Annotated in this window: 43 protein-coding genes and 1 tRNA gene; 28 read left to right on the top strand and 16 right to left on the bottom strand. The window is 66.5% G+C overall.

The window, feature by feature from the left end; all coding sequences use genetic code 11:
• Positions 1-133: 133 nt before the first annotated feature.
• Positions 134-1,309: an acetyl-CoA C-acetyltransferase gene (locus Q0O97_RS10825; protein ID WP_294928728.1), complete on the bottom strand. Its 1,176-nt coding sequence runs from the start codon at positions 1,307-1,309 to the stop codon at positions 134-136.
• Positions 1,310-1,461: 152 nt separating this feature from the next.
• Positions 1,462-2,286: an EAL domain-containing protein gene (locus tag Q0O97_RS10820; protein WP_294928725.1), complete on the bottom strand. Its 825-nt coding sequence runs from the start codon at positions 2,284-2,286 to the stop codon at positions 1,462-1,464.
• Positions 2,287-2,380: 94 nt separating this feature from the next.
• On the opposite strand from Q0O97_RS10820, the gene Q0O97_RS10815 reads away from it, so the two are divergent.
• Positions 2,381-2,956: a DNA-3-methyladenine glycosylase I gene (locus Q0O97_RS10815; RefSeq protein WP_294928721.1), complete on the top strand. Its 576-nt coding sequence runs from the start codon at positions 2,381-2,383 to the stop codon at positions 2,954-2,956.
• On the opposite strand, the gene Q0O97_RS10810 is transcribed toward Q0O97_RS10815, so the two are convergent.
• Positions 2,934-3,479: a TlpA disulfide reductase family protein gene (locus Q0O97_RS10810; protein WP_294928718.1), complete on the bottom strand. Its 546-nt coding sequence runs from the start codon at positions 3,477-3,479 to the stop codon at positions 2,934-2,936. The two genes, Q0O97_RS10815 and Q0O97_RS10810, sit on opposite strands and share 23 nt — an antisense overlap.
• A 21-nt stretch (positions 3,480-3,500) precedes the next feature.
• Between Q0O97_RS10810 and argH the strand changes: the two genes are divergently transcribed.
• The 5 genes from argH (at position 3,501) to Q0O97_RS10785 (ending at position 9,244) form a co-directional block, all read left to right on the top strand.
• Positions 3,501-4,913, top strand: a complete 1,413-nt coding sequence (gene argH, locus Q0O97_RS10805) for an argininosuccinate lyase (RefSeq protein WP_294928715.1) — start codon at positions 3,501-3,503, stop codon at positions 4,911-4,913.
• Positions 4,910-5,050 carry a hypothetical protein gene (locus Q0O97_RS10800; RefSeq protein WP_294928712.1) on the top strand — a complete coding sequence of 47 codons (141 nt, stop codon included), beginning with the start codon at positions 4,910-4,912 and terminating at the stop codon, positions 5,048-5,050. The genes argH and Q0O97_RS10800 overlap by 4 nt, the downstream gene beginning before the upstream one ends.
• Positions 5,031-5,294 (top strand): DUF2834 domain-containing protein, encoded by a 264-nt coding sequence (locus Q0O97_RS10795; protein ID WP_294928709.1) that lies wholly within the window; start codon positions 5,031-5,033, stop codon positions 5,292-5,294. Before Q0O97_RS10800 ends, Q0O97_RS10795 begins: the two co-directional genes overlap by 20 nt.
• A complete protein-coding gene (lysA, locus tag Q0O97_RS10790) occupies positions 5,294-6,562 on the top strand; it encodes a diaminopimelate decarboxylase (protein WP_294928706.1) in 1,269 nt (422 codons plus the stop codon). Before Q0O97_RS10795 ends, lysA begins: the two co-directional genes overlap by 1 nt.
• 78 nt (positions 6,563-6,640) lie before the next feature.
• Positions 6,641-9,244, top strand: a complete 2,604-nt coding sequence (locus Q0O97_RS10785) for a DUF4175 domain-containing protein (RefSeq protein ID WP_294928704.1) — start codon at positions 6,641-6,643, stop codon at positions 9,242-9,244.
• 166 nt (positions 9,245-9,410) lie between these two features.
• Here Q0O97_RS10785 and Q0O97_RS10780 read toward each other — a convergent pair whose 3' ends face one another.
• Complete coding sequence (locus Q0O97_RS10780) at positions 9,411-10,454, bottom strand: zinc-ribbon domain-containing protein (protein WP_294928701.1); 1,044 nt, start codon at positions 10,452-10,454, stop codon at positions 9,411-9,413.
• A 134-nt stretch (positions 10,455-10,588) separates the two neighbouring features.
• Between Q0O97_RS10780 and Q0O97_RS10775 the strand changes: the two genes are divergently transcribed.
• The 6 genes from Q0O97_RS10775 (at position 10,589) to Q0O97_RS10750 (ending at position 15,207) form a co-directional block, all read left to right on the top strand.
• A complete protein-coding gene (locus Q0O97_RS10775; RefSeq protein WP_294928698.1) occupies positions 10,589-11,263 on the top strand; it encodes an ATP-binding cassette domain-containing protein in 675 nt (224 codons plus the stop codon).
• Positions 11,260-12,189, top strand: coding sequence for a cell division protein FtsX (locus tag Q0O97_RS10770; protein ID WP_294928696.1), 930 nt, complete (start codon positions 11,260-11,262; stop codon positions 12,187-12,189). Before Q0O97_RS10775 ends, Q0O97_RS10770 begins: the two co-directional genes overlap by 4 nt.
• The gene (locus tag Q0O97_RS10765; protein WP_294928693.1) at positions 12,186-12,998 is read left to right on the top strand and encodes a lysophospholipid acyltransferase family protein; all 813 of its coding nucleotides are present in this window, start codon (positions 12,186-12,188) and stop codon (positions 12,996-12,998) included. The genes Q0O97_RS10770 and Q0O97_RS10765 overlap by 4 nt, the downstream gene beginning before the upstream one ends.
• Positions 12,999-13,032: 34 nt before the next feature.
• Positions 13,033-13,959 carry an ABC transporter ATP-binding protein gene (locus tag Q0O97_RS10760; protein WP_294928690.1) on the top strand — a complete coding sequence of 309 codons (927 nt, stop codon included), beginning with the start codon at positions 13,033-13,035 and terminating at the stop codon, positions 13,957-13,959.
• Positions 13,956-14,717, top strand: a complete 762-nt coding sequence (locus Q0O97_RS10755; RefSeq protein WP_294928687.1) for an ABC transporter permease — start codon at positions 13,956-13,958, stop codon at positions 14,715-14,717. The genes Q0O97_RS10760 and Q0O97_RS10755 overlap by 4 nt, the downstream gene beginning before the upstream one ends.
• Positions 14,718-14,790: 73 nt before the next feature.
• A complete protein-coding gene (locus Q0O97_RS10750; protein WP_294928684.1) occupies positions 14,791-15,207 on the top strand; it encodes a hypothetical protein in 417 nt (138 codons plus the stop codon).
• 13 nt (positions 15,208-15,220) lie between these two features.
• Here Q0O97_RS10750 and Q0O97_RS10745 read toward each other — a convergent pair whose 3' ends face one another.
• Positions 15,221-15,706 carry a hypothetical protein gene (locus Q0O97_RS10745; protein WP_294928681.1) on the bottom strand — a complete coding sequence of 162 codons (486 nt, stop codon included), beginning with the start codon at positions 15,704-15,706 and terminating at the stop codon, positions 15,221-15,223.
• A gap of 102 nt (positions 15,707-15,808) precedes the next feature.
• Between Q0O97_RS10745 and rimO the strand changes: the two genes are divergently transcribed.
• Positions 15,809-17,179: a 30S ribosomal protein S12 methylthiotransferase RimO gene (rimO, locus tag Q0O97_RS10740; protein WP_294928679.1), complete on the top strand. Its 1,371-nt coding sequence runs from the start codon at positions 15,809-15,811 to the stop codon at positions 17,177-17,179.
• 55 nt (positions 17,180-17,234) lie between these two features.
• The gene (locus tag Q0O97_RS10735; RefSeq protein WP_294928676.1) at positions 17,235-17,414 is read left to right on the top strand and encodes a hypothetical protein; all 180 of its coding nucleotides are present in this window, start codon (positions 17,235-17,237) and stop codon (positions 17,412-17,414) included.
• A 2-nt stretch (positions 17,415-17,416) separates the two neighbouring features.
• Here the strand turns inward: Q0O97_RS10735 and Q0O97_RS10730 are convergent, their stop codons facing one another.
• Entirely contained in the window at positions 17,417-18,223 is an 807-nt protein-coding gene (locus Q0O97_RS10730) for a hypothetical protein (RefSeq protein WP_294928673.1), read from the bottom strand.
• Positions 18,224-18,402: 179 nt separating this feature from the next.
• Here Q0O97_RS10730 and Q0O97_RS10725 point away from each other — a divergent pair, with 179 nt between their 5' ends.
• Both Q0O97_RS10725 and ettA read left to right on the top strand, forming a co-directional pair.
• Complete coding sequence (locus Q0O97_RS10725) at positions 18,403-19,278, top strand: sulfotransferase (protein ID WP_294928670.1); 876 nt, start codon at positions 18,403-18,405, stop codon at positions 19,276-19,278.
• Between the two features lie 84 nt (positions 19,279-19,362).
• Positions 19,363-21,018 (top strand): energy-dependent translational throttle protein EttA, encoded by a 1,656-nt coding sequence (gene ettA / locus Q0O97_RS10720; protein WP_294928667.1) that lies wholly within the window; start codon positions 19,363-19,365, stop codon positions 21,016-21,018.
• 28 nt (positions 21,019-21,046) lie between these two features.
• On the opposite strand, the gene Q0O97_RS10715 is transcribed toward ettA, so the two are convergent.
• The 3 genes from Q0O97_RS10715 to Q0O97_RS10705 all read right to left on the bottom strand — a co-directional run bounded on the left by Q0O97_RS10715 (position 21,047) and on the right by Q0O97_RS10705 (position 25,011).
• On the bottom strand, positions 21,047-21,889 hold the full coding sequence (locus Q0O97_RS10715; protein WP_294928664.1) for a glycosyltransferase: 843 nt from the start codon (positions 21,887-21,889) through the stop codon (positions 21,047-21,049).
• 8 nt (positions 21,890-21,897) lie between these two features.
• Positions 21,898-22,989: a glycosyltransferase 61 family protein gene (locus Q0O97_RS10710; protein WP_294928661.1), complete on the bottom strand. Its 1,092-nt coding sequence runs from the start codon at positions 22,987-22,989 to the stop codon at positions 21,898-21,900.
• A 138-nt stretch (positions 22,990-23,127) separates the two neighbouring features.
• Positions 23,128-25,011, bottom strand: a complete 1,884-nt coding sequence (locus Q0O97_RS10705) for an acyl-CoA synthetase (protein WP_294928657.1) — start codon at positions 25,009-25,011, stop codon at positions 23,128-23,130.
• A gap of 434 nt (positions 25,012-25,445) precedes the next feature.
• Between Q0O97_RS10705 and Q0O97_RS10700 the strand changes: the two genes are divergently transcribed.
• On the top strand, positions 25,446-25,994 hold the full coding sequence (locus Q0O97_RS10700; RefSeq protein WP_294928654.1) for a CAP domain-containing protein: 549 nt from the start codon (positions 25,446-25,448) through the stop codon (positions 25,992-25,994).
• Here Q0O97_RS10700 and Q0O97_RS10695 read toward each other — a convergent pair.
• The 5 genes from Q0O97_RS10695 to tsaD form a co-directional block, all read right to left on the bottom strand.
• Positions 25,991-27,778, bottom strand: a complete 1,788-nt coding sequence (locus tag Q0O97_RS10695) for an ABC transporter transmembrane domain-containing protein (RefSeq protein ID WP_294928651.1) — start codon at positions 27,776-27,778, stop codon at positions 25,991-25,993. The genes Q0O97_RS10700 and Q0O97_RS10695 overlap by 4 nt on opposite strands.
• Before the next feature lie 98 nt (positions 27,779-27,876).
• Positions 27,877-28,299 carry an EVE domain-containing protein gene (locus Q0O97_RS10690; protein WP_294928648.1) on the bottom strand — a complete coding sequence of 141 codons (423 nt, stop codon included), beginning with the start codon at positions 28,297-28,299 and terminating at the stop codon, positions 27,877-27,879.
• Positions 28,299-28,574: a YciI family protein gene (locus Q0O97_RS10685; protein WP_294928645.1), complete on the bottom strand. Its 276-nt coding sequence runs from the start codon at positions 28,572-28,574 to the stop codon at positions 28,299-28,301. The genes Q0O97_RS10690 and Q0O97_RS10685 overlap by 1 nt, the downstream gene beginning before the upstream one ends.
• On the bottom strand, positions 28,571-29,515 hold the full coding sequence (locus Q0O97_RS10680) for an NAD(P)H-dependent glycerol-3-phosphate dehydrogenase (protein ID WP_294928642.1): 945 nt from the start codon (positions 29,513-29,515) through the stop codon (positions 28,571-28,573). The genes Q0O97_RS10685 and Q0O97_RS10680 overlap by 4 nt, the downstream gene beginning before the upstream one ends.
• On the bottom strand, positions 29,512-30,576 hold the full coding sequence (gene tsaD / locus Q0O97_RS10675) for a tRNA (adenosine(37)-N6)-threonylcarbamoyltransferase complex transferase subunit TsaD (protein ID WP_294928639.1): 1,065 nt from the start codon (positions 30,574-30,576) through the stop codon (positions 29,512-29,514). Before tsaD ends, Q0O97_RS10680 begins: the two co-directional genes overlap by 4 nt.
• A gap of 90 nt (positions 30,577-30,666) precedes the next feature.
• On the opposite strand from tsaD, the gene Q0O97_RS10670 reads away from it, so the two are divergent.
• The 5 genes from Q0O97_RS10670 (at position 30,667) to Q0O97_RS10650 (ending at position 36,116) form a co-directional block, all read left to right on the top strand.
• The gene (locus Q0O97_RS10670) at positions 30,667-31,323 is read left to right on the top strand and encodes a uroporphyrinogen-III synthase (RefSeq protein WP_294928636.1); all 657 of its coding nucleotides are present in this window, start codon (positions 30,667-30,669) and stop codon (positions 31,321-31,323) included.
• A gap of 142 nt (positions 31,324-31,465) precedes the next feature.
• Positions 31,466-33,004, top strand: a complete 1,539-nt coding sequence (locus Q0O97_RS10665) for a hypothetical protein (protein WP_294928633.1) — start codon at positions 31,466-31,468, stop codon at positions 33,002-33,004.
• A 10-nt stretch (positions 33,005-33,014) separates the two neighbouring features.
• Positions 33,015-34,832 (top strand): heme biosynthesis HemY N-terminal domain-containing protein, encoded by a 1,818-nt coding sequence (locus Q0O97_RS10660; RefSeq protein WP_294928630.1) that lies wholly within the window; start codon positions 33,015-33,017, stop codon positions 34,830-34,832.
• 102 nt (positions 34,833-34,934) lie between these two features.
• Positions 34,935-35,010: transfer RNA gene (locus tag Q0O97_RS10655), tRNA-Thr, on the top strand.
• Between the two features lie 143 nt (positions 35,011-35,153).
• A complete protein-coding gene (locus tag Q0O97_RS10650) occupies positions 35,154-36,116 on the top strand; it encodes a 2-hydroxyacid dehydrogenase (protein WP_294928627.1) in 963 nt (320 codons plus the stop codon).
• Between the two features lie 26 nt (positions 36,117-36,142).
• Here the strand turns inward: Q0O97_RS10650 and Q0O97_RS10645 are convergent, their stop codons facing one another.
• Both Q0O97_RS10645 and Q0O97_RS10640 read right to left on the bottom strand, forming a co-directional pair.
• On the bottom strand, positions 36,143-36,814 hold the full coding sequence (locus Q0O97_RS10645) for a GntR family transcriptional regulator (RefSeq protein WP_294928578.1): 672 nt from the start codon (positions 36,812-36,814) through the stop codon (positions 36,143-36,145).
• Entirely contained in the window at positions 36,811-37,554 is a 744-nt protein-coding gene (locus Q0O97_RS10640; protein WP_294928576.1) for a GntR family transcriptional regulator, read from the bottom strand. Before Q0O97_RS10640 ends, Q0O97_RS10645 begins: the two co-directional genes overlap by 4 nt.
• A gap of 146 nt (positions 37,555-37,700) precedes the next feature.
• On the opposite strand from Q0O97_RS10640, the gene Q0O97_RS10635 reads away from it, so the two are divergent.
• The 6 genes from Q0O97_RS10635 to Q0O97_RS10610 all read left to right on the top strand — a co-directional run bounded on the left by Q0O97_RS10635 (position 37,701) and on the right by Q0O97_RS10610 (position 44,229).
• Positions 37,701-38,666, top strand: a complete 966-nt coding sequence (locus tag Q0O97_RS10635; protein WP_294928573.1) for a tripartite tricarboxylate transporter substrate binding protein — start codon at positions 37,701-37,703, stop codon at positions 38,664-38,666.
• Between the two features lie 69 nt (positions 38,667-38,735).
• On the top strand, positions 38,736-39,272 hold the full coding sequence (locus Q0O97_RS10630) for a tripartite tricarboxylate transporter TctB family protein (RefSeq protein ID WP_294928570.1): 537 nt from the start codon (positions 38,736-38,738) through the stop codon (positions 39,270-39,272).
• Between the two features lie 12 nt (positions 39,273-39,284).
• On the top strand, positions 39,285-40,793 hold the full coding sequence (locus Q0O97_RS10625; RefSeq protein WP_294928567.1) for a tripartite tricarboxylate transporter permease: 1,509 nt from the start codon (positions 39,285-39,287) through the stop codon (positions 40,791-40,793).
• A 50-nt stretch (positions 40,794-40,843) separates the two neighbouring features.
• Positions 40,844-42,583: an L-arabinonate dehydratase gene (araD, locus tag Q0O97_RS10620; RefSeq protein WP_294928564.1), complete on the top strand. Its 1,740-nt coding sequence runs from the start codon at positions 40,844-40,846 to the stop codon at positions 42,581-42,583.
• 10 nt (positions 42,584-42,593) lie between these two features.
• Positions 42,594-43,496, top strand: a complete 903-nt coding sequence (locus Q0O97_RS10615) for a dihydrodipicolinate synthase family protein (protein ID WP_294928561.1) — start codon at positions 42,594-42,596, stop codon at positions 43,494-43,496.
• Positions 43,497-43,503: 7 nt separating this feature from the next.
• The gene (locus tag Q0O97_RS10610) at positions 43,504-44,229 is read left to right on the top strand and encodes a ribonuclease activity regulator RraA (RefSeq protein ID WP_294928558.1); all 726 of its coding nucleotides are present in this window, start codon (positions 43,504-43,506) and stop codon (positions 44,227-44,229) included.
• Positions 44,230-44,352: the final 123 nt, after the last annotated feature.

Raw genomic sequence — 44,352 nt, 5'->3', positions numbered from 1 at the left:
CCGATGCCCCGCGTGCCCCCCGTCACAAGTGCGATTTTCGACATGGTTCCCCCCTGTAGTTGATCTGGTTATGAAATATGGTTACAAATATATTGCCATCTGCGCAACATGATTGCGCAGATGGCGGGATAACTCAGGGGCGTTCAAGGCACATGGCCACGCCCATGCCGCCGCCGATGCACAGCGTCGCAAGGCCCTTTTTCGCGTCGCGCCGCTTCATTTCGAACAGCAGCGTGTTCAGGATGCGGCAGCCCGATGCCCCGATCGGGTGACCGATGGCGATGGCGCCGCCGTTGACGTTCACGATGGACGGATCCCAGCCCATGTCCTTGTTGACGGCGCAGGCCTGGGCGGCGAAAGCCTCGTTCGCTTCGACCAGATCCAGGTCGCCGACCGACCAGCCGGCCTTTTCCAGCGCCCTGCGGCTGGCGGGAATCGGGCCGGTGCCCATGATCGCGGGGTCCAGCCCGGCGGTCGCGTAAGAGGCGATGCGGGCCAGCGGCGTCAGGCCGCGCCGGTTCGCTTCGTCCTCGGTCATGACCAGCACGGCGGCGGCGCCGTCGTTCAGGCCCGAGGCGTTGCCCGCCGTCACGCTGCCTTCCTTGGCGAAGGCGGGGCGCAGCTTGGTCATCCCGTCCAGCGATGCGCCGTGACGGATGTATTCGTCCGAATCGACGGTCACGTCGCCCTTGCGGGTCTTGACGGTGAAGGGGACGATCTCATCCGCGAATTTTCCTGCGGTCTGCGCCGCCTCGGCCTTGTTCTGCGAGGCGACTGCGAATTCGTCCTGCTGTTCGCGGGTGATTCCCCATTTCTCGGCCACGTTTTCGGCGGTCTGGCCCATGTGGTAGTTGTTGAAGGCGTCCCACAATCCGTCCCGGATCATGGTGTCGATCATCTTCATGTCGCCCATCTTCTGGCCCGAGCGCAGATAGGCGGCATGCATCGCCAGCGACATCGATTCCTGCCCGCCCGCCGCGACGACGCGCGCATCGCCCAGGATGACCTGCTGCGCGGCCAATGCGACGGTGCGCAGGCCCGAGCCGCAGACCTGATTGATCAGCCAAGCCGCTGATTCCTGCGGCAAACCTGCCTTGATATGCGCCTGGCGGGCGGGGTTCTGGCCCTGTCCGGCGGTCAGGACCTGACCCAGGATGGTCTCATCCACCTCGGCCGCGTCGATGCCCGCGCGTTCGACCACGGCGCGAAGGACCGCGGCGCCCAGATCGCTGCCCGGAACCTGGGCGAAGGACCCCATGAAGCTGCCTACCGGCGTGCGTGCGCCCGCGACGATTACGGCTTTGGTCATTCGAAATCTCCTTGACTGGTGTGGCCGATATTGGGCGGCCACTGTCGGAACATGATTTGATCCGCGTCAGGGATCGTCAAGCGGTCACGGGCAAATGACCGAAAAAACCGCCCCTTGCGCAATAAAGGGCTTTGCCCGGCGCCTGCCCGCCCTTATCGTTGCGCCGCCGCGTGGGGGGTCTTTCGCGGCGGGGTGATGGACGGGGCGCCGAAATAGAACCCCTGCATGCAGTCGATTCCCGTTTCGATCAGCCAAGCCGCTTCCTCGGCGGTTTCGACGGCTTCGGCGACGGTGAACATGTCGAAATGCCGCGCGATGGATTGCAGGGCGCGCGTCAGGATCTGGTTGTCCGGGTGGTCGGCGATTTCGCGGATGAACTGCCCGTCGATCTTGATCATGTCGAAGCAGAAATCGCGCAGGTAACGGAACGAGGTATAGCCCGCCCCGAAATCGTCCAGCGCAAAGCTGACCCCGCGATCCTGCAATTCATACATGAAGCGCCCCACCACCTGCGGCATGGTCATGGCCGAGCTTTCGGTGATTTCCAGGATCAGCCTTTCGCCCAGCCTGTCGTCCTGCCGGATGGTGCCCAGCAGCACCCGCATCCAGTCCTGATAGCCGATTGAGCGGGCCGACATGTTGACGGACAGCCTCAGCGAGGGGTCCTCGATCAACGCTTGCAGGCCAAGGGACAGCGACAGGCAGTCGATCCGCCTGCCGAGTTCGGTCGTTTCGACATGGGGCATGAAGTCGCGCAGGGGGATGAAGCGCCCGGTTTCGTCGACGATGCGGATCAGCCCTTCGTAAAAGGCGGCGCGGTCGGTGCAGTCGGATTGCACGACCGGCTGGAAGGCCAGCACCGCGTCCCGCCGTTCGACCGCGCGACGGACCGAGGCCAGCGTCGTCCGCGCCTGCCGGTCGATGGCGAAATCGAGCGGCGAGGCCCGGCCGGCGGGCGGGGGGGATTCGTTCTTCATCGGGCGGACTCCGTTACCTTGTGGATGCAGGCTGGTCTATTTTTCCTAAGATCGCGTAAACTTCGCCCATATTTCCGAAACGAGGTTAACAGGCATGGTCAACCGTTGCGGCTGGTGCGGGACGGCACCGAATTACGTCGAATATCACGACACCGAATGGGGTGTGCCCGAATACGATTCGCGTGCGCTGTGGGAAAAACTGATCCTCGACGGGTTTCAGGCGGGGCTGGCCTGGATCACCATCCTTAACAAGCGCGACGGTTTCCGCGAGGTTTTCGAGGGTTTCGACCCCGCCGCCATCGCCCGGTGGACGCCTGCGCGAATCGACGATGCGGTTCAGGACGCCCGCATCATCCGCCATCGCGGCAAGATCGAGGCGACCGTCACCAACGCCCGCGCCTGGCAGCAGATCGAGGCGGCCGAGGGCTTTTCGCCCTTCATCTGGTCCTTCGTCGGCGGCGCCCCGATCCAGAACGGCTTTACCGAACTGGCGCAGGTCCCCGCCAAGACACCCGAGGCCGAAGCCATGTCCAAGGCGTTGAAAAAGCGTGGTTTCAAATTCTGCGGGCCGGTGATCTGCTATGCCTTCATGCAGGCCTGCGGGCTGGTCAACGACCACCTGACAAGCTGCCACCGGCATGCGCCGGTCAGGGCGCTGTCAGGTCGCTGATCACCTGCCGGGCGGCGTCGCCGAACCAGTCGGCATCGCCGATCAGGCGCGCGGCCTCATTGCCCTCGCGGTCGATCAGCACGGTCACCGGCAGGCCCATGACGCCCATCGAGCGGGCGAATTGCTGGCGCGCGTCCAGCAGGACGGGCAGGTTCTCGATTTCCTGCTCGGCAAGGAACTTGTCGATGGATGGCAAGGGGTTGCGGCCCGTGGCGATGGTCAGGACCTGGAAATCCTCGCCCCCCATCTCGGCTTGCAGCCGGTCGAGCGAGGGCATTTCCTCGCGGCAGGGCGCGCACCAGGTGGCCCAGAAATTCACCAGCAGGACCTGGCCGCGATAATCGGCAAGGCGCTGTTCGTTGCCGTCGCGATCCAGAAAGGGCAAATCGGATGCGGGTTCGCCGTTGCCTTCGGTCAGTTGGGGCAACCCGCCGGCGTGGGCGGCGTCGAAGTCGATCTGACCGGCGGCGGCGGTGTTTGCACCGATAACCAGCGCCGTATAAAGCAGAAGCGAACGCAGCATTTGACCTCCGAAGGGCAAGACATGACCGACAAGTCCGACAGCGCCGCAAACAGCATGTGGGGCGGACGCTTCGCCGCCGGGCCGGATGCGATCATGGAGGCGATCAATGCCTCGATCGGATTCGACCAGCGGCTTTACGCGCAAGATATCCGCGGCAGCCGGGCCCATGCGGCGATGCTGGCCGCGACAGGCATCATCAGCACTAGCGATGAGAAGGCGATCGGGGAAGGCTTGCTCACGGTCTTGTCAGAAATCGAGGGCGGGGATTTCCCCTTCAGCACGGCGCTGGAGGACATCCACATGAACGTCGAATCGCGCCTGAAAGAGCTGATCGGCGAACCCGCGGGTCGGCTGCACACGGCCCGCAGCCGCAACGATCAGGTGGCAACCGATTTCCGCCTGTGGGTGCGCGACCAGTGCGATGCGGCCATCGAGGGGCTGGGGGCACTGATCCGCGCTGCCTTGTCGCAGGCCGAACGGGGCGCCGATTGGGTGATGCCGGGCTTCACCCATCTGCAAACCGCGCAGCCGGTGACCTGGGGGCATCACATGATGGCCTATGTCGAGATGTTCGGGCGCGACCTGTCGCGCTTTCAGGACGCGCGGCGGCGGATGAACGAATCGCCCCTGGGTGCTGCGGCGCTGGCCGGGACCAGCTTTCCCATCGACCGCCACGCGACGGCTGCCGCGCTTGGCTTCGATGCGCCGATGGCCAACAGCCTCGACGCCGTCAGCGACCGCGATTTCGCGCTGGAGTTCCTGTCGGCCTCGGTGATCTGTGCGGTCCACCTGTCGCGGCTGGCCGAGGAACTGGTGATCTGGTCATCCGCGCAGTTCCGGTTCGTCACGCTGTCGGATCGGTTCTCGACCGGGTCCTCGATCATGCCGCAAAAGAAGAACCCCGACGCGGCGGAACTGATCCGCGCCAAGATCGGGCGGATCCTGGGCGCGGCGGTGGCGCTGTTCGTGGTGATGAAGGGGCTGCCCTTGGCCTATTCCAAGGACATGCAGGAAGACAAGGAGCAGGTCTTCGATGCCGCCGACAACCTCATGCTGGCGCTGGCCGCGATGACCGGGATGCTGTCGGACCTGACGGCGAACCGCGAGCGGCTGGAGGCGGCGGCGGGCGCGGGGTTTTCCACCGCGACCGACCTTGCCGACTGGCTGGTGCGCGCGGCGGGGCTGCCCTTCCGCGACGCCCATCACGTCACCGGTGCGCTGGTCGCGATGGCCGAAGCGCAGGGCGTGGACCTGCCCGAGCTGACCTTGGATCAAATGCAATCCGTTCACGCTTCGATAACCCCTGACGTGTATGAAGTGCTTGGGGTGCATGATTCCGTGGCCTCGCGGCAAAGCTATGGCGGGACCGCGCCCGATCAGGTGCGCGCGCAGATTGCGCGGTGGAAGGAGAAGTTGAAGGAGAAACCGGCATGAGGTTCCTGGCATTCGCGGTGGTTGCCGCACTGGCCGCCTGCGGCGTCGATGGGCCGCCCCTGTCGCCCGCCGGCGACTCGCCGCCCGGCGTCCGTATCGAGGGTGAGGCGCGGATCGGTGTCGTCACCTCTGTCTGATCTGACGCCGCTGCGCGGGGTCTGGCTGGCCGCCGCGCTGGCCGGGGCGGCGGTGGCGTTGTTCTGGCCAGCGGCAAGCGGGCCGTCAGAGTGGCTGGCCCTGGGCGTTCTGGCCTTGTGGTGCCTGATCGAAACCACCATACGACGCAACTGGATCGCCATGCTGACCCTTCCCGCGACGGCTCTGGGCATCGGCTGCGCGTTGCCGCTGTATCTTTTCTTCCGCTCTCGCAGGATTGGCTGATGGACCACTTCAACTATGCAGACGGCGTGCTTTGCGCCGAGGATGTGCCGCTGACGCAGATCGCGCAGGCCGTGGGCACGCCGGTCTATGTCTATTCCACCGCCACGCTGACGCGCCATTTCGGCCTGTTCCGGCAGGCGCTGGAATGGACCGATCATCTGGTCTGCTTTGCGGTCAAGGCCAATTCCAACATTGCCGTGCTGAAGCTGCTGGGCGATCTCGGCGCGGGCATGGATGTCGTTTCGGGCGGCGAATATGCGCGGGCGAAGGCGGCGGGCGTGCCGGGAGACAGGATCGTCTTTTCCGGCGTCGGCAAGACCGCCGGGGAAATGCGGCAGGCGCTGAAAGGCGGCATCCGCCAGTTCAATGTCGAATCCGAACCCGAGCTTGAGCTGCTTTCGCAAATCGCCGCCTCGATGGGCCTGCGCGCGCCGATTGCCGTGCGCGTGAACCCCGACGTGGACGCGCGCACCCATGCCAAGATCGCCACCGGCAAGTCGGAAAACAAGTTCGGCATTCCCATCGCGCGCGCGCGCGACGTCTATGCCCGCGCCGCCGGCCTGCCGGGGATCGAGGTGGTCGGCATCGACATGCATATCGGCAGCCAATTGACCGATCTGGCGCCCTTCCGGCAAGCCTATGAAAAGATGGCCGACCTGACCCGCGCCCTGCGCGCCGACGGCCATGCCATCCGGCGGCTGGACATGGGCGGCGGGCTTGGCATCCCCTACACCCGCGACAACGCGGCGCCGCCCCTGCCCATCGAATACGGCCAGGTCATCCGCGACACGGTCGGCGGCCTGGGTTGCGAGATCGAGATCGAGCCGGGCCGCAACATCGCGGGCAACGCCGGCATCCTGCTGTCTCGGGTGATCTACCTGAAACAGGGCGAGGGGCGCGATTTCCTGATCCTCGACGCCGCGATGAACGACCTGATGCGCCCGGCGATGTATGACGCGCACCACGATATCGTGCCGGTGATCCAGCCGGGCGTCGGCGCTTCGGTCCGCCCTTATGACGTGGTTGGGCCGGTGTGCGAAACCGGCGACACCTTCGTGCGCGGGGCGCAGATGACGGCGCTTGCGGCGGGCGATCTGGTCGCCTTCCGCTCGGCCGGGGCATATGGCGCGGTGATGGCCTCGGAATACAACACCCGCCCCCTGGTGCCCGAGGTGCTGGTCTCGGGCGATCAATTCGCCGTCATCCGTGAACGCCCCCCGGTCGAGGAAATCATTGCCCGCGACCGGATTCCCGGTTGGATGGGTTAGGGGCAGGGCCAGCCTGCGCTTGTTCCGCGGGGTCGTCCGTGGGATAGTCGGCAGGCCGCAAACAGGACCGCGCTGCGCATGGTAAGCCAATCTCGCAACCACCCAGGGGCGACCCGCGACGACCCGCAAGTCGGGCGGGCGCTGGTGCTGACGCGCGCGGGGATGTGGTGGGAACAGCTTGCCCGCGCCTTCTGGCCGCTGGTGGTGGTGGCGACGCTGGTTTTCGCTGCGCTCGGCTTCGGGCTGGTGCAGGACCTGCCGCGCCTCTGGCTGATCGGTTTCATGGCCTTTGCCGCTGTCGCGGGGCTTGGCGCGCTGGTGATGGGCCTGCGCCGCTTTGCCCGGCCCACCGCGGCGGCTGTGCGGGCGCGGGTCGATGCGACCCTGCCGGGCAAGCCGCTGTCGGCATTGCGCGACCGGATGGTGCTGGGGGACGCCGATCCCGGTGCCGTCGCGCTGTGGGACGCGCATCAGCAGCGGATGCGCCAGCTCGCGCAGCAGGCCCGCCCCGTGCGCCCCGATGCCGACCTGCCGCGCCGCGACCCTTATGCGCTGCGCCTGGTAGGGATCACGGCGCTGGTGACGGCGCTGCTTTTCGCGCCCTCGGGGCAGTTGGGGCAGAGCATTGCGGCGCTTGGCGCGGGGCTGCGCCCGCTGCCGCAGGGGACGCCGACCATCGCCTCGGGGCTTGGCTGGGAAGGCTGGGCCGAGCCGCCGCAATACACCCGCCGCCCCACGATCTATCTGAATGCCTTGCCGGAAGGCGATCCGCTGGTCCTGCCGCAGGGCAGCAAGGTCAGTTTCCGCCTTTACGGCGACGGCACGGTGCTGCGACAGGACATCGGTCCCGAGGGTGATTTCGACGACCCCCAGGCCCCCGAATTCACCGCCACGCAGGACGGCACGGTCGAGGTCTCGGGCCGCAGCTTTGCGGTCACGGTGCTGCCCGACGACCCGCCGCAGGTGCAGCCGGGCGATGCGCCGACGCGGCGCGCCGATGGGCGGCTGGTCCAGCAATTCACCGCCAGCGACGACAACGGCATCGCCGGGGGCGAGGCGGTGGTGACGCTGGACCTTGCCTCGGTCGATCGGCGTTTCGGACTGGCCACCGACCCTGAGACGCGCGAGGACCTGGTCCTGCAACTGCCCTTGCCGGGCCTTGGCCAGCGCAGGCAGGTCAACGGCCAACTGGTCGCCGATCTGGCCCGCCACCCCTGGGCGAACCTGCCCGTGTCCATGCGCCTTTCCGTCGTCGACGGGATCGAGCAGCGCGGCGAATCGCAGCCCATGCGGATGGTCCTGCCGGGCCGCCGCTTTTTCGATCCCGTGGGCGCTGCGCTGATCGAGTTGCGCCGCGATCTGCTGTGGTCGCGCGAAAACGCCCGCCGCAGCGCCGAGGTTCTTCGCGCAATCACCTGGCAACCCGAGGGATTCTTGGACGAGGACCTGACCGACCGCTTGCGCGGGGCGATTGCCACGCTGGAATCCGGCCCGCTGGGCGAACAGGATCGCGACGCGCTTGCCGAGCTGCTTTGGGAGGCTGCCGAGCAGCTTGAGGATGGCGGCCTGTCCGACGCGCTGGAACGGATGCGGCAGGCGCAGGAACGTCTTTCCGAGGCGATTCGCAACGGCGCCAGCGAGGATGAGATCCAGCGCCTCATGGATGAACTGCGCGAGGCGACCGACGCCTATACCAACATGCTGGCCGAACGGGGCGAGGATCCGGCGGAACGCTTCGACCGCTCGCCCCAGGACCAGCGGCAGCGCATCACCGGCAGCCAGATCCAGGAAATGATGGATGAAATCCAGCGCCTGATGAACGAGGGCCGCATGGCCGAGGCGCAGGAACTGCTGGAGCAGTTCAACCGCATGATGGAAAACCTGCGCGTCGATCAGGCCGAGGAACAGGACGGCGTCGGACGCCAGCGCCCGATGAACCGGCTTGCCGATACGCTGCGCGACCAGCAGCAGCTTTCCGACGATGCGATGCGGCAGATGCAGGACCAGTTCATGCCCGACTTCGGCCAGCAAGGGCAGGGGCAGGGTCAGGACCAGCAGGGACCGGACGGCGAAAGCCAGCCCAGCGCGGAAGGCCAGCCCGGCCAGCCGGGCGAGGACGGTCCCGGCCAGCCCAGCCTGGCCGAACGCCAGCGCGACCTGCGCGAGGAACTGGGCCGCCAGCGCGGTCTGCTGCCCGGCCAGGGCACCTCGCAGGGCGACGAGGCCGCGCGCCAGTTGGATGAGGCGGGCCGCGCGATGGAAGAGGCCGAGCAGGCGCTGGAAGATGACGATATCGCGGGCGCGATGGAACGCCAGGCGCAGGCGATCCAGTCGATGCGCGAGGGGATGCGGGCGCTGGGCGATCTGCTGGCGCAGGATGGACAGCCCGGCCAGTCTGGGCAGGATGGGCAGCAGCCGGGGCAGGGAACCGAAGGTCCCGCAGGCGATCCCGGCCAGCGTGGGCTGGCGGCGCCTTATTCGCGCCAGCCCTCGACCGACCCGCTTGGGCGCTCGATGACCGGGCAGGGCAGCAACCTTTCGACCGGCGATCCTCTGCAAGAGGGACCCGACCCGACCCGGCAGGCCCGCAACCTGGTCGATGAGATTCGCCGCCGCCTGGGTGAGCGTGAACGCCCGACCGAAGAACGCGACTACCTGGGGCGCCTGCTGGAACGGTTCTAAGGCGCGGCATGTCCGGCAGGGGCGAAGGCCGTGCAAAGCGCAGAGCTTGCCGTTTCAGCGAGAACGCCTTCCCTTTGGTGCTGGTCTTGGCGGGTTTGACCGGAACGCCCTTGCAATATTTCGCCTGTGGGCGAAGGACATTCCGGTACAAGGCCGCCTGGCCGCTTCAGTCGCGGCCCGCCAGCGATCCGGCCTGTTGGTGCAGCCACAGCCTGCCCTGATCCGCCTCGGCATGGAGACGGGTCAGGGTCGCGCCAAGCCAGCCCTGATCGGAAAGGCGCGGCGCGGCCAGGTAAAGCGCGGCGATGAGGGCCGCGATCGCCAGTCCAAGCGCAAAGCCCATGCCGTAGCGCCTGCGCCGGGGCGGCGGGGTGAAGCGGACGGGCAGTTGGGCCGCGCCGGTGCGCGGGTTCGTGCCCTCGGCCCCGCGATGGGCCTGCCGCAACAACCGCGATGACGGCGTTTCGGATATGGGGGCCGTTTCGGCCTCATCCTCGTAAGAAGGCCGCCGCGCCGGCGGCTGGCTGGCCGGTGCGGAAGCTGTGGGGGTGGCCCGCGCCGGTCCATCGCCTTGTCCATTTTCCGCCGTCGTGCGGGCCGCGGGCCGCTGCGCCTTTGTCAGGGACAATGCGGGGCTGGTGGGCTGCGCCGTGGCCGATGGCTCGGCGGGTGTCGCGGTCACATCTTCGTCAGGGGCCCGCCGCGCGGCGGGCCGGTCCGCCGCCTGCGCGGGGCTTGTCGCCGCGTCCGCAGCCGGAATCGCTTGCAAAGGGGTCACGCCCGCCGGGGCATCCTGCGATTCGGACCCGGCGGATGGGCTGGTCCGAAGGGTGGGCGCTTCGTCGGCATCGGTGATGGTGATGGCGGGCCAATCCGCCGTAGGGGGCATGGCCGGAGGTTGCGCCGGCGGGGCGGCCTCTGCGGAGGTCCGGCGTCGCGGCGGCAACTCCTTGGCCTTGCGCCTTTTCAAACGCTCGTTTTCGCGGGCGCGCAGCTCTCGGGCGGCCTCTTCGCGCAGGACGGCCAGAACCGATTCGTCCAGTTTGCGGCTTGGCGGGGGCGTCGCGGACCCGGCTGCGGGTTCGGGCGCGGCGCCGGGCTGGAACCAGACGCCCCCGCAGGCCGAACATTCGACATCGCGCCCCTCTGCGGGCAGCAACGCGCTTTCGATTTCGTATTGCGCCCCGCAATTCGGGCATGTCAGCCGCATGGCGTCGTCTTTCCTTTCGGCCCATCTTTCGGTCGGGGGCCGGTTTGCTTGCGCTGGCGTCTCGCATTCGCCGCCGGACTGTTCTATCAAGCCGAAAACCCCGCGCCAAGCTGCATGGGGAAAAGGAGGTGGACGTGATCGAAATGCAGGGCGTGTCCTTCGGCTATCACGAGGGCGAGCAGCTTTTGTCGGACATGACGCTCAGCCTCCAGCCGGGGTCGTTTCACTTTCTGACCGGGCCTTCGGGGTCGGGGAAAACCACCTTCCTGCGGCTGTGCTATGCGGATCTGCTGCCAAGCGCGGGGGGCTTGCAGGTGTTCGGGCAGGATGTGCGCGGCCTGTCGCGCGATGCGATCGCGCTGTTGCGGCGGCGGGTGGGGGTGGTCCACCAGGATACGCAGTTCCTGGACCACCTGCCGGTGGCGGAGAACATCGCGCTGCCGCTGACGGTTTCGGGCCAGCCCATCGACATGCAGGCGCTGAAGCAATTGCTTGGCTGGGTCCAGATGGGACCGCATGCGCGGACGCTGCCGCCCTCGCTGTCGGGGGGCGAAAGGCAACGGGCGGCGCTGGCGCGGGCGGTGATCCTGTCGCCCGAGGTGGTGCTGGCGGACGAGCCGACGGGCAACCTGGATTGGGACATGTCGATGCGGCTGATCCAGTTGCTGGTGGAACTGAACCGCTCGGGCAAGACGGTGCTGATCGCGACCCATGACCTGAACCTGATTCGCGCGACCAAGACGATGGTTTCGGCGCGCGTCCTGCGCATCGCGGGCAAGAAGCTGCAACTGGCGGGGGCGGACCTGTGAGGAAATCCGATCTGAAATCGCTGGACATCGCAAGCCTGTGGCGCGGGCTGACGCGATCCGATGCGGGGATCGCCGACCGGGTGGTGCCGCCCACGGGATTTACCGCGCAACTGACCCTGTTCGCTGCCGGAGCGATGGCCTTCTTGGCGGTCTTTGCGCTGGCGCTGACGCTGGCCACGGGGCGGCTGGCGGAACGCTGGTCCGAGGCGCTGGCGCAGACGATCACCGTGCGCATTTCCGCGGCCCCCGACCAGGTCGAGGCGCAGACCAGCGCGGTGCTGGAGGCGCTGCGCACCACTCCCGGCGCGGGCAATGCCCATGTCGTTTCCGACGACGAGGTCGAGGAACTGCTGGAACCCTGGTTCGGCCCCGGCGTGCCGGTCGATGCGCTGCCGGTGCCGCGCCTGATCGAGGTCACAGGCAGCACCCGCGACTTCGACGCCGCCGCGCTGCGCCTGCGACTTGAGGCCGAGGCGCCGGATGCGGTGATCGACGACCACACGTCATGGCGCCAACCGCTGGTCACGGCGGCGAACCGGCTGCGGGTCTTGGGGATCATGTCGCTGGCGCTGATCGCGGCGGCCTCGGGCGCGATGATCACGCTGGCGGCCAAGGCGGCGCTGGCGGCGAACGGGCAGGTGATCCGCGTCATGCGCCTGATCGGCGCGCGCGACATCACCATCGCCACCGCCTTCGTGCGCCGCTTTACCCGCCGCGCGGCCCTGGGGGCGGCGGGCGGCACCGCGCTTGGCACCCTGGCGATCTTCGTGCTGCCGGACATGAGCGACGCGGGCGGCTTCCTGACCGGGCTTGGCTTTCAGGGTTGGGGCTGGCTGCTGCCGCTGGCGATCCCGGTCCTGTCGGCGGGGATCGGCTTTCTGGCGACGCGATGGGCGGCGCTTGGCATGTTGCGGAAAATCCCGTGACGGCGGGCGCAGGGCGATACCGTCCCGGCCCGGCGGGTCTGTCGGTCGCCATCCGCACGGCGCTGTTCTATGTCTGGATCGCGCTGGTGACGCTGGTGATGGGCGTGGCCTGGCTGCCGGTCGTGCTGCTGCGGGCGGATGCCGCCCACCGGCTTGGCGTCGCCTGGACGGGGCAGATCCTGCTGGCCGCGCGGCTGCTGCTGGGCCTGCGGTTCGAGGTCCGGGGCACGCCCCCCACCGACGATTGCATCATCGCCAGCAAGCACCAAAGCTTTCTGGACATCCTGATCATCGCCAATTCGGTCCCGCAATGCGCCTTCATCATGAAGCGGCAGTTGCTGCTGGTGCCGATCATGGGCTATTTCGCGCGCAAGGCGGGCTGCATCCCCATCGACCGTTCGCGCGGGGCCGAGGCGTTTCGCAAGATCGCCGAGGAAATCGCCATCGCCCGGACCCGCCCCGAGGGGCTGGGCCAGTTGATCATCTACCCCGAGGGCACCCGCACCAGGCCGGGTGAAAAGCGCAAATACAAGCACGGGGTCGCCTCGATCCAGCAGGCGACGGGGTTGCGGATCGTGCCGGTGGGCGTCAATTGCGGGATGTTCTGGCCCAAGCGCGGCTATCCCATCCGCTCGGGCGTCACGGTGGTCGAGTTCCTGCCCGAAATTCCCCCCGGCCTGCCGCATCAGCAGGTGATGGCGGAACTGGCCCAGCGGATCGAAGGGTCCAGCGATGCGCTGCTGGCCCTTGCGCAGGGGCCGGGCGAAATGGGGGGCGGCAAGGTGGACAAGGGCCGCGCGGATAACTAGGTATGCGCGGTTGCAGACGGGAAAGCGCGCAGACATGCCCTCGATCATCGAAATCGACCACCTGACCAAGCGATACGACAGCGGCACCCATGCGCTGGACGACGTGACGCTGGACATTCGCGAAGGCGAGATCCTGGCCTTGCTGGGACCGAACGGGGCGGGCAAGACGACGCTGATCTCGATCATCTGCGGGCAAGTGCGGTCCACGGGCGGCACGGTCCGGGTCGGCGGCCATGACATTGCCAGCGACTGGCGCGCCGCGCGCAAGCTGATCGGGCTGGTGCCGCAGGAAATCGCGCTGGAACCGTTCGAGAAGGTGATCGACTGCGTTCGCTTCACCCGCGGCCTTTACGGCTGCCCCCCCGATGAGGCTTATGTCGAGGAACTGCTGCGCAGCCTTGCGCTGTGGGACAAGCGCGACGCCCGCACGCGCGAGTTGTCGGGCGGCATGAAGCGCCGCGTCCTGATCGCCAAGGCGCTGTCGCATCGCCCCAAGGTGCTGTTCCTGGACGAACCTACCGCCGGCGTCGATGTCGCCCTGCGCCGCGAGATGTGGGAGGTCGTCGGCAGGCTGCGCGAAAGCGGCGTTACCATCATCCTGACGACCCATTACCTGGAAGAGGCCGAGCAGATGGCCGACCGCGTCGGCGTCATCAACCGCGGCAAGCTGCTGCTGGTCAAGCCCAAGGCCGAACTGATGGGCGAATTCAGCCGCAAGCATCTGCGGATCGAGCTGAGCGAACCGCTTGCCGCCCTGCCCGGACCGTTGGCGGGGCAGGGGATCACGCTGTCCGGCGACGGGCGGCACCTGGGCTTTGACTACGACATCAGCGCCGAGCGCACCGGCATTGCCCGGCTGCTGTCGCAACTGGCCGAGCAGGGCATCGCCGTGCGCGACCTGGAAACGAAACAATCCTCGCTGGAAGAGGTCTTCATGTCGCTGGTCGAGGACGAAAGATGAATTTCAGGGCTATTCGCACCATCTATCTGCATGAAATGTCGCGGTTCTTCCGCACGATCTGGCAGTCGCTGGCCTCGCCCGTCCTGTCCACGGTGCTGTATTTCGTGGTCTTCGGCGCGGCCATCGGCGGGCGTATCCAATCGGTCGAGGGCGTGGCCTACGGCGCCTTCATCGTGCCCGGCCTGATGATGCTGACGATCCTGCAACAATCGGTGTCCAACGCCAGTTTCGGGATATTCTTCCCCAAGTTCTCGGGCACGGTCTATGAATTCCTGGTCGCGCCCACCGGCTGGATCGAGGTCACCGCGGGCTTCGTCGGCGCCGCCGCATCGAAGGCGATCCTGATCGCGGCGGTGATCCTGCTGACCAGCTTCTTCTTCGTCGGCGTCCATATCGCCCATCCCTTGTGGATGCTGGGCTTTCTGGTGCTGACCTCGGTGTCGTTTTCGCTGCTGGGCTTCATCCTGGGACTTTGGGCGAAGAATTTCGAGCAGTTGCAGATCGTGCCGATGATGGTCATCACGCCGCTGGTTTTCCTGGGGGGTGCGTTCTACTCGGCCTCGATGTTGCCGCCTTTCTGGGAAGGGGTGGCGCGGCTCAACCCGGTGCTTTACCTGATCTCGGGCTTCCGCTGGTCGTTCTTCGACATCGCCGACGTGCCGGTCAAGGTCTCGCTGGTGGCGGTGGGGATCATGCTGCTGATCTGCCTGGGGCTGATCCGCTGGATCTTCGCGACTGGCTGGCGGTTGCGGGAGTGAGGGCGTTACGGACGATTGCGATACTGATCACCCCTCGGGTAGCAACAGCGTCTTCGGGGATGTTGTGAGGTTCTTGTCGCTGATCATGCTTGCCCTGCTGTCCGGCTGTGCAAACGAGGACATCGGTTATCGGTTTGTAGCCGAAGGAAGCACTGAGCCGCTGTCACTCATGGCGAGCGAAGCACGGTCTTTTGTGTGCGTGGTTGCCGTCTATCGCGCCTCGTCCAGCTCGAAACCACCTGCATTGGCTATCGGCTTTGAACCGTGGAGTGTGGCCCCGTTGACTGAACGGACGAATGAGATGGCCATTGAAATGCGCGCGCTGAAAAATGCCGCCGGATGCTGGAGCGAGGAAATCCGCGAGGCGAGTGGCTCGTCCGATCCTTGGCACTACCTTATCGGTGCCAAGCCTTTGACCTCTTTTGACCACGGCGGAAATATTGCGATGTTCGATCCGCAGCGCAATATCTTCATCGCTGTTTCAGGGTGATCGTTTACCCCCCTCACACCGCACACAGCCGCGTCTGCGGGTCCAGGCGGACGTATTCGGCGGCGGTGATGCGCTGGATGTCCAGCGAGTGCTTCCATTCCGCGTCCCAACGCGCCTTGATGCCGCCCCGGTAATAGGCGCCCATGATGTCGTCGACCCCCGTCGGGATGATCGTCGTGCCGGGCAGGCGCGGGGCGTGAAAGCCGACCGTCGCATTCGGGCCAAGGCAGGCGTTGGGCAGGGTGATGAACAGCGTGCAGGCCGAGCCGCAATAGCCCCGCACCTCGACCGGGCCGCCCCAACGCTGCAATTGGTTGCGGCGCTGGATGGCGGCCATGACGTTGCCGCCGCGGTTGTTGGCGATGACGACCGGCTGCTGGTTGCGGGCGGGTGCGGGCGTGGCGCCGCCGGGGCTGGCGGGCGGGACGGGAGCGGGCACGCAGCCGGCAAGGGTCAGGGCGGAAAACAGGGCGGCGAACAGGAAAGGGCGCTTTTTCATGCGCCGCAGGATGGCCCGCGCCGCTGCCATTGAAAACCCACGAAGCCGCGAGGGCGCGCGGTTTTTTCTTGCCTTGGCCGCGCGGCGATATATATGCGCGCCATGATAGCCAATCCGCCAGACCTCCGCCCCGATCTTGCCCGCGCCAGCGTCCCCGACGACCGCCGCGAAGGCCAGCCGACCATCGGCATGGTCTCTCTGGGTTGTCCCAAGGCGCTGGTGGACAGCGAACGCATCCTGACCCGCCTGCGGGCCGAGGGCTATGCGATCAGCCCCGACTATCGCGGCGCAGGGGCGGTGATCGTGAATACCTGCGGCTTTCTGGACAGCGCCAAGGCCGAAAGCCTCGAAGCCATCGGCGAGGCGCTGGCGGAAAACGGGCGCGTCATCGTCACCGGCTGCCTGGGGGCCGAGCCGGACTATATCACCGGCGTCCATCCGTCCGTTCTGGCCGTTACCGGGCCGCAGCAATATGAACAGGTGCTGGACGCGGTGCATAACGCCGTGCCGCCCTCGCCCGATCCGTTCATCGACCTGCTGCCCGCAAGCGGCGTCAAGCTGACGCCGCGTCATTACAGCTATCTCAAGATCTCGGAAGGCTGCAACCACGCCTGCAAGTTCTGCATCATCCCCGACATGCGCGGGAAGCTGGTCAGCCGCCCCGCTTACGCGGTGATGCGAGAGGCCGAAAAGCTGGTCGATGCGGGCGTGCGCGAATTGCTGGTCATCAGCCAGGACACCAGCGCCTATGGGTTGGACCGCAAGTTCGCGACCGAGCGCGGGCATCGCGCCCATATCACCGACCTTGCCCGCGACCTGGGGGCGCTGGGCGCATGGGTGCGGCTGCATTACGTCTACCCCTATCCCCATGTGCGCGAGCTGATTCCGCTGATGGCTGAGGGGCTGGTGCTGCCCTATCTGGACATCCCCTTCCAGCACGCGCATCCCGATACGCTGAAACGCATGGCGCGGCCCGCCGCGGCGGCAAAGACGCTGGACGAGATCGCCGCATGGCGCGCGGCCTGCCCCGAGATCACGCTGCGATCCACCTTCATTGTCGGCTATCCCGGCGAGACCGAGGCCGAATTCCAGACCCTGCTCGACTGGCTGGACGAGGCGCAACTGGATCGCGTCGGCTGTTTCCAATACGAAAACGTGCGCGGCGCGCGGGCCAACGACCTGCCCGATCACGTCCCCGCGGACGTCAAGCAAGACCGCTGGGACCGCTTCATGCAAAAGGCGCAGGCGATATCCGAGGCGAAGCTGGCCGCCAAGGTCGGCAGCCGGGTCGAGGTGATCGTGGACAGCGTGGATCAGGATGGCGCGACCTGCCGCACCAAGGCGGATGCGCCCGAGATCGACGGCAACCTGTTCATCGACGAGGGTTTCGAGCGCCTGACGCCCGGCGATATCGTCAGCGTCACGGTGGACGAGGCGGGCGAATACGACCTCTGGGGCCGGATGGCGGGCTGACGGAACCGGGGCCGGGTTTCCTTCGTTGGATCAGGGCCAGCGGAAGGAGAACGGCATGGCCCGCCAGCCCGAAAAACCCGATCCCCCCGAGAAACCCGATCCCGATGAGCAGCGCGTCCCCGAGGCCGGGCCGCCCGCAGAACATGACGACATATATCCCGCCGAGATCGAGCAGGAGCGCGACGAACCCGATGGCGAGGGTTACGACAAGCCGCGCCCCAGCGATCGGGGCTAGCCCTATTCGCCCGACATGCAGGTTTCCAGCAGCCCGAGCGCCTCGTTCAGATCCTTGCGCAGGCGCTGCATCGCCAGCCGGTTGTTGTGCAGATACACCTGCCGGGTCGAGGCGATCTCGTATTCGGTCTGCAAACGCTGCTCGAACGTCTCGTTCAGCGCGTTCTGGTAATTGTAGGCCGATTGCACCAGCGCGGCGGCGCGCCCGATCCGCGCGGGCCTGTCCGAAGCCGAGGTCGAGGCCATGTTCGCCATGTCCTTGACCGTATCGGCCATCACGTTGACGTTGCCCTGGATCCCGCGCGAGATGGCCTCGTCGTAGGTGCGGGCGTTGCGCATGTCGTCGACGGTCTGCGCGGTGCCAAGCGCCTGCCGCGCGCTCATCGCGGCGAACTGGCCGCCCGCGCCATTCGGCTGGACATTCGCGGCCACGCTGTTGCCGACGCGCAGCGACAGCGTGGTGCCGTCGATTTGCCCATGCGCATATTCCGACAGCGCGCCCGCCGTCTCGACCGCCGATTTCCCGGCGCCGGCGACCACCCCGGCCTTGCCGCTGACCAGCGCGCCGGCAAGGTCCAGAAAGGCGATGCTGCTGTCCTTGACCAGCCGCCCGAAGGTATAGACCTTGTTGGCGAAATCCAGCCGGTCTTGGATGGTCAGCAATTCGCGGTGGGTGTCCTCCATCGCGCGCATGTGGCGGCGAATATTGTCCACCTTTTCGGAATGAACCGAACATGTTTGCGGCTGGCGGATCTGGTGGCGGCGGTAGACATCCCCGCCCGCGGCGCTGTGGCCAATTCCGTTAGGCATGCGCATCATCCCCTTGCAACCTGCGAATTGCGGGTAAATTAGACCTATGGACGGGACCTGTCCACAGGCCTTGCACGGGCGGGTGCGCCGGACCGAAAGGCGCAGAATTCCGCGCAACGGTCTTTTACCCGACCCCGCGCTGGCCTAGACAGGGCAGGGTAAGGTGATGGCGGTTAACGATGAATCTGGTGGATATGGACAGTTGGGATGCCCAGGGCAGGCCGCGCAAGCCCGCCATCGTCGGCATCGGTGCGCAGAAGGCGGGCACGACCTGGCTGAGCCAGATCCTGTCTCAGCATCCCCGCATCTGGGTGCCCCCTTTCAAGGAGGCGCAGTTCTTCAACGCCCGCTATATCCCCCAGCACATGCAATGGCTGCCCTGGCATTTCCGCCGCGCCAAGCTGAACATCCGCAAGCGTTATGACGCCCGCGGCCAAGAGACCCCGCACGAACTCGGGAAATACCTCGACCGCATCACGCGCGAGCCGATGTTCACCAATCATTGGTATAAACAGCTTTTCGCCCCCGCGCCCGAAAGCGCCCTGCCGATGGACGTGACGCCCGAATATTCGACCCTGCCCGAAGAGGGCGTCGAATTCGTCGCGAAATTCCTGCATCGCAGCAAGTTCATCTATATCCTGCGCCACCCGGTCGATCGCGCGATCTCGCAATTGAAGATGAACCTGACGCGGGGACGGCGCAAGCCGCGCTCGATCGCGGAATGGATGGAGGAAATCGGCGATCCCGTGCTGCTGGACCGGGGCGACTATGAGACCTATATCCCCCGCTGGCGGCGCCATTTCGACGAAAAGCGGCTGCTGATCCTGCCCTTCGGCATGATTCGCCGCGACCCCTTGGGTTTCATGCGCCGGATCGAGGCTTTCACGGGGCTGGAACCGCACGATTACACGGGCCTCGGCACGCAGGTCTTTGCCGGTCCCAAGGGCATGGCGGTGCCCGATGAGGTTCGCGCCGCGCTGCGCGCCCGGCTGGAATCGCAATTCGCCTTTCTGGAGCGCAGCTTCCCGCCCGGTTTCGTGGACCAGATGCGCTGACGTGCAGGAATTCGGGCGGGGCGGCTTTCAACTGCGGCCAAGCTGTCCTAAAAGGCTCGGCGAGTTTAGCAAAAGGGCGAAGACATGGCCTCCTACCAGTTCGTTTACCACATGGACGGGGTGTCCAAGACCTATCCCGGTGGCAAGAAAACCTTTGAAAACATCCGCCTGAACTTCCTTCCGGGGGTCAAGATCGGCGTCGTCGGCGTCAACGGGGCGGGTAAATCGACCCTGTTGCGCATCATGGCGGGCGTCGACAAGGATTTCACCGGCGAGGCATGGGCCGCCAAGGGCGCGACCGTGGGCTATCTGCCGCAGGAACCCGAACTGGACCCCGCGCTGAACGTGCGCGGCAATGTCATGGAAGGCGTCAAGGCCAAGCAGGCCAAGCTGGATCGCTACAACGAACTGGCGATGAACTACTCGGACGAGACGGCCGAGGAAATGGCCGCGCTTCAGGATGAGATCGACGCTGAAAACCTCTGGGATCTGGACAGCCAGGTGGATGTCGCGATGGAGGCGCTGCGCTGCCCGCCGGACGACGCCAATGTCGACAGCCTGTCAGGCGGCGAACGCCGCCGCGTCGCGCTGTGCAAACTGCTGCTGGAAGCGCCCGACATGCTTCTGCTGGACGAACCGACCAACCACCTGGACGCCGAAACCATCGCCTGGCTGCAAAAGCACCTGATCGAATACAAGGGCACGATCCTGACCGTGACCCACGACCGTTATTTCCTGGACGATATCACAAGCTGGATCCTGGAACTGGATCGCGGCCGCGGCATTCCCTACGAAGGGAATTACTCGGCTTGGCTGGAACAAAAGGCCAAGCGGCTGGAGCAGGAAGGTCGCGAGGACAAGGCCAAGCAAAAGACGCTGGAACGCGAGCTTGAATGGATCCGCGCCGGCGCCAAGGCCCGTCAGGCCAAGCAAAAGGCCCGGATCAACGCCTATAACGAAATGGCCAGCCAGTCCGAGCGCGAAAAGCTGTCGCGCGCCCAGATCATCATTCCCAACGGCCCGCGCCTTGGCGACAAGGTGATCGAGGTTCAGGGCCTGAAAAAGGCGATGGGCGACAAGCTGTTGATCGAAGGGCTGGATTTCGCCCTGCCGCCCGGCGGGATCGTGGGCGTGATCGGCCCGAACGGCGCCGGTAAATCGACGCTGTTTCGCATGCTGACCGGGAACGAGGCCCCGGACGAAGGCGAGATCACCTATGGCGACACCGTCAAGCTTTCCTATGTCGATCAGTCGCGCGATGCGCTGGACCCGAACAAGACGGTCTGGGAAGAGGTTTCGGGCGGCGCCGAACTGATCGAACTGGGCGATGCGCAGGTCAACAGCCGTGCCTATTGTTCGTCCTTCAACTTCAAGGGCGGGGATCAGCAGAAGAAGGTGGGCCTTCTGTCTGGCGGGGAACGCAACCGCGTTCACATGGCCAAGCTGCTGAAAGAAGGCGGAAACGTCCTGCTGCTGGACGAACCGACCAACGACCTGGATGTCGAAACGCTTCAGGCGCTGGAGGCCGCGCTCGAGGACTTCGCGGGCTGCGCGGTCATCATCTCGCACGACCGTTTCTTCCTCGACCGGCTTTGCACGCATATCCTGGCGTTCGAGGGCGACGCGCATGTGGAATGGTTCGAGGGCAACTTCGAGGCCTATGAAGCCGACAAGATCCGCCGCCTTGGTCCCGACGCGGCAGAGCCGAAACGGGTGAAATACAAGAAATTCACGCGCTGATCGAAAAGGGGGCATCTGCCCCCTTTTCCTATTTCCGGCGGCGCGCGGGAGGTTCGTTCAGCCCTGCCGCCTCTATCCCCTTTTCGGTCAGAAAATCGAAATGCCGCGTCAGCAGGCGCGCCAATTCATCGCGCGAAGATTTCTTCATGCCCCGCTTTGCCAGGATTTCCTTGGCATGGCGCGGGGTGTCGTTCATCCCGTAATGGGTCACGATGCTGGGAACAGACGGATCGGTCAAGGCGACCATCACCGTCGGAATGCGGTAATGGGCAAAGCCGAATACCGTTCGCTGCGGATGGCGCACGGCGACGCCCACGCCAAGGAAAGGGTTGAACCAGCGATAAAGCCCCTGCGTCGGGCCATCCATGACGGAATAGATCACGGTCGGATAGCTGACGGCAAAGGCGCCATGCGCTTTCCACAGCGTGTCACCGTGTTTGCGCAACTTCCTGATATAATCCTTGGACAGGCAATCATCGTCGTCAAGGCGGAATTGAAGGCAATCCTTCAACTCCAATCCCATTTCATCCAGTATCCGGGTCTGTGCATCGGCGACATGCATGGGGGCGACGAAACGCAGGATGACATAGGGGCGCGAGCTGCACAGTTTTTTCAGCCTCTCGCGATAGGTCTGCGGCATGCGATCCGAGGAAATGACCAGCAGCTTGAAATCCTGATCGGCCTGGGCATCCAGCGAGGCAAGCGTCAACTGTTCAAAGGTCAGGAAACGCGCCTCCATTCGCGCGTCGTCGAAAAGTTCCTGTTCTTTCTGCTGGTAAATCCTTTCCAGATCTCCTTCCTCGATATTGCGATAGGCTTTCCAATCGCCCCGGCCGATCATGGAAAAGCGGCATATTCCGATTATCGTCATATTGTCTTTCATTGTCCGAACCGCCTGGTGACGGGTGTGTGAACCAAATTCCTTCCGGCGTGGCGTTCGGCCTCGGCAAGATCCGAACGGATGACCTCATCCGAGGGAATATCCCAATCCGCACCGGGCTCCAGATAGCCCTGCGCCAGCAATGCGGCGTGAATTTCGGTGAAATTCACTTGCCCCCAACTGTTGTGATTCGGTTTCTTGCCGGGTTCGAGATATTCCGCATCAAGGCTGTTGATCACCAGCGGGTCCTTTCCGGTCATGCCCTGAAGTTGCAGGCGCATGCTGTGATGTTCGGCATTGTTCCTGCGCAGGATGACGGCGATATCCTTGTCGGAATCCGCAGCCATTCCAGCCATATGCAACGCCGAGGTATCGGCGCTGATGATCTTGCGCGCAGCCCGATATCGCGCCAGTTGCTCGGCCCAGGACAATTTCTCGGGATAGACGGGCACATAGCCCGAGCGTTTCAGGTTTTCTTCCAGAACCGTTTCGCCAAGAAGGCCGCCGTTCGCGACATATTGCGTTCGCGATATATAGATCCTTTCGGGACCATCCGCTGCAATTTTCCCCACGGTGTTGCGTAGGAATTCCCTGTATTCGTCGGTGCCGCGCGCAATATCCCCCAATCCGAAACCCTGGCCTGGAACGGTGATGCTTTCCACCAGCGTCGGCTGGCCGAGGATGAGCATTGGGCAAGTGATGCCGAAGATCTTGAAGATTTCCCTGTGGTTTTTCTTGAAATGGGTCAGCTTGGCATGTTTGGGCGTGAAGATTATGCCGTCATATGAATCCTCGGCAGCCCATAACCGGCAAATCGTTTCGGTTATGAAATGCCCGAAATGACCATAATACATGCCGCCGAAAAGGAAATTTCCCTCAAGCCTCTCGACCGGCGTGGGCGCCTGTTCAAGCGGCAAGGTCAGGCGCGTGCCCAAACGCCAGATTGCCGCCTGCGCGATATCGCCATCCTTCCAGATGCCGCTGGGGGTGCGGGGGCGGGATTCCTGCGGTGGCGCTACAATCGCATTTTGCAAGGAGATCGTTTTTTTCGACCAACCTTGGTCGGGCAGCGGGACAGAGGACTCGTTCAAGGGGAACTCACACATGCAACGGGGCGAATCATGAAGAACACGGCTTTCGCCCATTCAGGACATATGTGACAAAACCTCTTTGGGATTGCAAGGCGAAGGCGGGCGCAACCACAGGGTGCGTCCGCGGTCAGTGAACCGTCAGTTCCACCGCCACGGACGGGTAAAGCTGTTCAGGCGTTCGGTCACGGCCTCGTCGGAGGTCTGCGGCCCGCGCGACAGGCAGGCGATCAGGCCCAGCTTCCTGTCGTCGATCACTTCCACCACGTGGGCGCCGGTGCCGTCCAGCGCCTGGTCGTAGATGCGCTGGATGGCGCGTTTGCGCAGGTCGGGCTTGAAGATCTTGCCGACCGCGGTCTTGGGCAATTCGTCGATTATTTCCAGATATTTGGGGATTGCGGCGCGTTCCTGGATATGGGCACGCGCATGTTCGGTCAGTTCCTCGACCGAGACCTGCGCACCCTGCACCAGCTCGACATAGACGCAGGGCAGTTCCCCGGCGAAGGAATCGGGCTGACCGATGGCACCCGCCCCGGCGACGGCGGGATGGGTCATCAGCGCCTCTTCGATCACGGCGGGGTCGATATTGTGGCCGCTGCGGATGATCAGGTCCTTGGCGCGCCCGGTGATCCACAGATAGCCGTCCGCGTCCAGCCGTCCCAGGTCGCCCGTGCGCAGGAAACGGCCCTCGGCGAAGAGGTCGCGGTTCTTGTCCACCTCGGTATAGGTCGAGCCTTCGAAGACGCCGGGATTGGCCACGCAGATTTCGCCCACCTCATCGGTGGGGCACTCGTCGAAGCCACCGTTTCCGTCGGGGCGCAGGATGCGGATATGGGTGTAGGGCAGGGGAATCCCCACCGAGCCGACCTTCTTCACCCCATCGACCGGGTTGCAACTGACCAGGCAGGTCGCTTCGGTCAGGCCGTAGCCCTCGGCGACCTCGACCCCGGTGGCCTGGCGGAAGCGGTTGTAAAGCTCGATCGGCAGCGGGGCCGAACCCGAGATCGCCGTGCGCAGCGAGGATACGTCGCCGTTCACCGGCCTTTGCATCAGCGCGGCAAGGGCGGTGGGCACGGTGATCAGGAAACTCGCCTGCCACCGCTCGATCAGTTTCCAGAAGTTGTCGAAAACGCCGTCGCCGCGGTAGCCCGCCGGCGTCGGCATTACGAGCTGCGCGCCCGAGGCGATGCAGGACATCAGGATCGGATAGGCCGCAAAGACATGGAACATCGGCAGCGGGCACATCAGCACGTCGGTTTCGTCGAAAAGCAGCGTCGCGCCAAGCCAGCCGTTATAGATCATGCCCGAATACTTGTGCTGCGCCACCTTGGGCGTGCCGGTGGTGCCGCCGGTGTGGAAATAGGCGGCGACGCGATCCTGGGGCAGATCCTCGAAGGCAAGCTGGTCATGGGGCTGGCTGCTGGATTCGGCCTCGTAATCCAGAACGCGGGCGTGGTGTTTCGTGGGCACCTTGGGGCGCATCAGCGGCACGACCAGCCGCTTGATCCCGGTCAGGTAGCGGCGCAGGTCGATTTCCAGCACGGTTTCGACATTGGGCGCCATCGCGACGGCCTGCGCGGCCTTTTGTGCGACATCGGCCTTGGGAAAGGACTTCAGCGTCACCAGCACCTTGGCATTGGTTTCGCGCAGGATGCCCGCGATCTGTTCGGCTTCCAGCAAGGGGTTGATCGGGTTGACGATTCCCGCCGTGGCCCCCGCCAGCAGCACCACCGGCGTTTCGATGCAGTTGGGCAGAAGGTAGGCCACCGTATCCGTCGGCCCGATCCCGAGCGAGCGGAAGAGATTGGCCGCCTCGGTCACGCGCTCATGCACCTCGCGCCAGGTCAGGGTGCGGGCGGGCGCCTTGGGGTCGGAAAAAAGCTGGAAGCTGAAGGCGGGGCGGTCGCCATGGCGCTGGCGGACCTCGCCAAGAAAGCCGTAGATCGTCTTGGGCAGAGTGCGATCCTCATAGGGCATTTCGCTTTCGACCGCATTGCGCGCCGCAAGATCGGTGAACCTGGCCATGACTTTCTTCCCCTCCCAACTTTTCCGGTGCCGGCTTTTGCAAGCATGCCCGGCCTTAGAATGTCCTGAAATCCATGTATTGGGCAAGCCTGCGGTCGGGCCGAAACGCAGCGTAAAACCCGCCCTCGGCGCAGGGATCCGTATCGGGCAAGCGAAATCGGGTTGCATGGCGGGGGCCGGGTGCATCCTCCGGCAAAGCAGGGCGCCTTTCCGCCGGACGCGGGCAGGCTTTGCGCAACCCCTTGCCAAGGTCTGAACGGTGCGGTTTCCCGGCAAGACGTCTTCGTCTAAGGAAAACTAGTAAGCATTTTAATCAGTTCCAGGGTTTGAACGAAGGGAATCCGACCGGACGTTAACAAATGATTCAACCCGATGCGGCTAGATGGGCGGCATCGCTGCCTCTCGTTTGATCGTGACGGAACAAGGAACATTTCATGCCGAAGATCGGATCCATTTTCGCTTTCGCCGCCGCCTGCATGGCGCTTTCCGCGGGCTTTCACGCGCCCGCGGTCCAGGCGCAGTCCCTTGGCGGCGCGGCGACCAATATCAACAGGCCGTCGGTGACCGGCGCGGTGCGTTGCTTTCAGACGACACGCGCGGAAAACGCGCAAGGCGCCGCGCATACCAGCCAGATCCGGGCGCGGCAGGGGCTGGCGGGCGTCGCCCCCAACCCCCGCCTGGCCGAGGCGGCGGCGATGCAGGCCTGCGACATGGCGCGCCAGAACCAGATGACCCATGCGGGCCTGAAACACGCCCGCCCCTCGCAGCGGCTGCGGGCGGTGGGCTACCGGCAGTCGATCGTGGCCGAAAACATCGGCATGGGCTTCAAATCGGCCGAGCAGGTTCAGGCCGCCTGGATCGCCTCATCCTCGCACCTGTCCAACATCATGCTGCCGCAGGTGCAGGAATTCGGCATTGGCAAGGCCATCGGCGCGGATGGGCGCACCGTCTTCTGGGCGGCGGTCTATGCCGCGCGGCGCTAGGACGGGCTGCCGGTTTCGCTGAATTGCAACCGTGCCAGCCGGGCGTAAAGCCCACCCTGCGCGACCAGGTCGGCATGGCTGCCCTGCTCGACGATGCGGCCCTGGTCGAAGACCACGATGCGGTCGGCCTTCAGCACGGTGGAAAGGCGGTGGGCGATGATGATCGTCGTGCGGCTTTGCGCAAGCTGATCGACCGCATCCTGCACCAGCCGCTCGGATTCGGTGTCCAGCGCGCTGGTGGCCTCGTCCAGCAGCAGCACGGGCGCATTGCGCAGGATGGCGCGGGCGATGGCGATGCGCTGGCGCTGCCCGCCCGACAGCATGACGCCGCGTTCGCCGACGAAACTGTCGTAGCCTTGCGGCAGGGCGGTCAGGAAGTCATGCGCATGGGCGGCGCGGGCGGCGGCCTCGATCTCGGCGTCGGTGGCGTCGGGACGGCCGAAGCGGATGTTCTCGCGCGCGGTGTCGGCGAAGATCACCGGCTCTTGCGGGACCAGCGCGATGGCCTGGCGGAAGTCGGCGCGCGCCATCTGCCGCAGGTCGATCCCGTCCAGCCGCACCTGGCCGCTGCACGGGTCCCAGAAGCGCAGGATAAGCTGCACGATGGTCGTCTTGCCCGCCCCCGAAGGCCCGACCAGCGCCACGGTTTCGCCGGGAGCGATGGCCAGCGACACCCCTTGCAGGGTCGAGACGTCGGGGCGCGAAGGGTAACGGAAGCCGACGTCCTCGAACTCGATCCGGCCCTGAACCGGGCGGGGCAGGGCGACGGGGGTGGCGGGGTCGGTCAGCGGGTCGTCCGCCGACAGAAGCTCGGTCAGCCGTTCGGTCGCACCGGCGGCGCGCTGCAATTCGCCCCAGATCTCGGACAGGGCGCCGACGGAACCGGCGACCATGACGGCGTAGATGACGAATTGCACCAGTTGGCCGATGGTCATCTGGCCCTGGTAGACGTCGCGCACGCCGATCCACAAGACGCCCAGGACCCCGGAAAAGATCAGGAAGATCACGATCACCGTCATGACCGAGCGGGTGCCGATGCGGCGCAGGGCGGCGTCATAGGACCGCTCGGTCACCGTGGCGAAGCTGGCGCGGGTCAGCCCTTCGTGGGTGAAGGCCTGCACGGTCTGCGCCGCCAGCAGGCTTTCCGACGCCGCGCCCGAGGATGCCGCGATCCAGTCCTGGTTTTCGCGCGAAAGGTTGCGCAGCCTGCGCCCCATTACCGCCAGCGGCACGGCGACGACGGGGATCAGCAGCAGGATCAACCCGCTCAGCCGGGCCGAGGTCAGCACAAGCATCGCGATGCCCCCCAGCATGATCATGAAGTTGCGCAGCGCGATCGAGATCGAGGCTCCGATCACCGACTGGATCAGCGTCGTGTCGGTGGTGATGCGGCTGATGATCTCGCCCGTCATCACCCGCTCGTAGAAGGCGGGGCTGAGGCTGATGACCCGGTCGAACACCGCCTTGCGGATATCGGCCACGACGCGCTCACCCAGCCGGGTGATCAGGTAGTAGCGCAGCGCCGTGCCGACCGCCAGCGCCGCCACGATGGCAAGCGCCGCGCCGAAATAGCGGTCCAGCATCAAGGTGCCCTCGCTGAACCCGTCCACGACCCGCCGCACGGCCACCGGCAGCACCAGGCTGATCGAGGCGGTCAGCACCAGCGCCGCGACGGCCCCCGCCAGCAGGCCGCGATAGGGGCGCAGGAAGGGGCGAAGCGCGGAAAGCGCGCCGATGCGCCGGGTGGTGGGACGGTCGGCAATGATCTTGTTGCGGCGGGCCATTTCGGCTTCCTGTCAATATTCCGGGCAGGGGTGGGTTCCGGGCCGGGGGTGGTTCCGGGGGCCGGCCCCCTGAGGGCGGGACCGGCTGGCGGCGTGGCTCAGGTCGTCAGCCCGCCTGCCAGTTCCAGGACGATGTCCCATTCGGCCTTGCTGACCGGCTGGACCGACAGACGCGAGTTGTTGACCAGCACCATATCGGCCAGCCGGGGCTCGGCCTTGGCCTCGTCCAGCGTGACGGGGCGGTTCACCGGGGCGATCGCCTTGATGTCCACGCATTCCCAACGCGGATCGTCGGTCGTGCTGTCGGGATGGGCCAGTGCTGCGACCTCGACCACGCCGACGATCTGCTTGCCGATGTTCGAGTGGTAGAAGAATCCGCGATCCCCGATCTGCATCGCGCGCATGTTGTTGCGCGCCTGGTAGTTGCGCACGCCGTCCCATTCCTCGCCCTGCGCGCCCTTGGCGGCCAGGTCGTCGAAGCTGAAGACGTCGGGTTCGGATTTGAACAGCCAGTATTGCATCAGCCGATCACCTTCTTCCACTGGATCACCTGAACCGAGGCGAACAGCCCTGCCGCCTTGTAGGGATCGCCCGCGGCCCAGTCCTGCGCGGCCGCCAGGTCGTCCATTTCCACGACCAGCAGCGAGCCGCGCATCTCGCCCTCTTCGATCAGCGGGCCGGCCATGCGCAGGTGCGGCGCGGATTTCAGAAAGGCCAGATGGGCGTCGCGCGTGTCCAGGCGGGTTTGCAGCTGGCCGGGGTTGTCGCGGCAGATGATAGCGAAAAGCGGCATCATTCTTCCTTCAGCGGTCGGTTGAGCAGGGTTCCAAGGGCTTCTTCCATGACGATGCGTCCCTCGGCAAGCCCCGAGACGGTGGTGGCGACCGGCATCTCCAGCCCCATCCGGGGGGCAAGGCTGGCGACGGCGCGGGCGGTGGCGGCGCCCTCGACCGTGGTGGCGGCGTCAAAGGCGGCGCCGCGCCCGAGCGCCTGCCCATAGCGGAAGTTGCGCGACTGTTCGGAGGTGCAGGTCAGCACCAGGTCGCCCAGCCCCGACAGCCCCGCCAGCGTTTCCGCCTGCGCGCCCATCGCAGTGGCCAGCCGGGTCATCTCGGCAAAGCCGCGGGTGACGACGGCGGCGCGGGCGCTGTCGCCCAGGCCCGCGCCGATGGCCGCGCCCGCCGCGATGGCGATGACGTTCTTGAGCGCGCCACCAAGCTCGGCCCCCGCGACGTCGGTGCTGCGGTAAAGCCGCAGGTTCGGCGTGGACAGCGCATGTTGCAGGGCCAGCGCGTCGTCGGGACTGGCCGAGGCCAGCGTCAGCGCGGTGGGCAGCCCGCGCGCGATATCGGCGGCGAAGGACGGCCCGGTCAGCACGGCGACGGGCGCATCCGGCAGGGCGCGGGCGATCAGCGCGGTCGGGCCTTGCAGGGTTTCAAGGTCGATGCCCTTGGCGCAACTGACGAAGCTGCGGCCGGGCCGGGCCAGCGCGGCGCCATTGGCGGCCAGGAAGGTGCCCAGCTTCTGCGCGGGCAGGGCCAGCAGCAGGGTCCGGGCGGAAATGGCGGCAAGGTCGTCGGTGGTCGAGACCTGCGCGGGCAGGGTGACGCCGGGCAGGCGCGGGTTCTCGCGCCCCCAGGATATGTCGCGCCCCCACAGCGTCACCGGCCCCTTGGCGGCCAGCGAAACGGCCAGGGCGGTGCCGAAGGCGCCCGCGCCGATGATTGCCACGCTCATGCCTTTGCCCCCCTCTTGCCCGCGCCCAGCATCGGGGCGGCCTTGCGGTCCAGCGGCCAGCGGGGCCGGGCGGCAAGGTCCAGCCCATCGCGGCGGCCCTGCGCGAACGCCTCGATCCCGGCCCAGGCTATCATCGCGCCATTGTCGGTGCAAAGCGCCAAGGGCGGCGCGACAAAGCGCGCGCCCGCCTGCCCGGCGACCTGTTCCAGCGCATGGCGCAGCGCGGTGTTGGCCGCGACCCCGCCCGCGACGGCAAGGGTCGGGACGGGTGCCAGCGCCAGCGCGCGGCGGGTCTTTTCGGCCAGCACCTCGGCCACGGCGCGCTGAAATGCCGCACAGATGTCGGCGCGGTCCCCTTGGTGCAGCCCGCCCTGGGCGGCAACCAGGTCGTCGCGCAGCCGCAGAACCGCCGTCTTCAGCCCTGAAAAGGACAGGTCGCATCCCGGACGGTCCAGCAGCGGGCGGGGCAGGGCAAAGCGCGCGGGATCGCCCTGCCGCGCGGCGCGCTCGACCGCCGGTCCACCGGGCTGCGGCAGCCCCAGCAGCTTGGCCACCTTGTCGAAGGCCTCGCCCGGCGCGTCGTCGATGGTGCCGCCCAGGCGGGTGAAATCATCCGGCCCATCGACACGCAGGAACTGGCAATGCCCGCCGGAAACCAGCAGCATCAGATAGGGAAACCCGACGCCATCCGTCAGGCGCGGCGTCAGCGCATGGCCCGCCAGGTGGTTGACCCCGACCAGCGGCAGGCCGGTGCCGGCGGCCAGCCCCTTGGCCAGCATGACGCCGGACAGGACGCCCCCGATCAGCCCCGGCCCCGCCGTCACCGCGATGCCGTCCAGATCGGCCAGTCGCAGCCCGGCCTGCGCCAGCGCCTGCTCGACGCAGATATCCAGCTTTTCGGCATGGGCACGGGCGGCGATCTCGGGGACGACGCCGCCGAAATCGGCGTGCAGCGCGGTCTGCCCGAAGACGACCGAGGACAGGATGCGCCGGTCCCCCGTCACCACGGCGGCGGCGGTGTCGTCGCAACTGCTTTCGATACCCAGGAATGTCAGGCTCATGCCGGTGGCCATGCGGTTGTTGCGGGTCTTGTTTGCCGGACGCCAAGCGCCTAGGCAGGGTGCAAGTAACACCGTGATGCGATAAAGGCCATGCCGCTGCTTCTGTTGACCCGCCCCGAACCTGCCTCGCTCCGCTTTGCCCGGCAGGCCGAGGCGCTTGGGGCCGAGGTCGTGATCTCGCCCATCCTGCGGATCGAGGCGCTGCCCCATGACGGCGCGGCGCTGGCGGATGCGCCGGGGCTGGTCTTTACCTCGGAAAATGCGGTGCCCTTTGCCGGGCCGGGGCGGGGCCGTCCGGCGATCTGCGTCGGCCCGCACAGCGCCGCGGTCGCGCGGGCGGCGGGCTTCGACGCCATTACCGGTCCCGGCGACGCGATCCGGCTGGAACCGATGCTGAAGGACCTGCCTCCCGGCTGGCTGCATCCGCATGGCCGCCATATCGCGCGCGCGCTGCCGGTCGAGGGCGTGGCCGTCTACGACCAGCAACCCGTGGCGCTGAACGACCGCGCGCGGGCCGCGCTGGCGGGCGGGGGGCCGGTGATGGTCCCGTTGTTCTCGCCCCGCTCGGCGCGGCTTTTGTCGGCGCAGGTGCAGGGTGCGCGCGCGGCCCTATGGGTGGTGCCGATCAGCGCGGCGGCGGCGGGCGCGTGGGACGGCCCGGCGGCGCGCATGGCCGTCGCGCCCACACCCGATGCCGAAGGGATGCTGGCGGGGCTGGCCCAAGTCATGGCCGCGCAACATTCCTGACCGCTGCGGGTTGAGACGGTGCGGGCTGCCGACTACAGTAACCCTTGGCACGGGTGGATTCCGGTCCTGTGCGCAGCTGCCAGACAACGGGGAAATGATCGTGACAAAGCCAAAAGATCCGACCAGCGCAAGCAAACCGCGGGTGAAATCGACCCCCCGCAAGGACGCCGCCGCGGTCGGTGAGGTCCTGCCGAACCAGCCGTATCAGCCGGAGGCGCAGGGCAAGCCAGCCGATCCCAGGCCTGCCATCGAATCGTCGCTGGTGGGCAAGGACGGGGATTCGGCCCGCCCCGCCGCCAGCCGCAAGGCGGATGAGGGGGAAAAGCCGTCCTCGATCCCGGTGACAGGCCCGGCCACGGTCGCGAAACCCGATGCGGCGCCCGACGCCCGCCCCGCGACGCCCCCGCCCGCATCCGCCGCAACCCCGCCCGAGCTCCCCGAGCCGCGCGTGGTCGTGCGCAAGGCCGGGTTCATGCCCACCTTCCTGGGCGGCGTCGTGGCTGCCGGTCTTGGCGCTGCCGCGACCTATTGGGCGGTCCCGCATCTGCCGCCCGCATGGCAGCCCGTTCCCGCAGCCGTCCCCGAAAATGGCGAAGCCGACGTGCAAGCCGCCCGCGAAGCCGCCACGCAAGCCGCGCGGGCCGAGGTGCAATCCGCGCGCGACGACATCCTGCAAAGCGCGACCGAGGCCGCGACCGCCGCGGGATTCGAGGCCGCCCGCGCCGTGCTGGCCGAAGCGCCCGCCCCCGATACGCCGGCCCCCGAAACACCCGCGGATCAGGATGCCCCCGACCTTGCCGCGCTGGAACAGGCGCTGGCCCAGCAGGCCGATCGCCTTGCCGCGCTGGATGAACGTGTCGCGGGCCTTTCCACGCAGCCGCAGCCTGCGCCGTCGCCTTCGACCGCCGGGCTGGACCAGCCTTCCCAAGCCGGCCCTGCCGCCGATCCGGCGGCGCTTGGGTCGCTGCAAGCCGCGCTGGCCGATCTGCGCGGTCAGGTCGAGGCGCATGAAAACCGCTTTGCCGAACTGGGCGCGCAGCCCGCCATCGACCCCGATGCGCTGGCCGAGGTCCAGTCCCTGTCCGGCCGCCTCGCCCAGGTGCAGCAAGAGGTCGAGGCCGCTGCCCAATCCGCCGAGCAGCGCCTTGCCGAGGCGCAGGCCGAGGCCGACCGCGTTCGCGAGCAAACCGAACAGATCGCCCGCCGCGCCAGCGTCGCGACCATCGCCGCCGGGTTGCAGGCCGCCCTCGAATCGGGTGGCAGCCTGCAAGGGGGCATTGCCGAGTTGCAGGCCGCGGGGGTCGAACTGCCTGCGGCGATCTCGGCCGACCTGCCCTCGCTGCCCTATCTGCAACGCGACTTCGACGACGCGGCGCGCGCCGGGCTGCATGCCGCGCTGCGCGAGGATGCGGCGGGCGAGGATACGCTGGGCGCCATCGGGAACTTCCTGCGCGTCCAGACCGGCGCCCGCTCGGTCGAACCGCGAGAGGGGGGCGATCCCGACGCCGTCCTGTCGCGTGCCGCGGCCCAGGTGCGGGGCGGCGACATCCAGGCCGCGCTGGCCGAGATCGAGACCCTGCCCCCCGCCGGTCAGGATGCCATGTCCGCCTGGACCGAAAGCGCCCGGCGTTGGGTGGATGCCCGCGCCGCGATCGCCGACCTGTCCCGCAGCGTCAAGTAAGGGTTGCCAGATGTTGCTGTCTTTGCTGAAGATCCTGCTGTTCTTCGCGGTTGTCCTTGCGATCACGCTGGGTGCCATGCAGTTGTCCGAAACCGGGCAGCCGCTTCGTCTGGTCTATGACGGCGTCGAATACACGCTGGGTCCGGTCCAACTGTTCATCGTCCTTGTGCTGGCGCTGGTGCTGGTCTGGATCGTCATCCGGCTGCTGGGCCTGCTGTTTGCCACGCTGCGCTTCGTTGCGGGGGACGAAACCGCGATCAACCGCTATTTCGCCCGCTCGCGCGAGCGCAAGGGCTACAAGGCGCTGGCCGAGGGGATGCTGGCCATCGCCTCGGGCGAGGGGCGGCTGGCGCAGGACAAGGCGCACAAGGCCGCGAAATACCTGCGCGAGCCGCATCTGACCGACGTGCTGGCCGCGCAGGCCGCCGAACTGACCGGCGACGGCGCAAGGGCGACCGAGGTCTATCGCCGCCTGCTGTCCGACGACCGCACCCGCTTTCTGGCGGTGCGCGGACTGATGCGCCAGAAGCTGGCCGAGGGCGACACCGCCACCGCGCTGAAGCTGGCGCAAAAGGCCTATGCGCTCAAGCCCCGCCACCAGGAAGTGCAGGACATGCTGTTGCAGTTGCAAACCCGCCAGGGCGACTGGAAGGGCGCGCGCTCGGTTCTCAAGGACAAGCGCAAGCAGGGGCAACTGCCGCAGGACGTGGTGATCCGCCGCGACGCCGTGCTGGCCCTGCAAGAGGCAAGCGAGGTGCTGGCCAAGGAAAACTCGATCAGCGCGCGCGAGGCTGCGATCTCGGCCAATCGCGCAAGCCCCGACCTGATCCCGGCGGCGGTTCTGGCCGCGCGCAGCTACATGGCCAAGGGCGACACCCGCCACGCCAGCCGCGTGCTGCAAAAGACGTGGTCCGTCAGGCCCCATCCCGACGTCGCCGCCGCCTATGCGGAAATCGTCCCGGACGAGACCCCCGCCGCGCGCCTGCGCCGCTTCGACAACCTGATGCGGCAGAACCCCGATCACGAGGAAACCCGCCTTCTGCGCGCCGAACTGCTGCTGGCCGCCGAGGATTTCCCCGGCGCCCGCCGCGCGCTTGGCGACCTGGCGCAAAAGCATCCGACCACGCGCACCCTGTCGATCATGGCTGCGATCGAGCGGGGCGAGGGCGCCGACGATGCCGTCGTGCGCGGCTGGCTGACCCGCGCCATGACCGCAAGCCGCGGCCCGCAATGGGTCTGCGACAAGTGCCACAACGTCATGGCCCAATGGGCGCCCGTCTGCGACAGTTGCGGCGGCTTCGACACGCTGACCTGGCGCGAACCCGAGGGGGTCCACAGCACCGCCTATACCTCGCCCAACGGGGCCGAGATGCTGCCGCTGCTGGTGGGGGGCAAGACGGGGCCGGGTCATGTCTCGGAAGCGCCCATCGTCCCGGTGCCGCCCCGCAGCCCGGACGCCGCGCCCCGGGACGCGGCCCCCGCGCCGGTCGAGGATACCCCCAACGTCGCCCCCGGCATGGTGCCGCGCGAATCCGATTACGCGCCCACCCGGCCCGAACCGCCCGAGCCGGTGATGACCGTCACCGACCCCGAACCGGTGAAAGAGCCTGAACCCGAAACCCCGAAACCCGCACCCCAGCCGGTTGCGAAGCCGCAGCCCGCCGCGCCGCCGGCGGGCGAACCGAAGGCCGAAGCCCGGTCCGACAAGGCGAAGCCGTCCGAATCCCGGCCCGCCGCGCCCGTCGGTGGGGCGCAGGGTGCGCAGATCGTGTCGGACAAGGACATCGTGCCCGTCCGCCCCGATGTCGAGCCGATCGGGGACGATTGACCGGGCGGTCGAGGGGGCTGGCGAAAAAAACGCCCGGCCCCCTTTTCACCCGCGCCGGAACCTGCTATCCGGCGCGGCGCGCACCCGAAACAGGGGCCGCTTGCCGCAGTAGCTCAGCTGGTAGAGCACGTCATTCGTAATGATGGGGTCGGGGGTTCGAGTCCCTTCTGCGGCACCAGTTTCCCGAAATACGGGCTTTCCCGAAATGCAGGCATCTGGCCGGGATGGCTGACGGGTATGCCCACCTGGCAGGCCGCGCTGCCCGGCCTGTCGCTCGAAGCCGCCGGGCCGTGACCGATGCCGGATCTCGACGAGTAAGCAATGATGACCTTGACGCCCGACCTGATGATGCTCTGCCCGCCGCGACCCGTGGCGATGGCGCGGTTGAGGGCAAGCTACAGGGTGCATCGCTGGGACCTCGCCCCTGACAAGGAAGGGTTCATGGCGGAACATGGTCCGAAATGCCGGGCTGTGGCCACCAGCGGCCATATCCCCGTCACCCGGCGGATGCTCGAGGCGATGCCGGACCTGGGGATCGTCGCCTGTTCCTCGGCGGGTTTCGAGGCATTCGATATCGCCGCCCTGGCCGGGCGGAACATCGCCCTGACCAATACCTCGGCCGCGCTTTGCGGCGATGTGGCGGATGCGGCGATCATGCTCATGCTGGCGGCGCGGCGCAGCCTGGTCAGCGCCGATGCCTATGTCCGCTCGGGCGGGTGGGGGCGGAACGGCATGTTCCCGTTGCAGCGCACGATCGGCGGCCGCAGCCTGGGCATCGTCGGCATGGGGGCCATCGGGCAGGCCATCGCATCGCGCGCGGCGGGTTTCGGCATGAAGATCGGCTACTGGAACCGCCGTCCGCGGGATGTCCCCTGGTCGTATCATCCCGACCTGACCGCCCTGGCGCGCAACAGCGACAACCTGGTGATCGCCGTTGCCGGTGGTCCCGAAACACGGGGGCTGATCTCGGCCAGGGTGATCGAGGCGCTTGGTCCCGAGGGGCTGCTGGTCAATGTGGCGCGCGGGTCGGTGATCGACGAACCCGCCCTGATCGCGGCGCTTTCGGATGGCCGCCTGGGTGCGGCGGCGCTGGATGTCTATGCGCACGAACCCGATCCCGATCCGCGCCTTGCCGCCCTGTCAAACGTGACGCTGTTTCCGCATCATGCCTCGGGCACGGTCGAAACGCGCGACGCGATGGCGCAACTGATGGTGGACAACCTGGATGCCTATTTCGCGGGCAGGCCACTGGTCACGCCGGTGGATTTGTCGCGCTATCTTTGACGGGCGGCCCGGCACAGGCGCCGCGGTCAGGCCAGGAAATAATCCGGGTGCAGCTTGCGCAGTTCCGCCGCCATGCCGATGGATTGCGACAGGTGCTGCGTCATGGCCGCGCCCGCCTGTTCGGCTGAACCCGCGCGCAGCGCCCTGGCGATGCGGCGGTGATCTTCCAGGATACGGGCGGACTTGTCGCCCATCGGCAGGTGCAGGGTGCGTATCCGGTCTATGTGGATGCTTTCGCGCCTGATCGCGTCATGCACATGTTCCAGCCCCGCCGCGATGAAAAGCTCTTGGTGGAATTCGCGGTCCAGTTGGGCGAAGAGGTCCAGGTCATGGCCCGCGACTTCCTCTTGCAGGCGGATCAGGCGGTCGAGCGTGACGTGCAGTTCCGGCCCGGCGGTCCGTGCCAGGCGGATCGCGATCTCTCGCTCGATGGTGCTGCGCAGGAAATGCGCCTGCCGGGCCTGCTCGCCGTCGATCAGGGTGACGAGGGTGCGCGACTGGGGCTGGACGACGACCAGCCCCTCTTCCTGCAATTGAAGTAGGGCATCGCGAATCGGGGTCGAACTGAGGGCGTATCGTTCCTGCAACTGCTGCCGCGACAGCGCCGTGCCGGGGGGCAGTTCAAGCGCGATGATGCGGCGGCGCAGATCCGCGCGGATCTCGCCATCAGGGGTCTCGAATCGTTTCGGGTTTCTCATCCGTCGCCCACCCGCTGGTCTTTCGCGCCGGGCGCGCGCCCGCTGCTGCGGGCCAGTTCGCGGGTGGCGGGCCAGCGAAACAGGTCCGGGTGCTGCGCCGCCATCGTGTCGACACGCTGGACCGAGCCGGAGACATGGGCTTGCAGCACCTCGGTCGCGGCGTGGGCGTCCTGCGTCTCGATCGCGTCAAGGATCGCGCCGTGCTGTTCGATCGGATGGAACACCTGCCCGTGTTCGATGGCCAGCAGGTAGCGCAGCCGGTCCAGTTGCGCCTTGCGGCCCTGGATCAGCATCCAGATCCCACCCATGTCCTCCAACTCGAAAAGCGCGTGGTGGAATGCATCGTCGAGTTCGAGGAAGCCAAGGAAATCATCCCCTTCCAGCGCCAGCCGCTGACGCGCGATCAACCGGCGGGCAGGGGTGAGGTCAGGCGCCTCGCGCGTGCAAAGCCGCTGGATCAGGGGCGTTTCCAGGTTGATGCGCAGGAAATGCGCCTGCCGCACCGCCACCGGGTCGAAGGGCGTGACGAAGGTCGCGAACTGGGGCGCGACATGGACAAGGCCCTCCTTGGCAAGCTGCTGGACCGCATCGCGCACCGGGGTGCGGCTGGTGCCGTATCGTTCGGACAGCTCGCGGTCGTTCAGGATCGTTCCCGGCGGCAGCCCAAGCGAAAGAATCCGACGGCGCAGGTCGGCATAGATACTGTCCGAACGGGACCGGCGTCGGCGAAGGTGTTGCATGCTCAATATCCCCGGCAGACCCGATACACCGCCCACGCCCGCAAGGCCAGCGGTGTAGATTTATGTTGTATGTGACGCACAAATATATTAGTGCGCCAAACATGCGCATTTCAAGCCATGCGACTCGAACAGGGAGGAGAGCCTAAATGAGTGCGATCAGGACATTGCTGTTTTCGGCTGCGGCCATCACCGCCATGACGGGGGCGGGTTTTGCCCAGGTGGACTGGCCGAACCAGACGGTCAACGTCATCATCGGCGCCAGCCCCGGCGGCGACACCGATTTCAACGCCCGCACCTTTGCGCGCTATTTCGAGCAGGTGACCGGCGTTTCGATGGTCATCACCAACATGCCCGGCGGCGGCGCGACGATCGCGACCAGCGCGGTGCGCGATGCCGCCCCCGATGGCGCGACGGTTCTGTTCGGCCATACCGGCCACCTGATCGTGACCGAGGTTTCGGGCCTGGCCGATTACGGCATCGACGATTTCGAGATCTGTTGCGTCCCGGCGGTGGATCAGGGCGCGGTCTTCGTCACCAGCGCGCAATCCGGGATCGAGACGGTCGACGACCTGCTGGAACGCACGGGCGAGGACCCGGATGCGGTGATCTTCGGCACCGAATTCGGCGGCTATTCCCACCTGCAAGGCCTGTTGCTGATGAATGAGACCGGGGCCGAGATGCGGCTGGTCGATACCGGCTCGGCCGCCGAAAAGATCACCTCGCTGCTGGGTGGGCGCATCCAGGTCGCGGGCATCGCCTACGGGGCGATCCAGGACTATCACGAAGCCGGGCAGATGGCGGTGCTGGGTCAGCCCAATGCGGAACGCAACCCGCTCTTGGGGGACATACCCACCTTCACCGAGCAGGGCATCGATTTCGTGATGAACAACCCCTATATCATCGCCTTCCCGAAAGGCACCGACCAGGCGATCGTCGAGCGCATGGCGGAAATTTCAGCCGAGATTTCCCAGATCCCGGAATATGCCTCGGATCTGGAACAGGGCTTCCGCCAACCCGTGCTGTCCTACGGGCATTCGGAATCGCTCGAATTGCTGGGGGCGATCCGCGAAAATTACATGCAGTATCGCGACGCGCTGCAATCTTCGCGCTGAGTTTCAGGCCATCATGCGTCCGGCCCGTTCGGACGCATGATCCGCGAATTTTCCGACAGGCGAACAATCATGGCAAATTCCAGAACGAAGGGCCTTGTGGTCGGCGCGGCCATGCTGCTGACGGGCCTTGTCTATTTTCTTCTCGCAACCCGTGTGCCGGGTCCCGGCGGCGTGGACGCCGGCTTCTTTCCGACGCTGCTTGCGGTCGGAATGATCCTGCTGGGGGCGATCCACATGTTCCAGCACCGGCACCACCCCGCCGCCGCGGCCCCGCAGCCGGTCAGCGACGACATCGTCGAGCAGGCCCGCGCCGCCGCCGATGACGAGGATGCGCCGGTCGGCGAGGGCGCGCCGGACTACCTCAGCGTCGTCCTGTCGCTGCTGCTGATCGGGCTTTTCGTGCTGCTGATGCGGCCCATCGGTTTCGTCTTTGCCGCCGCGATCTACCTGTTCGCGCAGTTCGCGCTGCTCAGCCCTTCGGACCGGCCCGTGCCGTGGCTGGGGCTGGCGGTGCTGGCGGCGGTGGTCTCGGCCGCGATCTTCTTCCTGTTCCGCTACGGCTTCAGCCTGATGCTGCCAGCGGGTCCGCTGGCCCCGTTCCTGTAAGGAGAGCAAGCAATGGTAGATCTTTTTGCCGCCGGCCTTCTTGCCGCGATCCAGCCGCAGATGCTGCTGCTGATCCTTCTGGGCGTCGTCGTGGGCATCATCTTCGGGTCCATTCCCGGCCTGACCGCCGTGATGGCCATCGCGCTGTGCCTGCCCATGACCTACGGCATGTCGCCCGCCGCGGGCATGTCGCTGCTTGTCGCGCTTTTCGTGGGCGCGACCTCGGGCGGGCTTATCGCGGCGATCCTGCTCAAGATACCCGGAACGCCCTCATCCATCGCCACCACCTTCGACGGCGGCCCGATGATGGAAAAGGGCGAGGGGGTGAAGGCCCTGGGCGCGGGGATCGTCTTTTCCTTCATCGGGACGATCCTGTCGATCATCGCGCTTGTCTTTATCGCGCCGACGCTGGCGCGCGTGGCGCTGTCCTTCGGGCCGCATGAATATTTCGCCATCGCGATCTTTTCGCTGACGCTGATCGCGACGCTTTCGTCGGGTTCGATGACGACGGGCATCTTTTCGGGGCTGGTGGGCTTTGCCGTCTCGACCGTGGGAATCGCGCCGGTCGATGCGACCCGCCGCTTTACCTTCGGCATGGTCGAGCTGAATTCCGGTTTCTCGATCCTTGCGGTGCTGGTCGGCATGTTCGCCATCGCCGAGGTCATCAAGGTGGCCGAGGGCGGACGCGCGGGCAGCAACATCAAGATCATGGCCCCCGTCATGAAGGGCGTGAAGGGCTTCGGCTTCAGCATGAAGGAATTCTTCGAGCAGATCCCCAACGCCTTCCGTTCCTCGGTCATCGGCATCGTGATCGGCATCCTTCCGGGGATCGGCGCGGGCACCTCGAACATCCTGGCCTATATCGCCGCCCGCTCGCGGTCGAAGACGCCCGAGAAATTTGGGAAGGGCGCGCTGGAAGGTGTCGTCGCCCCCGAATCCGCCAACAACGCCGGGATCGGCGGCGCGATGATCCCGCTGCTGACGCTGGGCATTCCCGGCGATGCGGTGACGGCGATCCTGCTGGGCGGGTTGATGATGCACGGCATCCAGCCCGGCCCGATGCTGTTCGTGACGCAGGCCCCACTGGTCTACACGATCTTTGCCGCGCTGACGATTTCGGCCGTGGTGATGCTGATCGTGGAATTCTACGGGCTGCGCATCTTCGTCAGGCTGCTGGCCATTCCGCGCCATATCCTGCTGCCGATGATCCTTGTGCTGTGCGCCGTTGGGGCCTTCGGCCTTGCCAGCCGCACCTTCGACATCTGGACGGTGCTGGGCTTCGGCATCCTGGGCTATGGTTTCGTCAAGGCGGGCATCCCGACCGCGCCCTTCATCATCGGCTTCATCCTTGGCCCGATGGCGGAGACGAACTTCCGGCGCGGGCTGCAACTGTCGCAGGGCGAATTCACCGGCTTCCTGACAAACCCGATTTCCGGGGCCTTCCTTGCGCTGGCCGCGCTTTCGATCGCCTGGCAGATCTGGTCGGGCATGCGCAGGCGGCAACTTCAAACCAGCAACTGACGGCAGACCAGCCCGCCGCATCGGTGGCGGGCCGACCCAACGGAGACAAGATGACACCTGTTCGCAAAGACCCGTCCCAACTGCGTTCGGCCCGCTGGTTTGCGCCCGATGACCTGCGCAGTTTCGGCCACCGCTCGCGCATGATGCAGCTTGGCTATTCCCCCGAGGAATTCATGGGCCGCCCGCTTATCGGTATCCTCAACACCTGGTCCGAGATGAACTCGTGCCATTCGCATTTCCGCGAACGGGCCAAGGACGTCAAGCGCGGCGTCCAGATGGCAGGCGGATTCGCGGTCGAGATGCCCTCGCTTTCGGTGGATGAAAGCTTCACCAAGCCCACCTCGATGCTTTACCGCAACATGCTTGCGATGGAAGTCGAAGAGATGATCCGCTCGCACCCCTTCGACGGGGTGGTGCTGATGGGCGGCTGCGACAAGACCACGCCGGGGCTGGTCATGGGCGCGATTACGGCGGGGGTGCCGATGATCTACCTGCCCGCCGGGCCGATGCTGCGCGGCAACTATCGCGGCCAGCATCTGGGTTCGGGGTCGGATGCGTGGAAATACTGGGACGAACGCCGCGCGGGCAATATCGACGAAAAGGAATGGGAAGGCCTGCAAGGCGGCATCGCGCGCTCGGCAGGGGTGTGCATGACGATGGGCACGGCCAGCACCATGACCGCCATCGCCGACGCGATGGGGCTGACGCTGCCCGGCGCATCCTCGATCCCCGCCGTCGATTCCGGCCACCAGAGGATGAGCGCGGACTGTGGCCGCCGCGTGGTCGATATGGTCTGGGAGGACCTGACCCCCGACAAGATCGTGACCGGGGCATCCGTCCGCAACGCCGCCATCGTCGCGATGGCCACGGGCTGTTCGACCAATGCCGTCGTGCATCTGGTGGCGATGGCGCGCCGTGCGGGTGTCGATCTGTCGCTGGACACGCTGGACGAACTTGGCCGCGTGACGCCGCTGATCGCCAATGTCCGCCCCTCGGGCAAGGATTACCTGATGGAGGACTTCCATTATGCGGGCGGGCTGCGCGCCCTGATGGCGCAGTTGCGCGACCGGCTGGATTTGTCCTGCATGACCGTGACCGGCCGGACGATGGGCGAGAACCTGGAAGGGGCGAAGGTCTGGAACGACGACGTGATCCGGCCGCTGTCGAACCCGGTCTACCAGGAAGGTTCGCTTGCGGTCTTGCGCGGCAACCTCTGCCCCGACGGTGCGGTCATCAAGCCCGCGGCCTGCGATCCGAAGTTCCATGCCCACGAAGGCCCCGCGCTCGTCTTTGACAGCTACCCCGAGATGAAGGCGGCCATCGACGACGAAAACCTGGACGTGACGCCCGATCACGTGCTGGTGCTGCGCAATGCCGGGCCGCTTGGCGGGCCGGGCTTTCCCGAATGGGGGATGCTGCCGATCCCGAAGGCGCTGATCCGGCAGGGCCATCGCGACATGCTGCGCATTTCCGACGCGCGGATGTCGGGCACCTCTTACGGGGCCTGCGTGCTGCATGTCGCGCCCGAATCCTATGTCGGCGGGCCGCTGGCACTGCTGCGCACCGGCGACACCGTGCGGCTGGACCTGCCGTTGCGGCGGCTGGACATGCTGGTGGACGAGGCCGAGATCGCCCGCCGCCGCGCGGCATGGCAGCCGCCCGAGCCGCGCTTTGAACGGGGCTGGGGCTGGATGTTCTCGAACCACGTGACGCAGGCCGATACCGGCTGCGATTTCGATTTCCTTCAGCGCGATTTCGGTCGTGCTGCCGGCGAACCTGACATTTTCTGAGGGCGGGACCATGACGGACGACATTCTTGGCAAGGCATTGGGCGGTATCTCGGGCATCCTTGTGACGCCCTATGACAGCGACGGGGAAATCGCGCCCGCGCGCCTTGCCCCCATTCTGGACCGCGCGCTTGGGGCAGGGGTGCATATGCCGGTCGTGAACGGCAATACCGGCGAATTCTACGCCCTGACCACCGATGAGGCCGTGACGATGGTGCAAGAGGTGGCTGGTCTGGTCGCCGGTCGTGCGCCGCTCTTGGCGGGTGTCGGGCGGGGCATCCGCGACGCGCAACGGCTGGCCCGCGCCTCGGCGGATGCGGGGGCGGCGGCGCTGATGGTCCACCAGCCGCCCGATCCCTTCGTGGCCCCGCGCGGCATCGTCGATTACCTCAAGGCGGTGGCGGATGCCTCGGGTGGGCTGCCGATGATGGTCTATCTGCGCAACGACGCCATCGGGACGCAGGCCATCGTCGATCTGGTGTCCCTGCCCACGGTGCGCGGCGTCAAATGGGCGACGCCCAACCCCATGAGGCTGGCCGAGGCCATCGCCGCCTCCGATCCCGCGATCACCTGGGTCGGCGGGCTGGCCGAGGTCTGGGCGCCCGCGCTTTACGCCGTCGGTGCGCGCGGCTTCACCTCGGGGCTGATCAATGTCTGGCCGGAAATGTCGGTGGCGATCCATGCCGCGCTGGAGGCAAGCAATTACGCCGGGGCCAATGCCCTGATCGCGCAGATGCGCGTCTTCGAGGATATCCGCGCCGAGGAAATGAACGGCGCCAATGTCACCGGCGTCAAGGCCGCGCTCATCGGTATGGGGCTGGATTGCGGTCCGACCCGCCCCCCTTCGGCCTGGCCGCTGAACCCGTCGCAGCAGGAACGGCTGGACATTTTCCTGAAAACCAATGTTCTCAAGTGAGGCCCAGATGAACACCCCCATCCTTTCCGACGAAACCCGCGCCAGGCTGAAGAAGGTCTCGACCGCCTCGATCGCGACGGCGCTGTTCAAGCGCGGCCTGCGCAACCAGTTCATCCAGGGCGTCGTCCCGGTCGCGCCCAAGGATGAAAACATGGTCGGCCCGGCCTTTACCCTGCGCTACATCCCCGCGCGCGAGGACCGCAACCCGATCACCGCCTTCCGCAACGCCGACCACCCGCAGCGCGTCGCCGTCGAGACCTGCCCCGCGGGCCATGTGCTGGTCATGGATGGCCGCAAGGATGCCCGCGCGGCGACGGCTGGCTCGATCCTGATCACCCGGCTGGCGATCCGCGGCGCGGCGGGCGTGGTGACGGATGCGGGGATGCGCGACGCCGAAGGGATCGGCAAGCTGGACATGCCCGCCTATTTCGCGAAACCCTCGGCCCCCACCAACCTGACCCATCACGAGGCGCTGGACATCAACGTGCCGATTTCCTGCGGCGATGCGCCGGTCTTTCCGGGCGATGTGATGGTGGGCGACAAGGACGGGGTGATGGTGATCCCCGCGCATCTGGCCGATGAGATCGCCGAGGAATGCACCGGCATGGAAAGCTTCGAGGATTTCGTTCTGGAAGAGGTGCAGGCAGGCGCGCCGATCATCGGGCTCTATCCCGCCACCAGGGACGAGAACCTGGCGAAATACCAGGACTGGCGCGACCGCACCGGCCGCTGACCCCTTGCAAAGGCGGCCCCGGTGTGGCCGTCTCTTACCATTACGGAAAAAAGGATCCCTTCATGCCTTTCACCCCACATGGCAAGCATCTGATCGCAGGCGACTGGGTGGGCGGTGCTGCCC

Origin of the sequence: uncultured Paracoccus sp., assembly GCF_945915435.1 — a bacterium.
Lineage (GTDB): Bacteria > Pseudomonadota > Alphaproteobacteria > Rhodobacterales > Rhodobacteraceae > Paracoccus.
Note: the sequence above shows the minus strand (reverse complement) of the source record. Positions and strands in the feature narration are given on the sequence as shown.

Coding starts and splice junctions, on each gene's coding strand:
- Q0O97_RS10640 (WP_294928576.1), bottom strand. CDS start 37,554: ATGCAACACCTTCGCCGACGCCGGTCCCGTTCGGACAGTATCTATGCC.
- Q0O97_RS10635 (WP_294928573.1), top strand. CDS start 37,701: ATGAGTGCGATCAGGACATTGCTGTTTTCGGCTGCGGCCATCACCGCC.
- Q0O97_RS10725 (WP_294928670.1), top strand. CDS start 18,403: ATGAATCTGGTGGATATGGACAGTTGGGATGCCCAGGGCAGGCCGCGC.
- Q0O97_RS10735 (WP_294928676.1), top strand. CDS start 17,235: ATGGCCCGCCAGCCCGAAAAACCCGATCCCCCCGAGAAACCCGATCCC.
- Q0O97_RS10705 (WP_294928657.1), bottom strand. CDS start 25,011: ATGGCCAGGTTCACCGATCTTGCGGCGCGCAATGCGGTCGAAAGCGAA.
- Q0O97_RS10810 (WP_294928718.1), bottom strand. CDS start 3,479: ATGCTGCGTTCGCTTCTGCTTTATACGGCGCTGGTTATCGGTGCAAAC.
- Q0O97_RS10645 (WP_294928578.1), bottom strand. CDS start 36,814: ATGAGAAACCCGAAACGATTCGAGACCCCTGATGGCGAGATCCGCGCG.
- ettA (WP_294928667.1), top strand. CDS start 19,363: ATGGCCTCCTACCAGTTCGTTTACCACATGGACGGGGTGTCCAAGACC.
- Q0O97_RS10715 (WP_294928664.1), bottom strand. CDS start 21,889: ATGACGATAATCGGAATATGCCGCTTTTCCATGATCGGCCGGGGCGAT.
- Q0O97_RS10630 (WP_294928570.1), top strand. CDS start 38,736: ATGGCAAATTCCAGAACGAAGGGCCTTGTGGTCGGCGCGGCCATGCTG.
- Q0O97_RS10615 (WP_294928561.1), top strand. CDS start 42,594: ATGACGGACGACATTCTTGGCAAGGCATTGGGCGGTATCTCGGGCATC.
- Q0O97_RS10780 (WP_294928701.1), bottom strand. CDS start 10,454: ATGCGGCTGACATGCCCGAATTGCGGGGCGCAATACGAAATCGAAAGC.
- Q0O97_RS10680 (WP_294928642.1), bottom strand. CDS start 29,515: ATGAGCGTGGCAATCATCGGCGCGGGCGCCTTCGGCACCGCCCTGGCC.
- Q0O97_RS10785 (WP_294928704.1), top strand. CDS start 6,641: ATGGTAAGCCAATCTCGCAACCACCCAGGGGCGACCCGCGACGACCCG.
- Q0O97_RS10825 (WP_294928728.1), bottom strand. CDS start 1,309: ATGACCAAAGCCGTAATCGTCGCGGGCGCACGCACGCCGGTAGGCAGC.
- Q0O97_RS10685 (WP_294928645.1), bottom strand. CDS start 28,574: ATGATGCCGCTTTTCGCTATCATCTGCCGCGACAACCCCGGCCAGCTG.
- Q0O97_RS10730 (WP_294928673.1), bottom strand. CDS start 18,223: ATGCCTAACGGAATTGGCCACAGCGCCGCGGGCGGGGATGTCTACCGC.
- Q0O97_RS10820 (WP_294928725.1), bottom strand. CDS start 2,286: ATGAAGAACGAATCCCCCCCGCCCGCCGGCCGGGCCTCGCCGCTCGAT.
- tsaD (WP_294928639.1), bottom strand. CDS start 30,576: ATGAGCCTGACATTCCTGGGTATCGAAAGCAGTTGCGACGACACCGCC.
- Q0O97_RS10670 (WP_294928636.1), top strand. CDS start 30,667: ATGCCGCTGCTTCTGTTGACCCGCCCCGAACCTGCCTCGCTCCGCTTT.
- Q0O97_RS10690 (WP_294928648.1), bottom strand. CDS start 28,299: ATGCAATACTGGCTGTTCAAATCCGAACCCGACGTCTTCAGCTTCGAC.
- Q0O97_RS10700 (WP_294928654.1), top strand. CDS start 25,446: ATGCCGAAGATCGGATCCATTTTCGCTTTCGCCGCCGCCTGCATGGCG.
- Q0O97_RS10610 (WP_294928558.1), top strand. CDS start 43,504: ATGAACACCCCCATCCTTTCCGACGAAACCCGCGCCAGGCTGAAGAAG.
- Q0O97_RS10695 (WP_294928651.1), bottom strand. CDS start 27,778: ATGGCCCGCCGCAACAAGATCATTGCCGACCGTCCCACCACCCGGCGC.
- Q0O97_RS10760 (WP_294928690.1), top strand. CDS start 13,033: ATGCCCTCGATCATCGAAATCGACCACCTGACCAAGCGATACGACAGC.
- araD (WP_294928564.1), top strand. CDS start 40,844: ATGACACCTGTTCGCAAAGACCCGTCCCAACTGCGTTCGGCCCGCTGG.
- lysA (WP_294928706.1), top strand. CDS start 5,294: ATGGACCACTTCAACTATGCAGACGGCGTGCTTTGCGCCGAGGATGTG.
- rimO (WP_294928679.1), top strand. CDS start 15,809: ATGATAGCCAATCCGCCAGACCTCCGCCCCGATCTTGCCCGCGCCAGC.
- Q0O97_RS10815 (WP_294928721.1), top strand. CDS start 2,381: ATGGTCAACCGTTGCGGCTGGTGCGGGACGGCACCGAATTACGTCGAA.
- Q0O97_RS10745 (WP_294928681.1), bottom strand. CDS start 15,706: ATGAAAAAGCGCCCTTTCCTGTTCGCCGCCCTGTTTTCCGCCCTGACC.
- Q0O97_RS10800 (WP_294928712.1), top strand. CDS start 4,910: ATGAGGTTCCTGGCATTCGCGGTGGTTGCCGCACTGGCCGCCTGCGGC.
- Q0O97_RS10650 (WP_294928627.1), top strand. CDS start 35,154: ATGATGACCTTGACGCCCGACCTGATGATGCTCTGCCCGCCGCGACCC.
- Q0O97_RS10625 (WP_294928567.1), top strand. CDS start 39,285: ATGGTAGATCTTTTTGCCGCCGGCCTTCTTGCCGCGATCCAGCCGCAG.
- Q0O97_RS10755 (WP_294928687.1), top strand. CDS start 13,956: ATGAATTTCAGGGCTATTCGCACCATCTATCTGCATGAAATGTCGCGG.
- argH (WP_294928715.1), top strand. CDS start 3,501: ATGACCGACAAGTCCGACAGCGCCGCAAACAGCATGTGGGGCGGACGC.
- Q0O97_RS10660 (WP_294928630.1), top strand. CDS start 33,015: ATGTTGCTGTCTTTGCTGAAGATCCTGCTGTTCTTCGCGGTTGTCCTT.